General features: G+C 43.8%; 44 protein-coding genes, 1 tRNA gene and 4 pseudogenes (1 of these 49 cut by a window edge). 29 read left to right on the top strand and 20 right to left on the bottom strand.

Annotation, left to right across the window (positions count from 1 at the left end; translation table 11 throughout):
• Positions 1-213: 213 nt before the first annotated feature.
• Positions 214-2,772, bottom strand: coding sequence for a leucine-rich repeat protein (locus IQ234_RS00475; RefSeq protein WP_193955614.1), 2,559 nt, complete (start codon positions 2,770-2,772; stop codon positions 214-216).
• A 536-nt stretch (positions 2,773-3,308) separates the two neighbouring features.
• On the opposite strand from IQ234_RS00475, the gene IQ234_RS00470 reads away from it, so the two are divergent.
• Positions 3,309-4,115: a TPM domain-containing protein gene (locus tag IQ234_RS00470; RefSeq protein WP_193955613.1), complete on the top strand. Its 807-nt coding sequence runs from the start codon at positions 3,309-3,311 to the stop codon at positions 4,113-4,115.
• A 293-nt stretch (positions 4,116-4,408) separates the two neighbouring features.
• Positions 4,409-5,113, top strand: coding sequence for a DUF2993 domain-containing protein (locus tag IQ234_RS00465; RefSeq protein ID WP_193955612.1), 705 nt, complete (start codon positions 4,409-4,411; stop codon positions 5,111-5,113).
• A 50-nt stretch (positions 5,114-5,163) separates the two neighbouring features.
• On the opposite strand, the gene IQ234_RS00460 is transcribed toward IQ234_RS00465, so the two are convergent.
• The 3 genes from IQ234_RS00460 to IQ234_RS00450 all read right to left on the bottom strand — a co-directional run bounded on the left by IQ234_RS00460 (position 5,164) and on the right by IQ234_RS00450 (position 8,318).
• Positions 5,164-6,402 carry a DUF445 domain-containing protein gene (locus IQ234_RS00460; protein WP_193955611.1) on the bottom strand — a complete coding sequence of 413 codons (1,239 nt, stop codon included), beginning with the start codon at positions 6,400-6,402 and terminating at the stop codon, positions 5,164-5,166.
• A gap of 35 nt (positions 6,403-6,437) precedes the next feature.
• Positions 6,438-7,136, bottom strand: coding sequence for a bifunctional demethylmenaquinone methyltransferase/2-methoxy-6-polyprenyl-1,4-benzoquinol methylase UbiE (gene ubiE, locus IQ234_RS00455; protein WP_193955610.1), 699 nt, complete (start codon positions 7,134-7,136; stop codon positions 6,438-6,440).
• Positions 7,137-7,448: 312 nt separating this feature from the next.
• Entirely contained in the window at positions 7,449-8,318 is an 870-nt protein-coding gene (locus tag IQ234_RS00450; protein WP_193955609.1) for an MBL fold metallo-hydrolase, read from the bottom strand.
• 230 nt (positions 8,319-8,548) lie between these two features.
• Between IQ234_RS00450 and IQ234_RS00445 the strand changes: the two genes are divergently transcribed.
• Entirely contained in the window at positions 8,549-9,778 is a 1,230-nt protein-coding gene (locus IQ234_RS00445; RefSeq protein ID WP_193955608.1) for a class I SAM-dependent methyltransferase, read from the top strand.
• Here IQ234_RS00445 and IQ234_RS00440 read toward each other — a convergent pair.
• From IQ234_RS00440 to IQ234_RS00420, 5 genes are all read right to left on the bottom strand, one after another.
• Positions 9,755-10,741 (bottom strand): DMT family transporter, encoded by a 987-nt coding sequence (locus IQ234_RS00440; protein ID WP_193955607.1) that lies wholly within the window; start codon positions 10,739-10,741, stop codon positions 9,755-9,757. The two genes, IQ234_RS00445 and IQ234_RS00440, sit on opposite strands and share 24 nt — an antisense overlap.
• A 67-nt stretch (positions 10,742-10,808) precedes the next feature.
• Positions 10,809-11,852 (bottom strand): AI-2E family transporter, encoded by a 1,044-nt coding sequence (locus IQ234_RS00435; protein ID WP_193955606.1) that lies wholly within the window; start codon positions 11,850-11,852, stop codon positions 10,809-10,811.
• 29 nt (positions 11,853-11,881) lie between these two features.
• Positions 11,882-12,742, bottom strand: coding sequence for a shikimate dehydrogenase (locus tag IQ234_RS00430; RefSeq protein ID WP_193955605.1), 861 nt, complete (start codon positions 12,740-12,742; stop codon positions 11,882-11,884).
• Between the two features lie 64 nt (positions 12,743-12,806).
• The gene (locus tag IQ234_RS00425; RefSeq protein WP_002754350.1) at positions 12,807-13,184 is read right to left on the bottom strand and encodes a hypothetical protein; all 378 of its coding nucleotides are present in this window, start codon (positions 13,182-13,184) and stop codon (positions 12,807-12,809) included.
• A gap of 267 nt (positions 13,185-13,451) precedes the next feature.
• On the bottom strand, positions 13,452-14,447 hold the full coding sequence (locus IQ234_RS00420) for an amino acid ABC transporter permease (RefSeq protein ID WP_193955604.1): 996 nt from the start codon (positions 14,445-14,447) through the stop codon (positions 13,452-13,454).
• 205 nt (positions 14,448-14,652) lie between these two features.
• Here IQ234_RS00420 and IQ234_RS00415 point away from each other — a divergent pair, with 205 nt between their 5' ends.
• Complete coding sequence (locus IQ234_RS00415; RefSeq protein WP_193955603.1) at positions 14,653-15,168, top strand: single-stranded DNA-binding protein; 516 nt, start codon at positions 14,653-14,655, stop codon at positions 15,166-15,168.
• Positions 15,169-15,375: 207 nt separating this feature from the next.
• A complete protein-coding gene (locus IQ234_RS00410) occupies positions 15,376-15,627 on the top strand; it encodes a UPF0175 family protein (protein WP_193955618.1) in 252 nt (83 codons plus the stop codon).
• Positions 15,628-16,041: 414 nt separating this feature from the next.
• Here the strand turns inward: IQ234_RS00410 and IQ234_RS00400 are convergent, their stop codons facing one another.
• Entirely contained in the window at positions 16,042-17,613 is a 1,572-nt protein-coding gene (locus tag IQ234_RS00400) for a Na+/H+ antiporter (RefSeq protein WP_002788720.1), read from the bottom strand.
• A 135-nt stretch (positions 17,614-17,748) separates the two neighbouring features.
• Here IQ234_RS00400 and IQ234_RS00395 point away from each other — a divergent pair, with 135 nt between their 5' ends.
• Complete coding sequence (locus IQ234_RS00395) at positions 17,749-18,288, top strand: DUF3038 domain-containing protein (protein ID WP_193955617.1); 540 nt, start codon at positions 17,749-17,751, stop codon at positions 18,286-18,288.
• Between the two features lie 259 nt (positions 18,289-18,547).
• The gene (locus IQ234_RS00390) at positions 18,548-19,882 is read left to right on the top strand and encodes a DUF4335 domain-containing protein (protein ID WP_193955602.1); all 1,335 of its coding nucleotides are present in this window, start codon (positions 18,548-18,550) and stop codon (positions 19,880-19,882) included.
• Between the two features lie 154 nt (positions 19,883-20,036).
• On the opposite strand, the gene IQ234_RS00385 is transcribed toward IQ234_RS00390, so the two are convergent.
• Together IQ234_RS00385 and lexA are read right to left on the bottom strand one after the other, a co-directional pair.
• On the bottom strand, positions 20,037-20,303 hold the full coding sequence (locus IQ234_RS00385; RefSeq protein WP_002800208.1) for a TIGR02450 family Trp-rich protein: 267 nt from the start codon (positions 20,301-20,303) through the stop codon (positions 20,037-20,039).
• A gap of 223 nt (positions 20,304-20,526) precedes the next feature.
• Positions 20,527-21,141, bottom strand: a complete 615-nt coding sequence (gene lexA / locus IQ234_RS00380) for a transcriptional repressor LexA (RefSeq protein ID WP_052277896.1) — start codon at positions 21,139-21,141, stop codon at positions 20,527-20,529.
• A gap of 781 nt (positions 21,142-21,922) precedes the next feature.
• On the opposite strand from lexA, the gene IQ234_RS00375 reads away from it, so the two are divergent.
• Genes IQ234_RS00375 through IQ234_RS00360 form a run of 4 tightly spaced genes read left to right on the top strand, consistent with a single transcriptional unit; the run spans position 21,923 to position 25,571 of the window.
• Entirely contained in the window at positions 21,923-22,237 is a 315-nt protein-coding gene (locus IQ234_RS00375; protein WP_193955601.1) for a DUF5132 domain-containing protein, read from the top strand.
• 46 nt (positions 22,238-22,283) lie between these two features.
• Positions 22,284-23,333: a cell envelope biogenesis protein OmpA gene (locus IQ234_RS00370; RefSeq protein WP_193955600.1), complete on the top strand. Its 1,050-nt coding sequence runs from the start codon at positions 22,284-22,286 to the stop codon at positions 23,331-23,333.
• Complete coding sequence (cax, locus tag IQ234_RS00365) at positions 23,323-24,408, top strand: calcium/proton exchanger (protein ID WP_193955599.1); 1,086 nt, start codon at positions 23,323-23,325, stop codon at positions 24,406-24,408. Before IQ234_RS00370 ends, cax begins: the two co-directional genes overlap by 11 nt.
• 14 nt (positions 24,409-24,422) lie before the next feature.
• Complete coding sequence (locus IQ234_RS00360) at positions 24,423-25,571, top strand: transporter substrate-binding domain-containing protein (protein ID WP_193955598.1); 1,149 nt, start codon at positions 24,423-24,425, stop codon at positions 25,569-25,571.
• A gap of 22 nt (positions 25,572-25,593) precedes the next feature.
• Here the strand turns inward: IQ234_RS00360 and IQ234_RS00355 are convergent, their stop codons facing one another.
• Positions 25,594-27,753, bottom strand: a complete 2,160-nt coding sequence (locus tag IQ234_RS00355) for an FUSC family protein (RefSeq protein ID WP_193955597.1) — start codon at positions 27,751-27,753, stop codon at positions 25,594-25,596.
• Positions 27,754-28,040: 287 nt separating this feature from the next.
• On the opposite strand from IQ234_RS00355, the gene clcA reads away from it, so the two are divergent.
• Positions 28,041-29,417, top strand: a complete 1,377-nt coding sequence (clcA, locus tag IQ234_RS00350; RefSeq protein WP_193955596.1) for a H(+)/Cl(-) exchange transporter ClcA — start codon at positions 28,041-28,043, stop codon at positions 29,415-29,417.
• A 146-nt stretch (positions 29,418-29,563) separates the two neighbouring features.
• On the opposite strand, the pseudogene IQ234_RS21870 reads toward clcA, so the two are convergent.
• A pseudogene (locus IQ234_RS21870) lies at positions 29,564-29,668 on the bottom strand (bluetail domain-containing putative surface protein); the annotation flags it as partial.
• Positions 29,669-30,004: 336 nt separating this feature from the next.
• Here IQ234_RS21870 and IQ234_RS00345 point away from each other — a divergent pair.
• Positions 30,005-31,147 (top strand): annotated as a pseudogene (locus tag IQ234_RS00345) (ISAs1 family transposase).
• Positions 31,148-31,159: 12 nt separating this feature from the next.
• On the opposite strand, the pseudogene IQ234_RS00340 reads toward IQ234_RS00345, so the two are convergent.
• Both IQ234_RS00340 and IQ234_RS00335 read right to left on the bottom strand, forming a co-directional pair.
• A pseudogene (locus IQ234_RS00340) lies at positions 31,160-31,423 on the bottom strand (transposase family protein); the annotation flags it as partial.
• A gap of 159 nt (positions 31,424-31,582) precedes the next feature.
• The gene (locus IQ234_RS00335) at positions 31,583-34,660 is read right to left on the bottom strand and encodes a hybrid sensor histidine kinase/response regulator (RefSeq protein ID WP_193955595.1); all 3,078 of its coding nucleotides are present in this window, start codon (positions 34,658-34,660) and stop codon (positions 31,583-31,585) included.
• 106 nt (positions 34,661-34,766) lie between these two features.
• Here IQ234_RS00335 and IQ234_RS00330 point away from each other — a divergent pair, with 106 nt between their 5' ends.
• Positions 34,767-35,429, top strand: a complete 663-nt coding sequence (locus IQ234_RS00330) for a class I SAM-dependent methyltransferase (protein WP_193955594.1) — start codon at positions 34,767-34,769, stop codon at positions 35,427-35,429.
• 104 nt (positions 35,430-35,533) lie between these two features.
• On the opposite strand, the gene IQ234_RS00325 is transcribed toward IQ234_RS00330, so the two are convergent.
• Positions 35,534-35,620: transfer RNA gene (locus IQ234_RS00325), tRNA-Ser, on the bottom strand.
• A 61-nt stretch (positions 35,621-35,681) separates the two neighbouring features.
• On the opposite strand from IQ234_RS00325, the gene IQ234_RS00320 reads away from it, so the two are divergent.
• From IQ234_RS00320 to IQ234_RS00305, 4 genes and pseudogenes are all read left to right on the top strand, one after another.
• The gene (locus IQ234_RS00320; RefSeq protein WP_193955593.1) at positions 35,682-36,623 is read left to right on the top strand and encodes a homogentisate phytyltransferase; all 942 of its coding nucleotides are present in this window, start codon (positions 35,682-35,684) and stop codon (positions 36,621-36,623) included.
• Positions 36,620-38,893 carry a hypothetical protein gene (locus IQ234_RS00315; protein WP_193955592.1) on the top strand — a complete coding sequence of 758 codons (2,274 nt, stop codon included), beginning with the start codon at positions 36,620-36,622 and terminating at the stop codon, positions 38,891-38,893. The genes IQ234_RS00320 and IQ234_RS00315 overlap by 4 nt, the downstream gene beginning before the upstream one ends.
• Before the next feature lie 171 nt (positions 38,894-39,064).
• On the top strand, positions 39,065-39,433 hold the full coding sequence (locus IQ234_RS00310) for a 2Fe-2S iron-sulfur cluster-binding protein (protein WP_193955591.1): 369 nt from the start codon (positions 39,065-39,067) through the stop codon (positions 39,431-39,433).
• A gap of 74 nt (positions 39,434-39,507) precedes the next feature.
• A pseudogene (locus IQ234_RS00305) lies at positions 39,508-39,912 on the top strand (helix-turn-helix domain-containing protein); the annotation flags it as partial.
• A 165-nt stretch (positions 39,913-40,077) separates the two neighbouring features.
• Here IQ234_RS00305 and IQ234_RS21680 read toward each other — a convergent pair.
• Entirely contained in the window at positions 40,078-40,218 is a 141-nt protein-coding gene (locus IQ234_RS21680) for an undecaprenyl diphosphate synthase family protein (RefSeq protein ID WP_253256823.1), read from the bottom strand.
• A 177-nt stretch (positions 40,219-40,395) separates the two neighbouring features.
• Between IQ234_RS21680 and IQ234_RS00295 the strand changes: the two genes are divergently transcribed.
• From IQ234_RS00295 to IQ234_RS00250, 10 genes are all read left to right on the top strand, one after another.
• Complete coding sequence (locus tag IQ234_RS00295; protein WP_228008297.1) at positions 40,396-40,800, top strand: transposase family protein; 405 nt, start codon at positions 40,396-40,398, stop codon at positions 40,798-40,800.
• A gap of 283 nt (positions 40,801-41,083) precedes the next feature.
• Positions 41,084-41,335, top strand: coding sequence for a hypothetical protein (locus IQ234_RS00290; protein ID WP_193955590.1), 252 nt, complete (start codon positions 41,084-41,086; stop codon positions 41,333-41,335).
• A gap of 343 nt (positions 41,336-41,678) precedes the next feature.
• Entirely contained in the window at positions 41,679-41,972 is a 294-nt protein-coding gene (locus tag IQ234_RS00285) for a type II toxin-antitoxin system RelE/ParE family toxin (protein ID WP_024970831.1), read from the top strand.
• Between the two features lie 8 nt (positions 41,973-41,980).
• Complete coding sequence (locus IQ234_RS00280) at positions 41,981-42,310, top strand: HigA family addiction module antitoxin (protein WP_002735448.1); 330 nt, start codon at positions 41,981-41,983, stop codon at positions 42,308-42,310.
• Positions 42,311-42,336: 26 nt separating this feature from the next.
• Positions 42,337-46,563: an AAA domain-containing protein gene (locus IQ234_RS00275; RefSeq protein ID WP_228008296.1), complete on the top strand. Its 4,227-nt coding sequence runs from the start codon at positions 42,337-42,339 to the stop codon at positions 46,561-46,563.
• Between the two features lie 466 nt (positions 46,564-47,029).
• Positions 47,030-47,398 carry a 2Fe-2S iron-sulfur cluster-binding protein gene (locus tag IQ234_RS00270; protein ID WP_193955589.1) on the top strand — a complete coding sequence of 123 codons (369 nt, stop codon included), beginning with the start codon at positions 47,030-47,032 and terminating at the stop codon, positions 47,396-47,398.
• Between the two features lie 14 nt (positions 47,399-47,412).
• Positions 47,413-48,234 (top strand): inositol monophosphatase family protein, encoded by an 822-nt coding sequence (locus IQ234_RS00265; RefSeq protein WP_193955588.1) that lies wholly within the window; start codon positions 47,413-47,415, stop codon positions 48,232-48,234.
• 36 nt (positions 48,235-48,270) lie between these two features.
• The gene (locus IQ234_RS00260; protein ID WP_193955587.1) at positions 48,271-49,212 is read left to right on the top strand and encodes a J domain-containing protein; all 942 of its coding nucleotides are present in this window, start codon (positions 48,271-48,273) and stop codon (positions 49,210-49,212) included.
• A gap of 38 nt (positions 49,213-49,250) precedes the next feature.
• Positions 49,251-50,468 carry an ATP phosphoribosyltransferase regulatory subunit gene (locus IQ234_RS00255; RefSeq protein ID WP_193955586.1) on the top strand — a complete coding sequence of 406 codons (1,218 nt, stop codon included), beginning with the start codon at positions 49,251-49,253 and terminating at the stop codon, positions 50,466-50,468.
• A gap of 85 nt (positions 50,469-50,553) precedes the next feature.
• Complete coding sequence (locus IQ234_RS00250) at positions 50,554-51,066, top strand: dihem cytochrome c family protein (protein WP_193955585.1); 513 nt, start codon at positions 50,554-50,556, stop codon at positions 51,064-51,066.
• A 160-nt stretch (positions 51,067-51,226) separates the two neighbouring features.
• Here IQ234_RS00250 and IQ234_RS00245 read toward each other — a convergent pair whose 3' ends face one another.
• Complete coding sequence (locus IQ234_RS00245) at positions 51,227-52,081, bottom strand: helix-turn-helix domain-containing protein (RefSeq protein WP_193955584.1); 855 nt, start codon at positions 52,079-52,081, stop codon at positions 51,227-51,229.
• Between the two features lie 453 nt (positions 52,082-52,534).
• Here IQ234_RS00245 and IQ234_RS00240 point away from each other — a divergent pair, with 453 nt between their 5' ends.
• A complete protein-coding gene (locus IQ234_RS00240) occupies positions 52,535-53,038 on the top strand; it encodes a MogA/MoaB family molybdenum cofactor biosynthesis protein (protein ID WP_193955615.1) in 504 nt (167 codons plus the stop codon).
• Between the two features lies 1 nt (position 53,039).
• Here the strand turns inward: IQ234_RS00240 and IQ234_RS00235 are convergent, their stop codons facing one another.
• On the bottom strand, positions 53,040-53,316 hold the 3' end of the coding sequence (locus IQ234_RS00235; RefSeq protein ID WP_193955583.1) for a hypothetical protein. The gene runs 335 nt beyond the window's last position; only the last 277 of its 612 coding nucleotides appear in the window; its start codon lies beyond the right edge, outside the window; its stop codon occupies positions 53,040-53,042.

Genomic DNA, 53,316 nt, shown 5'->3' with positions numbered 1-53,316 from the left:
ACCCCAAAACCCTACAACCCTACAACCCCAAAACCCTACAACCCCAAAACCCTAAAACCCCAAAACCCTAAAACCCTAAAACCCCAACTCCCTAAAACCCCAACTCTCAACTCCTGAATCCTGAATCCTAACCCCACCAACAAACTTTTTCAGCAAACCCTAAATATTTGTAAACTTTTTCGCCTAAGTTACTTTTCTGTGGTACGCAAATCTTTACTGCTCCGACTTGGGGGTTTCTTGGGAAGTGTCATCGTTGTTGGTTTTTGGTTCTTGTCCTTTAAAAATCGTGATAGATCGCCAAAAACCCTCTAAAAACTGATTAAAGGTCGTTTCATTGATTTTACCCGTCACGAGCAATAACACAAAGACAATAAAAGGAAAGATAAAAATAATTGTCAAAACGCTGGTAATATGCTTTGAATCTGGCACAAAATGGGCAAACACCGCAACTATACAAGCAACCACAGCGAAAACCAGCAACAAAGCGAGACCAGGTTTCAGGAGATTGGGATTTTTTGGCTTTTCGGGAGTCATAGGGCGATTTTCTCGGCTTTTGCGGCTACGTTCCTCCCTTATATCGAGATCTCTTGCTCTTTCTGTCTTAGATTCCACCCCTTCTAAGATATCGCGGATATTATATTTGCCGCGCAAACCGGGGAGAGTTGCTTCGACGATACCTTGGCGATCGAGTTCTATCAGATGGAGATAATCGACGGGAACTTCTACTCCGGTGGGTTGTCCCCCTTGCAATTCTCGAATCACTAACTTTTCCTGTACGGCTAAATTAGGGATAGTATCGTGAATTTTATCAAAATCTGCCCTAATAATAGCTAAAAGCGCATTAGCACGGGAACCCTGGGCTTTTATGCTGATATAGTTATCTTCCTCGTCGGCACGCACCAAAGCTTTATTAAGATCCATTGTCAGAACCACACCACTACGCCAACGCATGGTTTTATAGATCATCTGGTGATTACGGACGATAAAGCGGGAAATAATGCTACCGGGCAGGATATCATAACGGTACTGGAAGTGTAAAGGTGCGTTTTCGTAGATATCCACATCCGGTTCATCGATGGGTAGAAGATCGGTGATTAGATAGCGAGCGGGACTGTACCCATCAAGAGGAAAACAGAGTTCAAATTTTCCCATCAAATCCATCAAAAATCGGCGTTTATTTTCGGGATAACGTTGGGGTTGTTTGAGAATATTTGCCAGATCTGGCAGTGAAAGAATGCCCTTTTTTTGCACCATCAAATCGTGATTATTGAGAATATCGTAAACACCGTCAGTTACCCATTCCGGGTTCAGGACATTGGTTTCATTCAGTCGCGGATCATCTTGGTAGTTGAGGACAATACCGAGATCGTGGAGAAACTGCACTAAACTTTTTTGATCGCTGGCCTCTTTAATCTCGGCTGTCTGACACATTTCCTGATACTTTTCGTAGGAAATAAAGTCATAACTCTTTTGCATCGCTTCTAGTTGAGTTTTGATCTGAAACCAACTATTAGGGAATGGATCTTTGATATGGGGAATAGCATCGATTTGAGAGGCGATTTCCTGCACAAGTTGCTCGATTCCCACACCGGTTTTACAGGAAGTGGCGATTAGCTTGGTGATTTGGGGATATTTTTTCCGGAGGGTGCGGATCTTAACTTGGGGGGGATTTTCATCGGCACAATTACCCACGATAATCACGGGAGAATTGCCTCCGTAGGTTTCAATGAGTTTTAACCAGTATTCCAGACGGTTTTGCTGTTCGTTTTTGCGGTTGTCGAGGACAAGCAGATAAAGACTGCGTTTAGTCAGAAAAAACTGATGGGTGGTTTGCATCACTTTCTGACCGCCAAAATCCCAGATATTGAGGCGAATATCCGGTTTTTGGGGCAGTTGCCACTTTTCAAGATTAATGCCGGGGGTCTTGGGTTCTCCGGAATTAAAGGTATTGTGCAGTAACCGCTTTAACAGGGAAGTTTTCCCCACATCCCCCTCCCCCACCAATAAAACTTTAAGCTCATTAAGAGGGCGTTTTTCCCCTTTATACTTGAGATGATTAAAAATCGCCTGCGGGTTGCCATTATCCGATATTATTTTACCCCATCCCTGACGAATAATTTCCGGAGGAACGTTGGTAATCGGGTTATTTTCGAGGACTAATCGCTTCAGGTTGACTAGGTGAGCGAGCGCTTCTGGTATCTCCCTGATTTGGTTATTGCTGAGGTAGAGGTATTGCAGGGAGTTGAGTTGAGCGAGCGCTTCTGGAATCTCCCTGATTTGGTTATTTCTGAGGTCGAGGTCTTGCAGGGAGGTGAGGTGACTGAGCGCTTCTGGTATCTCCCTGATTTGGTTATGGCTGAGGTCGAGGGTTTGCAGGGAGGTGAGGTGAGCGAGCGCTTCTGGTATCTCCCTGATTTGGTTATTGTTGAGGTTGAGGACTTGCAGGGAGGTGAGGTGAGCGAGCGCTTCTGGAATCTCACTAATTTGGTTATTGCTGAGGATGAGGCGCTGCAGGGAGGTGAGTTGAGCGAGCGCTTCTGGTATCTCCCTGATTTGGTTATTGTTGAGGTTGAGTTCTTGCAGGGAGGTGAGATGAGCGAGTGCTTCTGGTATCTCGCTGATTTGGTTATAGCTGAGATAGAGGCGCTGCAGGGAGGTGAGTTGAGGGATTTCGGGGGGAATTTCTGTTAAGTTTCTGCCAGACAGATCCAACTTCTTCGCTCTTTCGTCCTTTGCCTGTTGAATTAACTCTAATACTTCCCGTGCTGTCATTGACCATCCCCCCGCTACTATATTTACTCCATTTTGGCAAAAGATCGGGTTAATGCAACTGGTTGAGACCTCATCAGCTTGAGTTGAGTTTCTGGAGAGTGAACTGAAAACTCGCATCTGATGACCGATAAGGGACTTGCGTGGGAATAATATCCTAGCCAGAAAATCGCTCTGTAGAAGAATCAGACCAGCCAGATGGCATATTATCACAGCGCAAGTCCCTTAGCTGCGGGGACTCTCAAAGGCTCTCCCCCTACTTAGGGTGATCAGCAAACCTGGGCGATCGGAGGGCGCAGGTTCCTTGCGCCCCTACAGTAACGGATTTTGTCCACAATGTAGGGGCGAACTGCGTTCGCCCAAAAGGTACATTAATGTAGGGGCGAACTGCGTTCGCCCAAAAGGTACATTATCAAAGCGCAAGTCCCTAACTGAGTGACTAAAGTTGAGAATTCCCTTAAGATAAAGTAAATAAGTGTAAAGAAACTGAAAGTTAGCCTACACCCTTGCTGAAAAAATTCTCATTGTCTAGAAGTGCTATGCTCAATCGTTTTTGCCGAGGAATCTCGATCGCTCTTGTAATTGGTGTCATTAGCTGTCTGGGTTGGATTATCTGCCCGGATCAAGCTCTAGCGGTGAATAATCCCGAATTACTGCCCAATCAAGCCACTCCGATCGTTGATTTAGCCAATTATCTACCCGCAAAACAGGAAGAGGCATTAATCCAAGATATCGAGACATTTCAAGGGGAAACCGGCTGGAAAATGCGAGTTTTAACCCAATATGACCGCAGCCCCGGCCGAGCAGTGATTAATTTCTGGGGATTGGATGATAAAAGTATTCTCCTAGTGGCCGATGGTCGCGGCGGTAATCTACTATCTTTTAGTATTGGTGATGCCGTCTATGAATTTTTACCCCGCACTTTTTGGATCGAATTACAGGCCCGTTTCGGTAATATGTATTTTGTCCGGGAAAATGGCGAAAATAATGCGATCGTACAATCCTTAGACACGGTAAAAGGCTGTTTAGTTAAAGGTGGTTGTGCGGTAGTCCCCGGTTTACCGAGGGAACAGTGGATTTTAACTTTAATTACCTCAATTGTCGGCGGTTTAGTCTTCGGTTTTGCCGGTATTCCCCGCAAAGAAGGACAGGTTTTCGCTTGGCAATGGGTTTTAATTGTCTCTCCCCTCTGGTTTATCCTCTTTGTTGCTTTTGGCATCGGACCGGTGGTTACTCGCACCAGTGAATTACTGCCCCTTTTCCGCAATTTAATCGGTTTTACCCTGGGAATTTTAGTCGCCTATCTTTCCCCTCGTTTTAATTCCCTCAACGCCTCAAAAACCTAAAAATTAGGGGCTTTTCAGTGATCAGTGATCAGTAATCAGTGAAAAGAAAGTAGCGAAGTTTTTACCTATAAGGGACTTGCGTGGGAATAATATCCCAATCGATCGGAGGGCGCAAGCATTGCGCCCCTACAGTAACGGATTTTGTCCACAATGTAGGGGCGAACTGCGTTCGCCCAAAAGGTACATTATCAAAGCGCAAGTCCCTAACGGATAGCTGACGGCAGCCCCTCATGGTTCGATCGATCTAGCTCTGTTACAATTAGAAACATTGTGGAGTGAGTGAGATAACGTTTATGTGGGTTAATACTCAAAGTGAGATTATTAGTAAGGTTTTGCCGCCAGCAGTACGTCTGTTCTTAAGAACGCAAGTAGAACAGATAGAAGATTTAGAAATGCAGCTGCAAGGTCATGATCGGCAAATTTTGCGCGGTTATATCCCCGGGGTATTTTTAGCCGTAGGAAAAGCGATTTATCAGGGTTTACATCTAGGTAAAGCGCAATTAAGAGGGGAAAATATTCGTCTTAATATCGGGCAGGTTTTGCGAGGGAAACCCCTAAAAATTTTGGAACCTATTCGGGTTAGCGGTGAAGTGGAAATTAACGAGCAGGATTTAAATAATTCGATCGCCTCGACTATTTTAGTTAATGCTTTTGCCGATTTACTAATTTTTTCCCTAGAAAATAACGGAATTGTTAACGCCAGAGAAATTATCTCACAACAGCGTTTTAACTGGAAAAATGTTCTTCTAAATCAGGGTTATTTCTCTCTTCTGGGCCACAGAGAAACAGGTGCAGAAGTAATTTTTAGCGCTGATATTACCCTAGAAGATGCCCGCACTTTAGGGATTAATCCCCGACAATGGCAAGGTTTAGCCCCAGATTTATCTATTGATTTGCAACCTTTTACCGTCGATTTAGGCAAAGATGTGGAGATTAAATCTTTTATTCTTGACGATCAAACTCTTTTCTGTCAGGGAAGTTTTTTGATTTTACCTTAACAATAAACGGGATAATCGCGGGGGATTAACTTGGTTTAACCCCCCAATTATTACGCCGGATTTTGTGCAATTAAAATAATTGTTTGTATTAGTCCAACTAGAAGACCGAGAATACCACCAAGATTAACAATTCCCTGTAATTCTTGTTTAACAATGCCTTGAATAGCATTTTCCAGATCCGCCGGGGAAGTGGCATTTACCCGATCGCGGATTACCTGATCGATGTTGAGAATTGGGATAATTTGGGCGACTAATTTCTCTAAATCTTCCTCTAGATAACGCTCTAAAATTAACGCTAACTCTTGACTAATTACCCCTAATGATGTAGTCATTGACACCGAAGATTGCAGACGATTAATAATTAAATTAGCGATTTGATCCCAGTCGATCGTTTGTCCAAAATCTTGCAGAAATTGTTCGCCACTTTCTTGAATATAAATTCGCACCGTGTCTCTGGTGGTTTTCCGCAATTGTCTGACGGTGGAGATAGGTAAATTTTGTAAAGAGATACTTTGTAACCAGTTTTTCAGACGATTACGCATCTCTAAAGATAGTAATAATTCTTTGATTCTGGTATTAGCTAAATCCTTTTCATCAAGGCAAAAAGTGCGTAAGCGAGCGAGAGCATTGCGTAAACCGAATAAATTGGCTACTACCCAATAGGTTCCACTGGTTTTTTCCCGAAATCCTTCATCGATAACCTGAATATTGCGATCGGTTAAAAAATCGATTAAAGCTAGACGGATAACATCAGCAGGTAAGACGGTTTCTAATAGCCAATCGGAGAATTGTCGCGCCTGTTGTTCACTGAGAGAAAATTCTAAGACTAGGCGATCAAAAATTTGATTGATCTGTTTTTCTAAAAAGTCCTGTCGTCGGGCTAAAACTTTTAGTAATCTCGCTAAAGATTCCCCGAATAAATCGTGAAGAATCGCCGCCAAAATCTCGGCGGTTTTTGCTTGTCGATCGCCTTTTATTTGTTTTAAAGCTAATTGTAACAGCCAGAGTATCGCCCCCTGTACCCTTTCGGTGTCTAGGAGTCGTTTAGCCAGTTTTTGTAGTTCCTCGGGAGTTAACAGGGAACCCATGATCGTATCCGATACCCGGACAGCTAATCGATCTTGATTGCGAGGAATTAACCCCGGGGTAAAGGGAAGAGGACGCTTACCAATATAAATCGCCTTGTAGGGACGAAATAGCATTTTTATGGCTACATCGTTCGTAAAATAGCCAATAATTGCCCCCGCGATCGGCGGTAAGATCCATGTCCAAAGAGTAGGGAGATTCAATTTAGCAGCAAAAAATAAACGGAAATGTCAGTAGGTTATTTCTTCAAGACTAACACTCCCATCAGTCCTGCTAGGAGTGGATAGTGAACAGCGCTGGAAAATCCCGACTGATAGCCTAATTTTACCTGTTCTCGGCCCTGGGGAAAGCGATCGATACTGGGACTAATATAAGCGTACTGGTCAGTTAAACCGTAGCGCTCGGCAGCCGGAACGACGATCTGATCGAGATACCAGTTTTGGAATAATTTGGCGATGGTTTGGGTGGGTTGATGGAAGTCCAGAATCGCCGCTTTAGCGCCCGGTTTCAGGACTCGGTATAATTCCCCCAAAGATTGGGCAATATCCACCACATTGCGTAATCCATAGCCAATAGTGGCACAATCAAAGCTAGAATCGGCAAAGGGTAAATTGAGGGCATCCCCTTCTATCCAGTTAATATTAGTGGCGCTAAAACGTTGACGGGCGATTTTTAATTGTTGTGGGGAAAAATCTAGTCCGATTACTTGGCCGGTTTTACCCACTTGTTTTGATAATAGGTTAGTCAGGTCGCCGCTACCACAACAGATATCGAGGGCAAAATCGCCTTTTTCGGGTTGACACCACTTGACTGTCATTAATTTCCAGACGCGGTGTAATCCTAAACTTAATTCTTGATTAAGTCGGTCATATTCGGGAGCGATCTGATCAAAAATTGCTTGTATTTCTGTGGAGTTAGGTGAGGATTGATTGGACATTTTTATAATATAGCACCAGAGAAAATCCCAGATCAAGTTATAAGTAGTCGTGCAAAATTAATTTCCTAGTCGAGACAGGAGACAGGAGACAGGAGACAGGAGACGGGAGACGGGAGACGGGATACAGCTATTAGGGATCGGATTTGAGTTTTCAGTTCACTGTTTACTCACAGCAGAAGTCTGACGGAGTAGTGGCTTAGATGTGTAATTAATTGTGCTTAGATACTTACCATTCTATCCTATCTGCGCCCAGGGGGATAAGCTTTTGAGCATCCACAGCAGTTATCTTCATGGTGGGAACAGTAGCTTAGGTTACGCTTCATCTATTTGATCATCTCCCGGTCGCAGTTCGATCGAGAGGCCTTCCCGGGCGAGAATAGTTTTAGGGAAAATCTTTCTTACCTGTTCCCCAATGCGATCGAGAAAATCGTCATTATGGGCGGGATCGTGATGAAATAGAACTAACTGCTTAACTTGGGCTGCCTGCGCGATTTTGACTGCCTGCTGCCAAGTGGAATGACCCCAACCCACCTTAGAATACTTAGGATCGTTGTATTCCTCATCGGTGTAGGTAGCATCAATAATCATCACATCCGCTTGCCGGGCTAAAGCCAGAACGTTATCATCAAAGCGATCGGGAAAATGTTCGGTATCGGTAATATAAGCTGCCGATAAACCCCGCCAATTTACCCGATAACCCACCGCTTCCCCTGGATGATTTAAAGGACGGGTTTCGACGCTGACATCGCCATAGTGGAGGGTTTCGCCCATTTCTAGATTATAAAATTCTAAATCGGCCCGCATAATCTGCAAAGGCACGGGAAAATTAGGATGTAACATCTGATCGTGTAATGTTTGCTTGATGGTTGCTCCGTTGGGGGAGGGAACTGCGTAGATATTAAAAGTATTGCCCCTGATAAAAGCAGGGGTAAAAAAAGGAAAACCTTGAATATGATCCCAATGGGAGTGGGTGAAAAATAAATGGGCTTTCGCTGGACTTTCTGCCATCAAAGACTGTCCTAGGATGCGTAACCCTGTACCACCGTCAAAAATTAATCTTTCGCTACCGACTTGCATTTCCACACAGGAAGTATTACCACCATAACGAACGGTTTCCGAACCTGGACAGGGAATACTCCCCCGTACTCCCCAAAATTTGATCTGGAAGCAGTTGTAGGGCATACCAGAAACTCCTCTACTTGTGCTGATGGGATAATATAGCGGTTTTCAGTCTAGTAAGGTATGGTAAATCCCTTGATAGATAGGCGTTTCAGGGTTTCAATCGGGACTCACTTCTGTGAAAACCGCTATAGACCAGATTAGCACTCTTCCACAATTAAGTCTGTGACCTGATGACAAGCACGATGATTTACGATATTGGAAAAGGATTATAGTTTTCGGAAAAGCAAGGTATGGATTTACAGAAATTCTTAGAAAAACTGCCCCAACAGTATCAGGATTGGGGATCGGCTTTAATGTCGCCTATTTCCGAGCAATTAACCATTTTAAGCCAAAAAACCGCCTCCTATCCCGATCGCAATCTCTTTCCCCTGCTCAATCTAGCCGTTGCCTGTCTGCAACCGGACGAGGTTTACTGTCAAATTGGTTGTTTTCGTCGCGGTAGTTTAGTCGCCGCTTTCTGCCATAATAGCGATCGCTGCGGTTATGGCGTAGAGGCTTTTTTTAAATACGATCCATCGGGAGAAAAACTAACTATATTATCTGAGGATTTGGAGGATTTTCAACTATCAGAACAGATATTTTTAAGCGATCAAGAAACGGAAAACTTTTTCGATGATCTGGAAGAATTAAACAGTGAAGAAAAGCTGGGAGTTTATTACTACGATGCCGCCGAAGACTATCGCTCTCTCTTTATCTCCTTACTTTTAGCCAAAAAATTCTGGTCTGATTCCGCTTTAATTATTATCAATAAATGTCATCATCCCGCTCTCCAACAGGCAATAAAAGATTTTACTAAAACCCATCCCCAAGCTCAGATAATTTTAGATGATCAAGTCGCTAATCACGGTTTGCTTGGTTTGACAAATATTTGTTTATTAGCTTGGAATGCTCCCCCAGGGATAACAGCGCTAAAATCCCCGAAAAAACTGGTTTTAAATGTGGGTTGTGGTCCCTATAATCCCGAAGCTTTACCCAAACTATTCCGCGATGGTAATTGGCAAGAAATTCGCCTCGATATCAATACTGCTGTTAACCCCGATATTTTAGGAACGATTACCGATTTAAGTGCCGTTCCCGATAACTCCGTCGATGCGGTTTTTTCTAGTCATAATCTAGAACATATTTATCATTACGAAGTTCCCATCGCACTGGAGGAATTTAAACGCATTCTTAAACCCGAAGGCTTTTTGATGATCGTAGTTCCCGATATGCAAACCGCCGCCGAATTTGTCGCTAGAGGCGATATGGAAAATGAACCTTTGTATATTTCTCCCGGTGGTCCGGTGCGGGCTTTATGGATGTTTTACGGCATGGGAACAGAAGTCCCCGGAATGCCCTATATGGCTCACAAAACCGGTTTTACTTCTCAAAATCTCAACCAAAAATTACAAGAGGCAAATTTTGCCAGAGTCGAGGTAATTCGCACGGAATTTGAATTAGTTGCTTTTGGGTATAAGTGAGGAAAGATTAGCAAAAATTGCCCGCACTTGTGGGGATATTTTTTCCCTTTGATTGATTAAATAAATACTAACGAGGGTTAAAGATACCCCCACCCATTGCAATATACTTAACATCTCACCGAGGAATAAATTCCCGAAAGTGAGGGCAAAAACCGGAGTTAAAAAAGTTAAAGAACTTAAACTGGTTAAATTGCCCTTGGCGGCTAAATAAAAGAATATTCCGTATGCGATCGCACTACCAAAAATCGTGGCATAACTTAAAGCTAACCAACCATTTAAATCTATATTTTGCCATTGATGGGATTCGGTGAAACCTGAAGCTAACAATAGCGGCAATCCTCCTAAAATCATGTGCCATCCGGTGGCGCTGACGGGATCCGCATGACGACAGACAAACCGGATTAACACTGTTCCCACCGCCATGGATAGGGAAGCCAAAAGCATGAGCATTTCGCCGCTATTTAGTAATTCCTGCCAGCTAAAGTCAATATTTACCGCTTTTTGTCCAAAAAAGTCATAAAACCATTGATCGGGCAAGCCAATTAAACTAATTCCCCCAATCCCTAAACCCAATCCCAACCATCCCCAGACACCGATAACTTCTTTAAATAGCCAACTGGACATTAAAGCCACCGCTAGGGGTTGCGAGTCAATAATTACCGATCCTAACCCCGCCCCGGTGCGATTTAATCCCAATGCCAGAAAACCTTGAAAAAGAGTGCCATCCATGAGAGCAAAAAGGGCAATCCATAGCCACGCTTGCAGGGTTTTGGGCTGAGGACGACCTAAAAACCAAGCTACCATTAAAACTAATATTCCGGCGGGAACAAGGCGAATTGCCGCCATAAATAGGGGGGTGGTGTGGGGGATAACACCCTTCATCGCTACCATCGCTGTTCCCCAGAGAAAAAACGGTGAGATAAGTAAGAGGGGCGAGGATTTCTTTAAATCTAAATTTTCCATAGGTAGCGATCGAGTTTTGTAGATAACAAATTTCCCTAATTGTATAGTAGAGACTGGGGATCAGCCCTTAATTCTCCTGACTTTCTCCTAACTGATTTTCCTCTAAATCTGTTATTGGTTTTTCTTCCCCGTAACTGATCCAGATCGCGATCATTCCAGCAATAGGAATGGAGAGAAAAATACCTAATAATCCCGCAATTCTTTCGCCGATAAAGAGGGATAAAAATAAAATTACCGGGTTTAATTCTAGGGCATTGCCCATAACTTTAGGGCGAATAATATTATCTTGAATTTGTACCAAGACAACACAGACAATAAAAGCTTTAACGGCAATTGTTAGTCCTTGGGAGGTAAAAGTCAAGATAGTTACCAACAAAATGCCCAGGGTTGCCCCGATACCCGGGATAGCATCGATAACACCAAGAACACCCGCCAAAACTAGCCCATATTTAATTCCCAATAGGGAAAAACTTAAGAAACTCGTCACCGATAAAAAGAGCATTAACAACAGTTGCCCGCGAATAAATCCCAAGAAACTTTGTCGAAAAGACTGGGCAAAACGCTCCCGGTATGCTGGGGGGAGAAGTTGCAAAAAACCTCGCCAAAGTTTATCACCATCGATGAGCATATAAACACTGATCACCGCCCCGAAAACGCCGGTAAAGACACTGGAAAAAACTCCCTGTACGACCGATAAACCCGTGGCTAAACCAGTTTGTAGGGTTCCCACCATTTTATTCCAATCTAATCGATCGAGAAAGTCTTTAAAGGGTAAAAAATCTTGTTGACCCAAGGCATCGGTAAGATTGAATAGTAGTCCTTTCCCCTGACTAACTGCTTCTAATCCTATGCCTGTGACTAATCTAAATAGGAGGATAAAAGCTACTATGGTGGTAATAGCAATGGCTAGTCCTCTCGGTAGATAACGAGATAACCAAACCACGGGATAATTTAATAGAGCAGCCAGGATCGCTGAACCGGTAAAAATAGCGATCGTCCCGTAGAAATAGTTAATTAAGATAATCAGACTCCAGCCACAGCCAAATAATAATAGATAGCGCACTAGAATCGAGTTATTCAGAGTTTTCCAAAAGGAGCTAGAAGGGGTCATAAATCAAGCCAGAAATAGGATTTTAGCATTTAGAATTGTTTTAACAAAGCTTCCCGCATGACCGAGACGGGGACGGGTTGACCTAACCAGATTTCTAGTGCGATCGCTCCCTGATTAACTAACATTTCTAACCCATCAATAATTCTTATCCCTCTAGTCTGAGCCAACCGGAGAAATTTGGTCGGCCGGGGATTATAAATCAGATCGTAGGCGATCGCCGATGGTGGTAAAAGGTCTAATAATTCTAACTCAACTGGGGATTGTTCGCCCTGGGGAGACATTCCGATGGGGGTAGAATTAATCAGGAGTTCTGTGGTGGATAGCAGCCCCTCTAATTCGTCCCAGCCATGCACTTCTAGGAGGTCATAGAGGCTGGTATTCGCCCAACTTTCTTTAAAAGGATCTAATTTCTTTTGATTGCGTCCTACCACATGAATTTTGCCACAGCCCAACTGGGCGCAAGCCACCACTACCGCCCGGGCAGCGCCGCCATTACCTAAAATAACTGGATTCACCCGACTCCAATCTTTGTCAAGGGATTTCAAGGGAGCGAGAAAGCCATCCACATCGGTATTCGTTCCCTGCCAGCCGGTTTCCGTGCGCCAGACGGTATTAACTGCACCTACTAGCCTTGCTTTCTCGGTAATTTGCGATAATAAGGGAATAATTGCTAATTTATGGGGAATCGTGACGCTAAAACCCTGTAGATCGATGGCGGACAAGCCAGCGATCGCAGTTGCCAAATTTTCTGGGGCGATCGGGAGGGGAAGATAGACATAATTTAGCCCCAAGGCATCGATAGCGGCATTGTGCATGAGGGGAGAAAGAGTATGGCCAATGGGATCGCCGATTACGCCTAATAATTTGGTTTTTCCGTTAATAATGGTCATAAAAAAGGTGGGCTTTCCCCACCAAAGTTTAATCTTAAGGGTAGCCAATGCTCCCCTTACTATACTATTTCTTGATTTCGCGGGCCATTTTCAGAAAAGGATTGATATTGTCATCGTTAGCGCGACGAACGTTATCATTAGCAGCGTTAGCCTTACTATTAGCCTCGGAAGTAGCCGATTTTGCCACAATACCGTTATCGGTGACTTTGCTGACTTCCATAGAAGAAATCTGTTTAATCGATTCGCCACCCTTCTTATTCGAGGCAGTTTTCGGGAAAGTACGTCGGATCGTGATCGGTGTCCGCATAAAGTCGATATTACCGAGAGTTTTAGCGTCATCGGGTTCCAAATAAAAAGCCTCTTTCGGTTCCGGTGCGCTCATATCCATCGGTTCATCGACGTATTTCGTCTTATTGCCAAACAGGCCAAAGAATCCAGCCATTTTCTCGCTCTCCTAAATAAATATATTTACCATAAATTGCTGCTGATTGTTAAATAATATCAATATTTATGACAAAAAGCTAGGTAGGGTTTGCTGAATAAGTCTGTTGGTGGGGTTAGGAGACAGGAGACGGGAGTCAGTATTCAGGAGTCAGTATTCAGGAGTCAGTATTCAGGAGTCAGTATTCAGGAGTCAGGAGATTATTTTTATTTGTTCTCCCCATACCCCAATTCATAATTCATAATTCATAATTCCCCCGCATCCCAATCAACGCTGTTCTAACCTACGACTGGCTAGGGACATAGAATAACAGAAAATCCAGTAAATAAACGCCAAAAATAGATAAACCTCTGGATAATCGCCGATAAATTTCGGATTAGCCAAAACCGATCCTGCCATACCCAAGAGGTCCACCAGTCCCACGATCGCCAGTAGGGAAGTATCCTTAAATAAACTGATAAATTGACCAACAATAGCGGGAATGACCGCTTTTAAAGCTTGGGGTAGAACGATCAATAATAAAACGAAAATCGGTTTTAAACCCAAAGCTCTGGCCGCTTCAATTTGACCCTTGGGAATCGCTTGTAAACCACCCCGGACATTTTCGGCCAGATAGGCTGCCGCAAAAAGGGTAAATCCGGCGATCGCTCTGATCACCCGTTCCGGTCTGGTTCCGGCGGGTAAAATTAAAGGTAACATCACCTGAGCCATGAATAAAATTCCCAACAAAGGTAAACCGCGCAATAATTCGATATAGCCAATAGATAGCCAACGAATTGCCGGTAATTCACTCTGTCTCCCTAGGGCCAATAATACCCCCAAGGGGAAAGATAAAATCATACTTGCGATCGCTACTAATAAAGTTAAGATTAAACCACTGAGATCATCGAGGGGAATTGCCTTTAAAAATAATCCCCCCAATAGTAACCAAGCAATTAAAGGTAAAGTCAATAACCAAATCAATCCCCACCAGCGCTGCAGAAAAGCGGGACAATCGGGGAAGCGACCCCGGTTTAATTGCCAAGAAAACAGCGATAAAGCCGCAATTATCGTTAAAATCAGCCAAATTCGCCATATTGACTGTTCTGGATAACGACCGACTACGAATAAACCGAGATTTTCCGTCACTACAGCCCATTTTGCCTGATTTATCGCCCAATCGAGAAAACTTAAGCCACCCCAGAGGCTGAGAAATAGACCCGCAAGGGTTAAGATGACGTTGTACCAAGTGTTAAAGAGATTTTTTCTTAACCAGAGTCCCATAAAATTCCCTAACCTCCACAGTGGTGATCATTGTACTTTTTCAGTACAATGGTGCTAAGTAGGAAGGCGCAATTATTTGTAGGATGGGTTAGCGGTAGCGTAACCCATGCGGGCGTTGGGTTTCATGCTTCAACCCAACCTACGTTCATCTTATATTTAATTCCACCCACCCACTTATTAGAAAAATTCAGACTGATTTTCGACCATGAACAGTTGCATTTTAATGGCTAAAATTGTCCGTCGTCCCGAATTACGTTATACCCAAGATAATCAAACTCCCTACGCTCAAATGTTAGTCGAGTTTTCTCCCAATCGTGCCGAGGCAACCCCGGCTAATTTAAGGGCCGTAGCTTGGGGAAATTTAGCCTCAGAAGTCGCTCAGAACTATAATGAAGGCGATCGGGTAATTTTGGAAGGTCGTCTCTCCATGCAGACGATCGATCGTCCCGAAGGTTTTAAGGAAAAACGGGCCGAATTAGTCATTAGTCATCTCTATCATCTTGACGGTAGCGTGAGTAGCGGTGAAATGACGGCCCCGACTCCAGAAAAAGTCGTGCCAATCAATACCCACAAATCGAATAAAACCCCGGTGGAAAAACCTGTCGCACCTGTCTCCACCGGGGACTTTGAATACGACGCATCCTATGAACTTTCTAATCCTTCCGCTTGGCAACCTTCTGACACACCAGTGGAGGAAAATTTAGACGATATTCCTTTCTAACTACCCCAACAGATTTAATGGCTCTTCTCGATTTTGTCTGATAATTTTTGCTTATGGAATCGTGAAATGCTTATCGGGCAAGATTTTCAGCGCTATTTTGACGGATATTCTATCAGTATAGACCTCGTTTTCACACAGAAACCAGAAGAGCCAAAGCTTTAACCGAGATCTGGCAGGCTAGAAAAAAATATGCGTGAGGATGTCTCAATGCAAATTACCCTGAACCTACCGGATAAACTCAGCCAAGCCGAAACCTTTAACCAAGGCGACTGGCTTCGGGAGATTGCCATTGCGCTGTTTCAGCAAGAGCGGATTTCCCTCAGTCGCGCCAGTAAAATTGCCGGGATGGAAGTCATGGACTTTCAAAAACTGCTGGCAGATCGCGGTATTTGTGTTCACTACGATGTAGAAGACTTTGAGCAGGATGTTCAACATCTGCGCGATCGAGGCTGGCTATGATCGTCGTCAGCGATACCTCTGCCCTTTGCAATCTGGCGATTATCGATCATCTCTGGTTGCTAGAGTCAATTTACCAAACCGTGTTAGCGAAATTTTGAACCCTATGACCGAATCCGACACACTGCGCCACAATCCCTCACGGAAGGCGATAGGTCGCCTGAGAAGCAGTAAAACAGGGGAAAATACCTGAGACTCCTTCCCCTGTGAATCCCTAAGCCAAGGAGAAGAATATAAAGATTTATTAAATTGTAGCTTAGGATACAGTTATGGGGGTAGTGTATGCTATATGATGTCGCCTCTTCCTCTCCCATGTGTCGAGTTCGGGATCCCCAATGATGAATCTGTACCCAACCCATGTCAGAATTTTACGCGTGTAGAACAATAAAAAGTTCAGGTATATACCCCAAAATAGTCCTACTGTTCACTAATTTTACTTTCAGCGAGAATTTCTTGGAGGACGGGGGATAAATTGCTAGTTAAACGGCCGGCTCGAATAAATTCAGCGTAGGTATCAGCTTCGATATCTAGGAGGGTTTCCCGAAGTTGTTCCATTGTTAATAGTTGTAATTGGGGATAACTATCGTTGAGAGATTGTATTTCCGCTTCTACAGTCTTTAACTTTTCTTTGACGAGATGCTGCTCATAACTAAAAAATTCGGGGGCAACATCGGGAGATTTATCTAACTTAGAAAGATAGTCCAAAACCCTTTTTAAAGCTACCCTTCGGGCTAAAAGTTCCGCATAGTTTTCTCGAATTGGTTGATCACCGATCAAGTCTAATCTCGATAGGAAAGTTTGAATAGTTAATCCCTGAACCAAAAGGGTAAAGAGAACAACTCCGAAAACTATATCGATGATATCCTGACGATTAGGAAAAATAACTGGCACACTCAAAGCTAGGGCAATAGAAACGGAACCACGCAAACCTCCCCACCATAAAACCGTTTTTTCTCGCCAATTAATTTTAGTTTCCATCAAGGCATTACTAACAGTTCCTAAAGCAAAGGTAGCCAGAAAACGGGCCGCTACCACGGCGGCGATCGTGATAAAAATTAAATTGAGATTATCGGCTAAACTGGAGAGACGGATCTGATCGCCGATGAGGAGAAAAACGATCGAATTAACAAAAAAAGCGAGAAACTCCCAGAATTCCGTGACTAATAGGCGAGTACGGGGACTCATGCTGATTCTAGAGCCAAAATTACCCAAAATAATCCCCGTAGTCACCACTCCGATTACCCCCGAACCCCCGAACTCCTCGGTTAATAAATAAGCACCGTAAGCAGACACAAGAGTTAAAGACTGTTCCACTAGGGGTAAATCGAGACGTTGAGTCAGATAGGAAATACCAAAACCCACTAAACAACCCACTGCCACCCCGATACCGATAAAAGCGGCAATCCGGCTAATGGTTGTCTCTAAGGATAGACCACTAGCACCGAGGGGAATTTCCACCAAAAGAGCAAAAGCGACCACAGCGACCCCATCATTAAATAAGCTTTCCCCTTCCAAAAGCACGGTGAGTTTTTTACTGGCCCCCAATTCGCGAAAAAGAGCGACAACAGCGACGGGATCCGTAGAAGAAAGGCTCGCACCCACTAATAATGCCGTAAATAGGGGTAAATTGGTCAATTCATCGAGGGTAAAACCAACCCCGAAAATCGAGATAATTACGCCGACAATAGCGAAAAGACTGACGGGAATCCAATTATCCTTCAGATCTCGCCAGCGGGTATTCCAAGCGGCTTCAAATAGCAAAGGGGGCAGAAAAATTTCTAGAATCAGTTCGGGGGATAGGTTCACCAGACGGATATCGATGAAAGCTAAACCTAAACCGACTATCACTAACAATAGGGTGTAAGGAATTTGGCGAAACCAGCTAAAAATCCTCGAAACCGTGGCCACACTCAGGGAAACGGACAAAACAATTAGAAATTGTTCTAAATTTTGCTTAATGACTTCATCGGTAGCGGATTCTAAACTCATTGGGTGGGAGGCAATCGGTGAGCGGACGTGCAAGAAAAGAACAATCTCAATTATTATTACACTTTAGAACCAGTGATTTTTTCTCCTAAACCCAAGTTTTTCTGCTGGCAATTCCTTTTATCTATGTCCTTGACTATGCCTCAGTCTGCCGAGTCCTCCACGGGTGAGGATTTACCCCTAGCTATCTCACCCAGTAACGAGCAGTTAGAGAGTATTAATAGCTATTTAAACCTGATTTTGGTCGCTTTAGTCTCTCTAGCTAATTTAGACTCCGATTCTATCACCCAAGCAGCCCAGGAATTAGCCTTAGATCTGGATACAAGCGATCGCCTAGCTGCCCACTACTGGCAACCCCAGTCAAAACTTTCCCTAGCGGACATCCGTTCTCTAGTTCTCCTCCTCTGTCATCTAGCCCAAAAAAAGCAAGAGTTAATCCGTCGCGCTGTAATTCTCTTGGAACAAGTGGGAACTCAAGGACAAGAACCGGTCAAAACCACACTTTTGGGCAATTATATCGATAATTTTCGCTTAAAATACCCAGAAATATCGGAAAATAATCTCAGCGATTCTAGCCTGATTTCCCTAGCCTGGAAATTATTAATCGATTTATTTTTCTACAGCAGCCCCCGCAGTCATCTCCTTCTCTGGCACACCCTTTTGGCAAGTAAAAAGTAAAAAGGCTATCAGTCATCAGTTATCAGTTATCAGTTATCAGTTATCAGTTATCAGTTATCAGTTATCAGTTATCAGTTATCAGATGTAAGTTTTCAGATGTAAGTTTTCAGATGTAAGTTATCAGATGTAAGTTTTCAGTTCACTGATTACTGTTTACTGGACGGCTACGCCGTGCCTTTGGCAACACTGAAAAAAAGCTTCCCAGTTCATAATTCATAATTCATAATTCATAATTTATAATTCCCACGGATAACTAAAAATGAGTAATCTAATTCGCAAATATACACCCCCCACCTGTACCCTAGAAATTTGGGGAAATAGTTCGCCTCTAGCGGTTTGGCTAGGTAAAAATGTCTTAAAGGATGCCCACTTTCAATTGCGCTTTGATGATCCTAGATTGAGTGAGGAAAAACAGGTGACGATCAAAGGCGATCGCACACAATTACAACTCCTAGGGGAAATTGTCGCTAATTATGTGCAGAATTTACTCTCTAGTCCCGTTTCTAGCCTCTCTTTCGTGGCTAGTGGTTCCCCCGAAAGTCATCTTCCCTCCTTACCCTCTCTCCATTGTCAGGGACTTCTCCAGCATCAATTATTTTTAGGTTCCCTGCTAACCGATCGAGATAAACAGGAGATTGAATTAACCACATCGCAATTATTCGACCTAGCCAATGCTTTAGGGGAATATAACCATGAAAGCCCCCTAATACCCCCTTTAATTCGCCAGAAAACTCGAAAGAATACCCTGATCTGGACGGGATTAATCGCTTCAGCCCTAATAACTATCGGGGGAATAGCGATCGCATTTTATCAACAGCAAGAACTAGCCAACAATGATTTAACCACCGATCCCAATAGTGCCAAGATTCCCCAACCCTTGCCAACGCTGCCTTTACCCCCCACGGGAACAGCCGCCCCAAACCCGCAGTTACCAGCAAATTTGGGCAATAAAACCCCTTTACCGCCGCCGCCGCCCGTGGCAACCGTTCCAGCCCCAGTTCGTCCCTCTAGCGTCCCCCTAGTGATTCCGCCGTCCACTTTACCGCCGCCACCAGTCACAGGTTCACTCCCTGGCGGCACGGCGATCATAATTGAACCGAATAATCAGAACATCCCGATTACTGCCCCCCCCGTCACCAGCGCTCAGGGTACAAATGCACTAGCAAATGTCCCCCCCACCACGATGAATCCGAGTCCAGCACCGCCAAAATTGCCCAATTTACCGCCTCTAAGCCCTGTTAACCCCGAAAATGTCAATTTAGACTCCAAACCGCCCACAAGTACCGCTAAAGCCCCAGAGACGAACTTACTAGATACAATTCCCCAAGTGGCAGAAACCAGAGAATATTTTCAGTCCCGTTGGCAACCCCCGGAAAGTCTCAAGCATACTCTAGAGTACCGTTTGGTCTTAAATCAGGATGGTTCCCTAAAACAGATTATTCCCCTGGGACAGGCGGCGAAAATCTATCTCGATCGCACTAATATGCCCCTGCTCAATCAACCTTTCGTGTCTCCCCTCGATATCTCTGGTAATCCTCAATTGCGTCTAGTTCTTGGTTCTGATGGCACGGTGCGGACTTTTATGGAACAGTAATAGGCTGTACTGCATTTAAGTAGCTGGTTATAATTAAATTAAAAATGGATTTTAGGTTCGATCCCCCCTGCCCCCCTTAATAAGGGGGGTGCCGATCCCCCCTTAATCCCCCCTTAATAAGGGGGGCATCTGATAATTTTTAACGCCTACCTACTTAATTAACAATAATCTCGTCGGTGCTGTCGGGTTGGTTCATTTCCGTTAGGGTTTGCCAACCGGATTGCCAGAGGTTCGCGTCTTGCAACTGTTTAGCATTAATCCAGAAGCGGACAGTCGGATCGCAGGAAGCGACTAATTCGGCAAAAACCCATTGACCGCGATTTTGACGATTGACCACTTGAAAATGTCGCCAGCCCCATGTTTTTTGTTTTGCCGTCCATTTTGATCCCAAGAGATGGGGATACTTCTGTTTTTTGGGCATAAAAGTTAAAACACCTGAGTTCGGGATAGGCTAAAACCCTTATATTATCCTAGTTTGCCAACCCGATTCTTTTCTGGAAGCCAAGGATGGGCATAAAAGTTAAAACACCTGAGTTCGGGATAGGCTAAAACCCTTATATTATCCTAGTTTGCCAACCCGATTCTTTTCTGGAAGCCAAGGAGAGGAAAAATTATCGGGGCGCTTAAGTGCGCCCCAGTTTTGGCTAATAACCGCGCCAAACACCAACCAAAACCCCTTGCACTTGTACTTGTTCAGTATTGGCTGTAATTGGTTGATATTTTTGATTGGAGGGTTGGAGAGTGATGATTTCTCCTTCTTGGTAGAAACGTTTTAAAGTAGTGCCGTGGCCTTCGACTCTGGCGGCGACGATTTCTCCATTGGACACCGCTTCATTACCCGTGAGAGAACGCATAATCACCAGATCCCCATCGGCAATATGATCCTCGATCATACTGTCTCCGGAAACGCGCAGAGCATAACAGTCTTGACTGCGTTGCAACAGGTTAGAAAGATCGAGTTTTTCTTCCACATCGGTGAAGGGTTCCACTAAACCACCAGCAGCGATCACACCTAGAACTGGTAAACCTTGCACTGGTTGTTTGAGAATCCGCAGAGTGCGTGCTTTTCCTTCTGTCCAATCAATATAGCCTTTGGTGCGTAAACGTTCTAAACGGCTTTGAATCGGTGCGGGAGAGCGTAAATTCATTGCTCGCATCATTTGCCGGATGGAAGGGGCGTGCTGAGTAGTGCGAATGTACTCAATTAGCCAGTCGTACAACTCCTGTTGCGCTTGAGTAAGGGATTCGAGGTTAGTCATGATCTATTTTCCTATCCTTGGGTTAAGATAATTTGTACTTTAGTTCATTTGTGTTTAACCTAGTACATCTTAACTTCATCGGCCGACTAAATCAACTGATTATTAGATCTCTTGCGAAAATCAAAAATTGTCGTGCTTGGTTAGGAGACTCCGAGACAGGAGACTCCGAGACAGGAGACTCCGAGACAGGGGATTATTTCTATTTATTCTTCCGACACCCCACACCCCACACCCCACACCCTGCCCCCAGGAAAAACTTTTTGCCGCAAACCCTAATTAAGATGATTAACGTTGAACAAGTGGGGGGCCAGTGCAACTCGCCCGTTCGAGATAGCTCTCTCCAAATCGTCCATTCCACCCTAGGCCGACTGCGGGTGCGCTTGGCTTGGCTGAGATGCTATCCCTCCTTCCGGCACAGGAGCGGCAGCGCAACGCTGGCCAGTGGCAGCAAAGAACCCCGCCGAGTCCCTGCAAACCACTCTAGAGCGGGGTGCCACTGAATTGATCGGCGAAACCTTCAACAGGCATGGCCAGCTTTGTGGTGGGTGGCTCTCTGCAAGGGCCCGCTAGGCTCTCTTTTTGGGGGAGTCATCGGCGGTGCTATCGGCGGACAAGTCGGAGAGGAATGGTGGTCCCGGCAGCGGGCAGACCTGGAAAAAATCACCCCCCAGGCAGGGGCGCAGTCAACTTGAACGAGTTTTGGGCAATTAGTCAATAATACAGGTTAAACTGTTAGTGAAAATCGCCGATCGAGCGGTATAGAGATAGTAAATTAGTGATTATGGATTTAGAAGCTTTGTTGTTAGGCATCGAGCCAGTGGCGGCACTGGGCGTTGGGGCAGCAGCTCTGGCTCTGGCCCCTCTCATTGGTGCTTTGGGTAATCCAGAGGTAGGAAAGTCTCTAGCAGAGTCCGGCCGCGACCTCACCAAAAGTGGCATTAAATGGGGACTAGAAACGTTTGAGAAGGTGCAAGAAACTGTGGCTGAAGCCAGTGAGTCCTGGAATGATCTGGTAGCAGAAGCCGAGGCAGAAATTAGGACTGCCAAGAGTTCAGCCAAGCCCGATACACCCACAGAAGTGGAAATTACCGAATAATGACCCAACCCGGTAGCTCCGGGGTAATCTCAAGAGGATAGAGGTAATGGCCAATCCAGATTCATCAGCCTCAGGAGGGGAACAATTTACTCACAATCCCGCCAGTCTCTTGGCCGCTGCCGGCGAAGTGGCGAACCAGATAGCGAAGGCGGCAAAAACCGCAGGGGAAGCAGCCGCCCAGCAATGGCAAGCAGCAAGCGACTCCGTTCTCGAAGCCGCTAACCCCCTCCTCAAAGCCACCCAAGATACTGGCCAAGTTCTCATGGAAACGGCCGGGGCGGCGGTCAAACCCTTGGCTGAACAAGCCAATCAAGTCGGGCAAACCGCCCTGCAAACGGCAACGGCAACCGCAGAGTCCGTCGTCTCAGCTACCGGGCAAATCGCTGGCCAGATCAGCCAGGCAGTGGATCCAGCGGCCGTGGGTGGTGCTTTTCTGGGGATGTCGGCGGGACAAGTGGCTGGTGGAATGATTGGCGGGGCGATCGGTTCGGCTCTTGGACCGGGGGGGGCGGTTTTGGGTGCTCAAGTGGGTGCTTTTGCCGGCAGCGCCACCGGAGCAAAGTTAGGCTATGATGTCACCCACGAAATTGTCCACCCCGAACCGGACAAGGCTCAGGCGGGAGCAAATCCGATCGAGATCGCAGAACACCTCAGCAAGAAAAGCGGCGAGAAGCTCGGTGAAACCCTGGGGACTGCGGGGGGCGCAATTCTGGGTACGGTAATCGCTGGGCCGGCGGGCGGCATGGTAGGTGCTCTGGCCGGAGAGGTTTTGGGGGGACAGTTAGGGACAGATGCAGCAGTTGCCTTAAATCAACAAGTCGAGCGGCAAGGAAAGCCGTCTCAGGAAGCCTCGCCCACACAGACAGACGTGAGAGATTGGACGATCAAGACGGGGAGTAGTTTTGTCGGGGAAACAGGAACTGCTTTGGTCGGAGGGGCGATCGGCAAGTTAGTCGCTGGTGCAGCGGGGGCAGAGATCGGTCGGAGCTTAGGCGCGCTCGCTGGCAAGAAAATCGACTGGACATCTCCGCCTCAACCGAGTTCGCCTCCGCAACCACCCCAAGACGGTCAAGAGAACCCCCCCCATGTCAGCTAAAAACAAATTTTTGCTCTTGCTGCTGATCTTCGTACCGATCACTCTTGCTGCTGAGTGGCTGAGGTTATCACCCGTCCTCGTCTTTGTCCTCTCCGCTTTGGCGATCATTCCCCTGGCAGCCTTCATTGCTGAAGCAACGGAAGTCATTGCCGCCATTATTGGCCCGACCCTAGGCGGTCTGCTCAATGCCACCTTTGGCAATTTAACGGAAATGGTCGTCTCAGTAGTGGCGCTTAGGGCGGGATTAGTCGAGGTGGTCAAGGCGAGTATTTTAGGGGCGATTATTGCCAATTTACTCTTAGGATTGGGGTTGGCAATGTTGTTAGGAGGCTTGCGTTTCCAACAACAAAATTTTGCACCAGAAATTGCTCGCCTCAATGCCTCTTCCTTGCTGCTTTCTGTGTTAGTTTTGCTGACTCCCAGTGCCATTCACTTTACTTCCGACGGTTTGCCGAAAGCTGCTATCCAAAACTTTTCCTATGCGGCTGCTATTTTGTTGCTAATTTTTTATGGATTAAGCCTCATTTTCTCCCTTAAGTCTCAGCAAGATGTGGAAAGATTAAATACGCTAGAAGCGAGAGAAAATCAGTCTCAGCCAGTCAGCGACCGGGGCTTGGCCAAATTTGGAAAACCCGTCACAATTCTGCTCATCTGTACCGTTGCTCTAGTGGTCATTTCAGAAATTCTGGTGGGGAGTCTAGAAGAGACGGTAAAAGTATTAGGCTGGACTGAGCTATTTACAGGTATTATTTTACTACCCCTATTTGGCGGAGTCGTGGAATACATTACTTGCGTGACAACCGCCCTCAAAAATAAGATGGATTTAACGGTGGCGGTATCTATTGGCTCGACTTTGCAGGTGGTTTTATTTGTGGCTCCACTTTTAGTTCTAGTGAGCCTATTCTTCCCGACTCCTCTCTCCCTAGAATTTAACGTTTTTGGTATGTTTGCGGCTACGGCGGCAGTTCTCATCACCAGTTCTATCAGTTCCGATGGCCAGTCTAATTGGCTAGAAGGAGTTTTATTGTTAATTTTATATGCCGTTTTAGGTACAGCTTTTTATTTACATCCTTAGATTTCATCCCTGTTATGATTAATTCTTTAATTGGTTCGGTGATAGGGGGATTACTCTTGATTGCTCTTCCCGTTCAAGCCTCACCTAAGTTAAGAGTCGGTGTCTATGTTTCACCGCCTTATGTCATAGAAAGTCAAGTGTTAACTGTCAATGATATTTCCTCCCCAAATAAACCTTCGCCTTCTCCAAAATCTTCCGCCTACCCACCGAAAAGCACAACTAAGTTTGATGGGATTAGTATTGAGATTTGGCAGAGAATAGCCACTTCAGAAAATTTAGAATACGAGTATTATATAGTTAAGGAAGTTGATACAGGTATTAATCAAGTTGCTAATGGCACCCTCGATTTGCTCGTCGGACCGATCTCAATTACGCCAGAACGCCTGAAAAAAGTTGCTTTTACTCAGCCTTACTATAGCTCCTATCTGGCCCTACTCGTTCCCAGCCATGCCCCCAACCTCTGGCAGTTGATTCATCCCTTCTTGCAACGAGCGGCGCTCCTAACGGTGTTAGGACTCGTACTGCTGTTGTTTTTAGTATCTAATATCATCTGGTTTGTTGAACATAAGCGCAATCCCGAACAGTTTCCCAAAAATTATTTTAAGGGGGTGCGAGAAGCGTTCTGGTTTGTGTCAGTTACCACAACAACAGTCGGCTATGGTGATAAAGTTCCAGTGACTGCAACTGGCAGGTTTATTACTTATTTATGGATGTGGATTTCCCTAGCGATTACCTCTTCAATTACGGCAGGTTTGGTGACAACCTTTACCCTAGCATTGACCCAGCAACCTGCTAAAGAGTTGAGCAATCTTCAAGATTTACAAAATAAAAAAGTTGCCCTATTGGCAGGAAGTTCTTATTTTATGAATCTCACCTCTGAATATAAAATTACTCCTGTCTTGGCCAACAGTCTATACCAAGCTATTAATTTAATGTATAGCGGTCAGGTAGATGCGGTTCTTGATTCCTATCGAGTCTTAAAATATTATCTTGATGAAAATCCGGGGGTAGCTTTGACAACTGTGCCTATTTATTCATCTTTCTTGACCTATGGCTTTGTCTTACCTCAAAATAGTCCCCTCCTCAATAAACTCAACATTGATATACTTCAGATGCAGCAGGATAAGACAATTTCAAACATTATTGATAAGTGGATTGAGTGACAGTCTTTTTCCTTTCCTTACTCTAAGAGATCGCCGCGAACATTCCCTTTAATTTCTCTGTAAGTTGATGTAACTCTGCAATGATAAAACTCAACGATCTTACTTCTTCAGTTTGAGCTTCTGGAATGGTTTCTAAATAATCCGTTAACCTATGTAAACTTTGGTTAAAATTGGGCATGGACAAGGAGTTAGTCCCTGTTTGTTGGATTTGTTGCAAATTCTCAAATGTTTTCGTCACCTGTTCAATAAACTCATCTAATCCGGGCAGTGTTTGGGAAGACTGAAACTGCTGAAGATGTTGTCTAAGGGTAGTCACTCCATTAATAAAACTAACCCCATTGAGAATCAACTCTGTTGTTCCTACCACATTACCCTGAAATTGCTTTGGTTCTCGTTTCATGCGCTGGACAGTAGCTAAAGCATTATCACTGGCTAATTCAGCTTGACGGCGGCTTAAATCTAAGATCTTGGCACTTTGAGCTTGTCCTTGATAAGCGGCGGCCACAGTTTGAAAATAACTGACACTCTTTTCTAGTAAAATGCCAATTCTTCGGGGTAGGGAACGTCTCTGCCAAATCGGCCAAAGATAGTAACTGATAACTGCCAAAGCTCCCCCCAATACAGTATGAAAAACTCTTGTCTCGGCTAACTGCCAATCTTTGGGTACGTCTAGATCTAGAATCACCACAATTAGCATGGTCAGAAAGAGCATAAAGAAAGCATAATTGACAAAACGGAAGGCAGCAGTTAGGGCAGCTAAGATAATTAGAATTATTATTAGTAGGTTTAGATCTTGAATTTGCAAAACTATGGGAGTTGCTAAGATTACTCCTAAAATAGTGCCACCAATGCGCTGTATAGCCTTTTGGATTGTGCCACCATAATCTGGCTGGAGAACAAACAGCACCGTTAAAGCTATCCAATAACCGTGATGCCAATGGAGTAGAATGGATACCAACAGGGCAAAAGTAGTGACAGTGGCTAGACGCATAGCCGCAGTAAAATTAATCGACTCAAAAGTCCAGTTATTTTTCAATATTTCCCAAAAAGAGGTGACAGGAGTTAAGGGAACTGATTGGAGTGCCACCTCGACTTGCTTTTGGTGGTCGAGGAGTAGGGTAATAGTGGCATCAATTTGTTCTGCCAGATTGTTCAGAATTAGGATGAGTTTATGGAGATTAGGTGTGATGGTTTCCGGGGAATTACTGCCAATACGGAACTTTTTCTTTAAGTCTTGCACTTGCTGCTGTAAAGTTGTGAGCATCGCCAAGGTTTCTTGAGCAATTTCTTGGCGATCGCTTGTATTCCTCAATTTAACTATATCATCCAGGGTTTTCATTACCTCGATCAAGGTTTGGCAGGCTTGCTTAAGCTCTGGTCCCATCTCAGCCAATTCTCTCTTGTTTTGTCCTACAACCACTTCTGTCAGAGCAATTACTTCCCGATACATATCAGTTAGCTTCTCAATCAGAAAAATCAAGCGCTGGCCTTCAATATGAGTGCCGGGTTGACTAATATAAACCTCGTGCCAGAGGCTACGAGCTTGGGCGATCATTGTTCCAGTTTGATGTTGTGCTTGGGATGTTTCTACATCCCAGAGTTCGTCCTTATCGACAATCTCAACTCGGGCAACAGTTTCGAGAAAATGGGTCAAGCTTTGGTAACTGGCAATGATGGCTTGTTTAACTGGCCTGTAGGGATCGTTGAGCCATATTACCCAGGGTCGAACCATTACCCAAATGCCGGCCAATAAGAGTAACCAAAATCTTTCTAGGGCCAGATCCAGATTGCCGGGTAGGTGAGTAGAGATCAACCAAAACACTGCCACTACCTGTCCGATGGCCGTGGCTGTACTTCCTAGCACACCGATAAAGTTGAGGAGCAGCAACAAGGGAAAAGTGAGGATAACCAGCAACCAAGGCATCTGGCCACTCACCGTTCCCAGACTCATGACCCCGGCACAGCCTAAGGTAGCGATCGCCAATCCTAGTAATTTATCTCGGTAACTCACAGACAGGCTACCCAGGAATAAATTAATCAAAAATGCAGCCAGAGCAGGTAAAATGATGAGCTTGAGATTGCCCATCAAGAGGCCGATGAGCAAGGGTAGGGCTATGGCGACCGCTGATTGAATGCCATAGAAGAACCTTAGTTGACTCAACTCGGGGTGAATTTTCTTCATGACTGTAAATGGGATTTGCTGAATAAATCTAAAAACCTTGTTGGATAATATTTTTAGGTTTTTTTGAAATCAAAAACTGCCAGCCCTTGGAGTGATCAGGGGTAAAATCCCTGGACTTTTTCCCTGAAAATTAGGTGATTGACCCCCTCAAAATTGGTAAAACCCTACACCCTACACCCACGAAAAACTTTTTCAACAGACCCTACTTAGGTGTCAGGAGAGATGTCTGGGCAGACTATTGATACTCTCAATGCTAACCTTAAACCAACAGTTACTCATCCTTTTCTATGGCAGAGAGCGATTCTAGTCCCACATCCCCATTGGATATCTTGGGCAACATTCCGGCCCGATTTTTAGAGGCCAAGCACCGGCTCAACCGGGTCGTCCTGTGGGCAGCAATTGTTGGCATTCTAGCTGGTTTAGTGGGTACTTGCTTTCGGATGACCGTACACCACATCCTCCAGCAACGGCAACAACTGGCTGCTGCTCTGGCTGATTACCCGATTCTGAATTGGTTAATCCCTGGCCTGGTAGCCGGGGGGATGGTCTATGCCAGCTTCTGGCTGGTGCGGAGGGTAGCACCGGATACGGCTGGCAGCGGCATTCCCCAGATTGAAGGGGCGCTCGACAACCTCTTGCCCTTCGACTGGCGGCGAGTCCTGCCGGTCAAGTTTTTTGGCGGGATGCTCTCCATTGGGGCGGGGATGATTGCTGGTTTTGAAGGGCCGACCATTCAAATCGGAGGCGCTATCGGTAAGATGGTGGCTGCTTTCGTCGGGGCTTCCTCTGAACAGGCGCGTATCCTGATCGCTTCGGGAGCAGGGGCCGGCTTAACCACAGCTTTCAATGCCCCGATCGCCGGTATCTTGTTTGTCACCGAAGAGGTGCGCCCTAAATTTGACTCGTGGATTTTGTCCTACCGTTCAGTGATGGTTGCCTCTATCACGGCGGCCATTGTCCTCCGGCTGCTTGTAGGTCAAGAGGGTTTCATGAAAATCACCCATTTCGAGAGAGTTCCTCTCGGGACTCTCTGGATGTTCGTGATTTTGGGGGTTGGACTGGGAATCGTTGGCTATTATTTTAATTTTTTCCTGTTTCGTTCCCTAGACTGGTTTGGCCGGCTGCGGGGACTTCCTTACCAACTGCTGGGGTTATTGGTGGGAAGTGCGATCGGTTGGCTCGGTTGGCTCTACGCTCCCTTAGTTGGCAGTGGCGATCAATCGGTCATCTGGACTTTTAATAGTGAAGCTCCAGGAGCGGTCTTGCTGCTGGTTTTCTTAGGGCGCTTTCTCCTAACAATGATTTGTTATGGTTCCGGGGAAATTGGCGGGATTTTTGCCCCGATGTTAGCCTTGGCTACTCTATTCAGTTTAGGGCTGGCACAAGTGTGCGATGCTTGGTTTCCGGGTCAACTGCCCCAACCCGGGGTTTTTGCCGTCGCTGGGATGGGGGGATTAGTGGCGGCCACGGTCCGCGCTCCCCTCACCGCCGTCATGCTGGTGATGGAATTGACGGATAATTTTTTGGTGGCGCTGCCTATTTTACTGACTTGCATCTGTGCTGCCATCACAGCCCACTTCTTAGGTGGCGAACCTGTTTACAGTGTCTTGCTCAAGCGCATTTTGGACAAATTAGAGCGGCAACCCCCCAGCGATCGGATTTAAACCATTACAAGAAAACGGGTTTCTCAAAGAAACCTATTTTCTAAATAGGCGTTTGCAGAAAACGGGTTTCTCAAAGAAAACTGGTTTCTAAATAGTTTCTTGAAGAAACCCGTTTTCTAGGTGACTTAGAAGGATAACTTAGACACTTAGATAAAAAAGCTACTAACGTTAATTCTCCCTAAAGCTGGTAAAGTCCCAGTAAATCCGGTGATATTTATTAATAAATCATTGCTGGATTGGAGTCCCGCCGTGAGAGGATCGGGTATTTGTCACAGGGGACTTAATTTAAGGTAGCACATAATTAGGGCTTGCTGAATAATGGTAAAACCCAGGGTAAGCTCATCTAATTTGGTATAAATTGTACTTGATAAAGATTTCTGAATAGGGTAATGAAATCGCCATAGCACCGTCCCGCACTGCCAGTACCCAGACTTAGCCCCTGCTACCTCTGTATAATTTATAATTAGCCTTAGTCTCACTGTTGTTTATGAAAATTAACGAGGAAATAGCTCATGGGTCAAGGTTTTTCCCCCGTTCTCCCCACTGGAAATAAAGCTCAACTAAAACCTGAGTTTCCTTTAACATCAATCAATGAAATTCAAGCTAGTTTATTGACTTATCTTCAAGATATTCCTGACCCGAGAGTGTCCCGAACCCAAAAACATTTATTAACCGATATTTTAGTCATTGCTGTTTTAGCAGTTATAACAGGAGCCGAAGGTTGGGAAGACATGGAAAATTATGGACTCAGTAAGCAGTCTTGGTTATCTGAGTTTTTAGAATTACCTAATGGCATTCCTTCTGATGATACTTTTCGGCGGGTTTTTGAACGGATTAACCCGTAAGCTTTGGCCAAAGTTTTGTCTCAATGGCTGCCCCATTTAATCGGTTCTCTTTCGGGGGAAATAGTTCCCATAGATGGGAAAAGTCTCAGAGGTTCTTACGACCGTAATCAAGGAATTAAAGCCTTGCATTTAGTGACGGCTTGGGCGGGGGAGCAGAAATTAGTTTTAGGACAAGTCAAGGTGGAAGATAAATCCAATGAGATTACCGCTATTCCCGCTTTATTAGAACTATTAGACCTTCAAGGGGCAATTATCACCCTTGATGCTATGGGAACTCAAACGGCGATTATTAATCATATTCAAGCCAAAAAAGCTGACTACGTTGTCGCCCTTAAAGCTAATCATCCGACTCTTTATACTCAGGTCAAAAACTGGTTTGAGCAAGCTCAAGCACATCAATTTGATGGTATTCAATTTAGTTATGATTACCGTCTGGAAAAAGGTCATCATCGTCTCGAAAAACGTTGGTTTTGGGCTGTCCCCTTAGAAGCTTTCGGCGGTCTTTATCAACAGGCTCAATGGCAAGGACTTCAAAGTATTATCATGGTTAAACGAGTTCGTCATCTTGGTCATAAAACCACTTGTGAAGTCCAATTTTATCTCAGTTCTCTCCCTGCTGATGCTCAAAAAATAGGTAATGCTATTCGTAAACATTGGGGCATTGAAAATCAGGCTCATTGGATTTTAGATGTTACCTTTAATGAAGATAAATGTCGAATTCGCTCAGGCCACAGCCCTCGTAATTTTGCCTTCTTGAGACGAGTGGCACTTAACGCTCTTAACCAGGAATCCACTTACCGACGTAGTCTGGCACAAAAAAGTAAACGGGCGGCCATGGATAATAATTATATGATGACTGTGCTGAAAGCCTTTTGTCAAGCCTAATTGAGATGCTCTTACCCTGATCATTACCCTTCTAATTGTTGAAGAGGATGGGACTCTTTCTGGAATTATGTTAAATTCTTGACTGAGCCTGTGCCGACCCTTCGACTTGGCTCAGGGCAAGTTATTTTTAGCAAACTCTCCTAGTTCTCTATAACCTGAGTATCCTAGCATTGTTCCCAGTATTATTACTACTAATACTATCCATAAAGGGTGTCTTTTTCCTTTATCTTTCCGAAAGTCCTTGACTTGTTTCAGTTTTTCTATTAAGCTCAACATATATTTAAAAAGTTGGCGGTCACTTCTCATTTTACCTGATAGTGATCGCTTTTACTTTTGATATTCTGATGGGAGAATGAAACAGTCCTACCCTTAATAAGGGGGGATCGAACCTAAAATCCATTTTTAATTTAATTATAACCAGCTACTTAACCTCAGCTAATCCACGGAATTTTCTTTCTGGATTAATACCTCACCAGCGATTAAACGTTGGACTGCTGAAAGTAAAACATCCTCAATATAGGGCTTGACAAAATAACCTTTTGCTCCTTTAGCAGCGGCGAGATACTGAATTTTTTGCGTCCCGCGCGAGGTAATTATCGCCACTGGTATCCCCTGAAGTTGTTCATCCTCTTGCAGACGAGAGAGCAATTCTAACCCATTCAGGCGAGGCATTTCGATATCGCAGAGAATCAGATCACAAGCTAATCCGGCCTGTAATTTTTCCCATGCTTCTAAACCGTCCTGGGCCTGTTCAATGCGATAACCAGCTTTAACCAAAGAAATCATTAACATTTCCCGCACTATTAACGAATCATCGACAATCAAGACGAGAGGACTCGATTGTGCCAACAAATTAGCGGGATTACTATCAATAATTGTTGTATCGGAGGATAAAAACTGATTAGGAGTCGCTTTAATACTATTAGCTAGTAACACTTCCCCCGCAATCATTCTTTCAGCTGCCGAGAGTAAATCTCTTTCCGTGTAGGGCTTGGTAAAATAACCACTAGCCCCTAATTTCGCCGCCACCTGACGATGACGTTCCGAGCCTCGGGAAGTCAATAAAGCCACGGGAATCGCCGCTAATCGGGGGGATTTTTGCAAATTAGACAGTAATTCCAGGCCATTCATGCGGGGCATCTCGATATCGCAAAAAACGATATCACAGGGCAAACCACCGCGTAATTTTTCCCAAGCTTCTTGACCATCCCGGGCCTGTTCCACACGATAACCGGCTTTACTAAAGCTTAAAGAGAGCAATTCCCGAACAGTAATCGAATCATCGACAATCAGAACCACAGCCTCGGATTTTTGGCCAGTTTCCACATCTACAGGCGGTACAGATTGGGGCAAAAGACCAGCGTTATCGATACGCAGACGACCCCTGGCGATGTCGATTAACTCTAACACATCGCCGACGGGCATCACCGTACCATCCCCTAAAACCGTCGCCCCAGCAATCCCAGCCGTTTTCGGAATCGGTCCTTCGATCTGTTTGATCACGATCTCCTGTTCCCCAATCACTTGATCCACCTGTACCGCGAGGAGATTATTGCCACCGCGCAGAATCACGATCGAAAAAGAGTCTTCCTCCTGTTTGCCGGTGTAAAAACTACCGCGACTAAGTTGCCGATTGTAGGAAAGCAAATCGCTCAGGGGTTGGAAAGGTAGTAAAGTGTTTTGCCAGAAAACGCAGGGCCGTCCCTCCCCATCTATTTGGATATCCCTGGCCTGGAAATCCTTCATATCTTCCACTCCGTCCATGGAGAAACCGATGCGAGCATGATTACTAACACAACAGAGGGCCTTACAGATACTCAGGGTTAGGGGTAAACGGAGGGTAAAAGTGCTTCCTTTGCCCAGTACCGAGTCAATAGTCACGGTCCCGCGCACATCGATTAAACTGATCCGCACCACATCTAAACCCACCCCACGACCGGAAAAATCATCAGCCTGATCTTTGGTACTAAAACCGGGATGAAAAAGAATTTCATAGACTTCTTGGGTACTGAGGTTTTGAGCTTCCCGATCGCTGATCAGGCCTTTTTCGATCGCCTTAAGTTTAACCAGATTAACATCAATACCGGCCCCATCATCACTAACGGTGATCACGGTTTGATTGCCCTGTAGGAATGCCCGGACCCAGATCGTACCGTGGACAGGTTTGCCCTTGGCCATGCGTTCTTGGGGTGATTCAATGCCGTGGGTGATCGCATTGTTGACCAGATGGATCATGGGACTATTGAGATGTTCAAGGATCATCTGATCGATGAGAACACCCCCTCCTTCCACTTTTAATTTGGCTTGTTTGTGCAGTTTCAGGGAAATATCGTGAATTGCCCGGGGTAGATGATCGGCAGTTTGACTAAAGGGAACCATGCGCGATTTGGTCATCCCTTCCTGTAGTTGGGTGGTAGCCTGTCGCAGACTGCGCGTCACCTGATCGGTTTCATCGACGACAAATTGAATATCAGAGGCCGATTCTCGCACTCGCACGATCAATTCGATCATCTCTTGGGATAATAAGTGGAAATCGGTAAAACGGTCGATCTCTAGGGCATCTAGTTCCCCAGTCATAGCCGAATTGCCCTGATTTTTTCCCTGAACTTCACCGTAACCGATGGCACCGCCAGCATTGCGACTAGCCAGTAAAGCCCCTTCTAGGAGGCTTCTTTCATAGAGATCCTGCATCCGACCGCCCACATCGCTGAGATTTTGGACTTGGTTAAGCAAATTATCTAAAAAGAGACGCAGGCGATCCTGTTCCTGTTCAAGGCGATTGCGTTTAACCACCAGTTCCCCGATCAGATTGCTGAGGTTGTCCAATTGTTTGATCGGCACCCGCATCGTCTGTTCAAAAGCTTTAGCAACAAGGGGACGCAGGTTATTTAACCCGACCGGTGGATTGGTTTCTTCGAGGAGTTTTTCTAAATCCTTGAATTCATCCTCTGGGGAGCTTTCCGGGGCAATTTCCGGTGATTCTAACCATTGGACAGGTTCCGCCGCCGCCACCGGCTCCCCTGCTGTGGATTCCGAGAGGAAGACCTCTAGGGATTCAAAGATGTCCGGCAGTGGCGATTGCTCTGGGGGAGTCGGTTTTTCCAGAAAAGCGTCTAAGTCTTCGAGGCTGTCGTAAAAATTCGGGTTGCTGATGGTTATAATTGCTTCTGAATCCCGGACTGCTGCATTTTCTAGCAGCAGCGATTCCAGATCATCCCAATCTTCTGGTTCTGACTTGGGAGCAGTCCCAGGGGTGGAATGAAGATCATTAGTGGCGGCTTCTTCCCAATTGATGCTATCGCCAAAAAGTTCTGCTAATTCCTGTTCTAAGGGCAAGGAAGACAGGGTTTGGTCAAGAGAAGTCCCATACCTCGCCGCTGGCGGGGAAGTCTGCTCAAATAAAAAGCTGAGTTCGTCTAGAGTCTCGTCACCGTCGGTGTTTTTGTTTTCTAAACTCTCTAACAACTGTTCGAGATCTTCGTTAAAGAAATGATCCGAGTCGGGTTTCGTCATGATTTGCTTCCTGCCAAGTCTTCCTTTTTGGTCAACCAATGCGCTCTCTCTGGCTTCAGATTACCCAGAATTTTACTCGATCAACCCATTCACTAGGAATTTTTTTATGGCTAATCAAACTCTTGGACTCGATCGACAATTTTACTCCTATTATCAATCTATCTGTCTGCGAGAACCCCCGATTTTAGCTCAATTACGTCAAGAAACTGCCTCTCAACCCCTGGCAGTTATGCAGATTGCCCCCGAACAAGGTCAGTTTATGGCTTTTTTGGTACAGGCGATCGGGGCGAGAAAAACCCTAGAAATAGGGGTTTTTACCGGTTATAGTGCGCTAGTGGTGGCCTTAGCTTTACCCCCAGAAGGCAAGCTGATCGCCTGTGATCTGAGCCAAGAATATACCAGTATAGCCCGTCGTTATTGGCAGCAGGCCGGTGTCGCTGATAAAATCGATTTAAGAATTGCCCCGGCCCTGGAGACTTTAGATCTATTAATCGCCGGGGGAGAAAGTAATAGTTTTGATTTTGTCTTTATCGATGCCGATAAAAGTAATTATGATTGCTACTACGAACGGGCGTTACAATTGGTCAGAAGCGGCGGAATTATCGCTATCGATAATGTCTTTTGGTCGGGACGGGTAGCGGCGGCCGATAGCACCGATAATCGCACCAAAATTATCCGTTCCCTTAATGCCAAAATTCAGCAGGATGAACGGGTAAATATCAGTATTATTCCCATTGGTGATGGGTTGACCCTGGCCATGAAAAAGTGAAGAAGTTAAGGGCGATTAGAAAAGCTTTTGCTCTTGCGGAAACCACCCAAGACAACGCTATATTCCTTAAGCTCCTTAACGACACCACTAAGTTATCAGTTCAACGGAGAGGGTGGGATTTGAACCCACGTTAGGTGTGACCCTAAAGCAGATTTCGAGTCTGCCGCATTCAACCACTCTGCCACCTCTCCACAGGGTTTGAGTCTGGATTATCATTTTAACAGATTACTTGCCCTAGGATTGATTTTTTTTATGAATCAAGCTCCTTTTCTTCCAGTTAACCATCCCCAGCCTAACTTTCTTGACCGGTTAGGGAGTCTCTGGAAATTTTCCCGTCCCCATACGATTATCGGCACTTCTTTGAGTGTTTTAAGTCTGTATTTAATTGCTTTAGGCAATATTAGCGATTTTTTTAGCTATTGGTCGGTTTTATTGCTCACTTGGGTCGCTTGTCTCGCGGGTAATGTCTATATCGTCGGTTTAAATCAGTTGGAAGACATCGACATCGATAAAATCAATAAACCCCATCTTCCCCTAGCCAAGGGCGAATTTTCTCGGTTGACAGCAGGGTTGATCGTGGGTTTAAGCGGTATTTTAGCAATTATACTGGCTTTTATCGGTGGTTTTTGGCTTTTAATCACCGTGGGGATTAGTTTACTCATCGGCACTGCCTATTCCTTGCCACCAGTGCGTTTAAAACGCTTTCCCCTCTGGGCAGCCTTCTGTATTTTTACCGTCCGGGGTGTCATCGTCAATTTAGGTCTTTTTCGCCACTACAACACAGTTATTAATCAAAATCAGTCTATCTATCCCTCAGTCTGGGTTTTAACAGCTTTTGTTCTCGTTTTTACCGTTGCGATCGCTATTTTTAAGGATGTTCCTGACCTAGAAGGCGATCGCATTTACCAAATTACCACTTTTACCCTGCTTCTCGGCCCAGAAAAAATCTTAACAATTTCCCTCTTGACAATTTCCCTATGTTATGGTGGGATGATTGCCGTCGGTCTCTTGGGGATAACCGGAATTAATTCTTCTCTGGCCATTGTCGCCCATCTGCTCCTACTTCTTCTTCTTTGGTGGCGTAGTCGCAGGGTAAATTTAGAAGATAAAAGCGAAATCAGCCGATTCTACCAATTTATTTGGAAATTATTCTTCCTGGAATACCTTATATTTCCCCTTGCTTGTTTAATATGAAAATATCTCCTTTTTTAGCGGCCATTCCCTTGCTTTTGCTAGGTGGTACAAGCGCACCTAGTCAAGAAACCATAGATCCGCAATTATTAACCGGCAACCTTCATTTAACCCTGAAAAATGGCGTTTGGAAACTGTGGCAAGATAAACCCGTTTATCAAAATCTTACCCTAGATTTAAGCTGTGATCGCGCTGTTTGTCAGCCGTCGGTGTGGGGATACGCACCGAAATTCAATAAAGAAGTAGATCACCAAGGTACGGTAAAAGCGATTAAATTAGACAATGCTTGGCGATTACAGGTGAAAATGAACATTCAAACTCACCCTTGGCAAGCGGAAGTCAGGGAAGCTATCTATAATATCGAAATTGTCCCCCACCAAGACCAACTTATCGGCAGTTATCAAGGCACTTTAGGGGGAAGAAGACTACAAAACAAAGTTAATGGCACAATTTCCCCTTTATGGCCTAATCCTGTTCCTAATTACCAACCCCTACAAGCGCGAGAACATCCCCGTTTAATCTTTCGCAAGTCAGAATTAACTAATCTCAGAGAAAAAGCGAAAACTCCCATCGGTCAAACTATTATCGCCCAATTAAACAACAGTTTACAGGAAAAAATTTATTACGATGGTTATGTGCCTAATGGGGGTTATCATGCCACAGGTCATTGTTTTTTAGCAATTTTAAATCAAGATAAAAAATCAGCAGAAACCGCCTGGGAAATTATCGAAAAAACCCGTACAAATCCGGGCAAAAGACTCTTAGAACAATCGTCAATTGTCGCCGGAGTCGCTCTCGCCTACGATCTTTGTTATGATTTTTGGGGAGAAAAGCGCCAACAGGAAATTACTGGCTGGTTATTCAGTGAAAGTAAAAAACTTCTCAAAGGTGGTTCACCCAAAGATGGATGGAATGGAGAAGCAGTTAGTAACTGGAATGCGCGGGCAAGAGGTGCGGCAGGATTAGCTAGTTTAGCGATTCTCAAGGAGGATTTACCAGCCGATTCTCTCTATTCTCCCTCGGCACAGGTGGAAATGGCTAAACGTCACCTAGAACGCTATTTTACCAAAGCTATCGGCGATCAAGGATTTGGCACGGAAGGGGATTTATACACCACGGAACCTATGGTTATCAGTGTTTTTCCTTTTTTGCAAGGGTATCGAAATAGTCTCGGATTAGACTTAGTAACTGGTTGCTCTGCAGCCCAATTGATCCCCCATTATTTAACCAGAATTGTCCCTAAAAATGGTCAATTATTGATTCCTGCTTACGGCAGACATCAGACTTTTTTAGGAGTATCTTTATTAACTATCGGATTGGGAATTACCGATAAATCATTGCTACCAGCAATAAAATGGCGATTGCAAGGACAGGAAAAACAACTTTTTCACCCCCATTATCCTCATATTGCCCCTTTTCTCCTCGCTGGTTATTCATCTAATCTTACTCCCGAAAATCCCGATCGCCAACTTTCCAGGGTTTTAGTTGATCAACAAAAGGGATTTTATGTTTTTCGTAATCGCTGGCAAAATGAAGAGGATTTTGTCGCTAGTATCTATCTCAAACAGCAACCTTTTGTGGGGGGATGGTCTTTTCCCGATGTCGCTAGTGTGAGAATTTGGGGATTAGGAGGACATTGGGCGAGTTTTGAGGGGTCAGAAGGTGACTGGAACTCCGAAAATACGGTTACTTTCCCGAAAACACCGCCTTGGTTCCAGGCAAAACCGATAACTTTTCAATCTAGTCCCGATGGTTCGGGAGTAATTACGTTAAAAACCGATAAAATCATGGTTAAAGGGGCTAATCCACCCTTCGGCTCCGCTCAGGGTAAACCGGCAGGAGTCGCTCTAGTTCGCTCTTTCGCCGTCGATTACAGTCTATCCTCTGGTTCCCCCGGATTATTCGTCTTGATGGATAAATTATTAGGTAAAGTCGATGAACCAGAATTTATTAATAAAACTTGGGTGATGAATACCCAGGGAAATGTCACTCTCGGAAAAAATAGTTTTACTATCACTCAAAATGGCGCAAATATGCAGGGAACTTTTATCACTCCCGTGACTTTAAAAGTCGAGAAAACTAATACAGGTGAGCGCATTTTAGCCACGGGTAGCGAGGAATTTTTTCTGGTGATGACCGTGCAGAAAGGTCGTCCCCCAGCAGTTAAAATTATCGGTAAGGGATTAGATGCGATCGTGCAAATTGGCTCCCAGGAAATCTCAATTATTGACGGTGCAGTTAGATTAAAAGAGATGAATTTTAAAGAGCCATAAAAATTGGCAATCGACCCCAAAAAAAGTCAATAGTTCTCAAGTAGAATTTATCAAGATGATGACTATTTGAGCAATGATTTATGATACAATCGAAATGGCTGATCAAAATAGCCCCTAAATTTAGAACTATCTAGAATTGCATCGATAATTTAATTTCCGCCTAACTAAACTATGACTAAATATCATCAAATCACCGTTAACAATCGTCAGACGGGCGAAAAAATTACCACCACCGTTCCCGACGATAACTATATACTGCACAGTCTGGAAAAACAGGGCTATCAATTACCCTTTTCCTGTCGCAATGGAGCTTGTACCAGCTGCGCGGTCAGGGTATTATCGGGAGATATCCATCAACCAGAAGCGATCGGACTATCGCCGGAATTAAAAGCCAGAGGTTATGCTTTACTTTGTGTCAGTTATGCTCGTGGCGATCTGGAAGTAGCCACCCAGGACGAAGATAAAGTCTATGAACTGCAATTCGGTCGCTTTTTTGCTCGTGGGAAAGTGCGTTTTGGTTTACCCTTAGATGAGGAATAGATTAGACCTCGACCTAATTTAATTAAATCACAATAATAGGATATAATAAAACAAATAGTGATTCAAAAAAAGCCATGAAAAACTACACCTGGGAATACATTCAAAAATATCCGAAACAAACTAAAAGATTATTAAGGATTGACTACCAACAACTAGAACAACTGATGGCACTTGGAAAACTTATACATCAGAGAAACCAATCAGAAATCGAAAAAACCAAAATTAGGATTAATCAACCAGGAAGCGGAACACCTCCTAAATTATCAGAAGAGGAACAAATTGTTCTAATGTTGGTTTATTTAAGACATCATCTAAGCTTTCAAATCTTAGGACTAATGTTTCAAGTGAGTGAATCAACGGCTCATAACATCTTTACCTATTGGCAAAAACTTTTTGAAGGAGAGTTACCGCCAAGTTTGTTACAACAAATAAAGAAGTGCCAAGAAGAGGAAATAATAATTGAACAATTAAGGGATTATAGCGGTAAGCGCTTGAGTGAGATACAAACCAAGCTTTGCCTAGCATGGTTTATAGCTCGTGACACTGTACCTCATACGACTGCACACCGCTATAATTGATGAATAGATTGAGTCATTGAACCTAATTTGAACTCAAGGATCATAGTTGGTTTAATTTGCTTGATCCTATTTTCCAAAGCGACGCTCGCGATTTTGAAACCAGTGGATAGCTTCTTCAATATCTGCCGGAGTTAGATCGGGAAAGAAGGTATTTGTAAAGTAGAGTTCACTATAGCGTTTTTCAGTCTGATGAGGTACAAAAGTTATGGGTTTTAGGCAAAAGGGAAGAAAAATAGGCGTACCTCACTAGCTTAGGAAACGCTATATGAGTTGATTGTCGATAGCGCAGAACAGCCTGTGGAGAGGCCGACCGATTATCAAGAACAAAAAATATATTATTTGGGAAAGCAAAAAATACATACTTGAAAAAGTCAATTTATTGTCTTGCCAAAAGCTGAAGATATTGTTGATGTAGTTATTGGTCAACCTGATCCGACGAGCGACATAAAAATCTGTCGGCAAACTTTAAGCAAATTCGATTCTCAACAAACTTTTATTGGAGATAAAGCTTACCTAGGAGAAAATCAAATCAGAACTCCTGATAAAAAACCGAAGAATGGAGAATTAACCGAGAATCAAATTAAAGAAAATAAAGTTTTATCACCTCGGCGAATTTTTGTTGAGCATTTAATTCGAGTTGTCAAAGTATTTAAAGTAGTTCAAGAAAGATTTAGATTAAATAAAAGTCGATATATAGAGTTTCTGATTCACAAGAGGTACATTCCCGATCCTGAACAGCTTAATCAGCAAAGGTTTAAGTGTGCCGCACAGATGCGAGAACCGCTATAAATCGGTTTTACTTACCGTTTGTGGCTTAGTAAGGTTGAGATACGCTAATTTTAGAAGTAATAGAATGGGAGCAATCAGGGGAAGTAATTGACGTTATAATTAGCCATAGTTTTCCGTCAAAATTGGATTTTGTCTCTTTAAACCCTGATTAATCAGTTTTGAGAGCTAATTTTGACTCTTGGTCTAATCTGCCTCTCTTCCTTGCTGTGACTGACTTATAAATTTTTGGAGATGTCTATTAGGTAAAGTCGAGCAACCAGAATTTATTAATAAAACTTGGGTGATGAATACCCAGGGAAATGTCACTCTCGGAAAAAATAGTTTTACTATCACTCAAAATGGCGCAACTATGCAGGGAACTTTTATCACTCCCGTGACTTTAAGAGTCGAGAAAACTAATACAGGTGAGCGCATTTTAGCCACGGGTAGCGAGGAATTTTTTCTGGTGATGACCGTCCAGAAAAGTCCTGCCCCAGCAGTTAAAATTATCGGGAGCATCTCATTTATGCAAGTGACTAATTATACTTGTCCCTAAAACTGTTTTCTAGCAAGGCTTTCAAAATAGCTTGACATAAAAACCTGATTTAGGGGTTACAAATTGTCATAAGGATTTTTATGTCATGAAACCTTAAATTTGGAATTGCTGCTCATTTTTAGGTGCGCTCGCACTTAGACTCACAGATTCAATTAATGTGCATGGTGCGTTCCCTAATGTGGCTCCTACTGATCCAGCGATCGATTTTGGGGAACGCACCCTACAACGATGGCGATCACAGTGGCATATCTCAGCCTTGAGGTGACGTTAGCCACAAGCCAGATTTAGCTAAGTTATTCCTCTTCTGTTTTGCATAGCATGATAGCCGTGATACCATGAAGGTATGATCGTTTCATTTGGAGTCAATGGGACAGAGGATATCTTCAACGGTGTGGATACGAGAGCAGCTCGGCGCACCTGTCCAAAAACGGCGTGGGCAGTGGCGCGACGCAAGCTCGACCAGCTTGACTCTGTGGTCTCCCTTGACGATCTCCGAATTCCACCAGGGAATAAGTTGGAGGCACTCCGAGGAGATAGGAAGGGGCAGTACAGCATCCGAATCAACGACCAGTACCGCATCTGTTTCGTTTGGACAGAAAGCGGACCTTCTCAAGTAGAGATAGTGGACTACCATTGAGGTGAAAGATGATCCGAGTACCAACCCATCGCGCCCCCAGCCATCCAGGAGAAGTTCTCCTTTATGATTTTCTGGAACCGATGAACCTGACACAGCGAGAGCTGGCTTTAAGACTTCACGTTCCTTACCAGCGAGTCAACGAGCTAGTCAATGCCCGACGAGGCATTACCCCCAGCACGGCACTCCGCCTGGCAAAGTTCTTCGGCAACTCACCGGATTTCTGGCTGAATCTGCAATTGCGGTGGGATATTTATCAGGTAAAAAAGAAGGAGGACGGGGAAATAGAGAAAATATCTCCTCTAAAGTGTTGTAAAATGACAAATTTTAGTGAATTATAATACAAACATTCAAGAAATCTACGAATATGCCCGACGAAAATACGGAGAACCAAGAAGCTCAAATGACAATGCCATTTGTTAGAGCTACTGACATTGCTGAATATATTCGTTATCAGTCATGCGATCGCCGTTTCAAGTTAAAGTACAAAAATTATGAACTTGCCAAAAAAGATATTCCTTTTTATGAGTTGATTTTTTCAACTTCTTTAGACCCGGTTTTAGAAGCAGAAGGTCGAAAAAGAGAGGATGAATGGGAGAAATCACTTAAAACAGAAGGATTAGTAGATTTAATCCAAAGAGAGCAGAATTCTGAGAAATACAAATCAACTAATTGGAATGACTTTGTTGAAAAGTTAACAAATTTGTCAGTCGGACAAAAAGCTTATGGACGGGAAATTGGTATCAATGGAAAACTGGGAGAATTTGAGATTATTGGGCAAATTGATTTTGTAATTGTTTTTTGGGAAAATGAACAACCTAAACTGCGATTAGTTGAGTGTAAAGCGTCTCGAAAAGATAGAACTTATCATCAAATTCAGGTTGCTTTATATCGAATGCTTGTACGTCAACTAATAAACGATAATCTAATCACTATTAATGGAATAAATTTAAAGCCTGAAAATATTGAATGTGTTGTAGTTCGTATTGATGAAAATACAAATAAAAGTCAGGATATTATTAAATCAGAAGCCTTAAATTTAGATACGATAGAAGCTGATATTAATCGTTTAGTAGCTTCTGATGGTGTACTAAAGCGTATTGTTGAAACTGATTTAACTAATTTAGATTATCAATTAGACCAAAAATGTAGTGACTGTACATTGAGTGTTCATTGTTTAGCTGAAAGTGCCAGAGAACGCCGTTTAGAATTATTGGGAATAGATTCATCAGTTGTTAAATCATTGAATAAAGTAGGTATTCAAAATCTTGATGATTTAGCCGAGATTGACTTAGCAGGAAATCAAGCTATTCAACTTCAACAAGATATAAGTTTTACAGAGAATCTAGAACTGCTTCAATTAAAAGCCAACACTCGTCGGCGGACTCTTCCTGGTGGAGACTTAGATCCAGGAACCTATGAAGTGCAACAACTGCCAAAATATTCAGGTAACAGTCAACTTCCTGAACATACAATTAATGGAGAAAGACTCATTCGTGTCTATCTTTCTGTTGAATATGATTATGTAGAAAATAGAATAGGTGCGCTGGCTGCTCATGTTACTAAAAGTGAGGGAAAATTAGACCCAAAATTTGAGCAAAATGCAGATGGTAAATGGCAACCAGATCCTAACATTAAAGAATATTTAGAAGAAGGAATTGATGAAAATAATAAACGTATTTTTAAAGAAAAAGAACTTGAAGGAGAAGATTTAATTAAATTTAAAACTTCAGCATGGACAGGAGATTATAAAGAAGATAATGGTTCTGAAAAAGAGTTAATACAAGGATTTTTATTAGAATTAGTGGATGCAATCGACTCAGTTGCTAAAACAGAACAAGCTCCAATTCATTTTTATGTTTGGTCACGTCAAGAAATGACTCAATTAGTTGAGGGTTGTTCTCGTGTTAGTTCTCAATTATTAAGTCATTTACGAGAATTGTTGGGTTGTCGGGAAAGTTTAGAACAACTTATTTACTCTTGTCTTTCCGATGAAGTAGATCGTCGTTATGCTTTAGGATGGACAGGTAGAGATTTAGCCGTTGTAAGTTCTCTAAAGTGGTTTGGAAGGCGTTATCATTGGCAACGAAAAATTAGTGGTAAAGTTGTTAGTTTAGATCAAGTTTTTTCTCAAGATGTTTTTGATTTTAAGACAAACTTAGAAATTGATGAGAATAATCAATGGGCAGTATCAAATTCTCAAAATACCCGTAAACATCAGTTTGAAGTTAGACTAAGATACTTTAATTCTCTAAGTGCAGCTTATTGGCGTGCCTTATGGCGAACACTTCCTGACCCTAATGAGCCAACACTTACCCCCAAGTTAAAAAGCTCCATTGAACGTTACAATCAAGCACAAAAACCGAATTATTTAAAAGAGTATTTTCGCGCTCGTACTCATGCTATCAGATGGATTGAAGAAGGAATTATATTTAAGAATGCAGGAATAATTAAAGAATCTTTGACTATTGTTGATTTACCCGATTTTAGTTTAGCTGTGGATGATGCTGCCCAGGCAGCTATTGATTTTCTTCGTTTGGATCAGCACGTTAAGGTAACAGATTGGATTGCTAATCATTTAATACCACCTATCTACCGTGTTTCTTTAGGGAGAACAATACCTGTAAAAAATGTAAGGTTACAGGGTGATAATAGACTAACAGCAGAAATTAATCTTGATGGATACAATATTACGGCTGAAGTTTTACAAGCTAACTGTACCATTGATGTAGGTTCTTTTGTTAGACTTAGTCCTAGTTCCAAAGATCCACATCAAGGTCAAACAATCAATCAACTTTTTGCTGGTGGAAGTACCTGTGTTGTAGAAGCAATTGACTGGAATAGTAGAAGTATTGAGTTTGCCGTTAGACAAACAAGAAACGCTGATCGTTATCAACTTCGTGGTCGTTTTTATAGTACAGAAGAAGATGTTTATCCTTTTGCCACTATTGATGAAAGTCCATCGGATTTTATAGCTGGAAAAGTTGATCAAAAATTACAAAACAGTCGAGGAAATCACATTTGTAAATGGTTAAATCCGCAAAATCCTCAAATCCCCCCACAAACTCCTATTTCGGAGAATGATTTAAAACAATATTCTAATCTACTTGATAATTTACCGTTACGAAACAATCAAAACCTGCGTAAAGAGCAATGTCAAGCAATTATCAAGGGATTGAATACAAGAATTCAACTTTTACAAGGACCACCAGGAACTGGAAAAACAGAAACAACTGCGATCGCTACTTTTCTAAGAATCTTGGCGCGTCGCAATGTTGGCGATATTGTTCTGATTACGGCTCATACTCATACGGCTGTAGATAATTTACTCTTACGTTTAGATAAATTGTTGCCAACTTTGCAAGAACACGCCAATGATTATCAACTTTCTGTTCCACCAATTAAGTTGAGTAAAGTGCATTCTAAAGAAATTAAGAGAACAGGCGGAAATATCACTGATTTTTCCGCAGAATCTTGCTTTGAAAAAATTAATAATTTACGAGGTAAGAAAACAGCTAAAAAAATAACTATATATAACTGTATAGCAGTTATTGGTGGAACAACGGGCGCAATTTTAAAGATGTTAAATACACTGCAACAGGCAAAAACTTTTCCTCAATATTATCCTCAAGGTTTTAAAACAACTACTTTAATAGTCGATGAAGCAAGTATGATGGTATTTCCTCACTTTCTGGCTTTAGCTACATTAGTTAAAGATGATGGTGAAATTATGTTGGCAGGAGATCACAGACAACTCGCTCCTATTATTACTCATGATTGGGAAAATGAAGATCGTCCTCCTGTTTTACTTTATCAACCCTATGTCAGTGCTTATCAAGCTATTCAAAATCTTAAAGAAAACTTAGATATTGAAATATCTGATGAAGCAATATTACGTTCAGCTTTAGATTATACTCATCGTTTACCCCATGAAATTCGTGAACTTATTGCACGTCTTTATCGCAAAGATAACATTGAATTACAAGGAAAACCAAGAGATGAAAATATAGAACAAGATGAAATTACGGGAACTTGGGAAAAACTTTTACAGGGAAATGGAGGTCTTTATCTTGTTGTTCATGATGAACGTGAATCAAAACGTAGCAATGAAATTGAAGTGAAAATAATCAAAAATATTCTTGATGCAGGAGGAAAAATTCCTGATGGTTCTACTGCAATTCTTACACCCCATCGCGCTCAAAGATCGCTACTAAAAACACAATTAGCAAATTATTATGGAGATGCTGTAAATGTAATTGATACAGTCGAGAAAGTGCAGGGTGGTGAGCGTGACAATGTGATTGTTTCTGCCACGGCAAGTAATCCATCAGCAATTGGCAAGAATGTGGAGTTCATTCTTAGTTTAAATCGCTCAAACGTTGCATTTTCAAGAGTTAAAAAGCGTTTAATAGTAGTTTGCTCTAAAACTCTCCTAGATTATATTCCAAAAGAGATTGAACACTATGAAGAAGCAACATTATGGAAAGCTTTACGTTCTGAATGTACCGATACTCTGTTTAATGACAATATTGATGAGCATCAAGTACAGGTTTTGACAAGATCACTAAAAAGCCGAACTAAGGAAGGCGATTAAAGATAACCTTGCTGCCTTGATTGACTACTGGGCGATCGATTGGGATTATGACTGCATAACCTGATTTGATGCTGACTTGTAATTGATAATAACTGAGCAAGGGAGTATTAAGAGACTAGCTATACTTCTAACGAGAGATTTACAAAATTATGACCAATCTTCTCAAATAGATAAATCGTGAGTCAATCTATTCCCAGCCTGAAACCTTTTCATCGTAATTTAAGAAAAGATGCTGATTTTTCGCCTATCTCAAGCGCGTAGATATTTTGAGGATTAAAGATGATGGTACGAGATTCTGATTTAGGCAAATTCCACGAAAACCGACCCCTTTGTCAAGGATAATTGTCAAGATGATGACCATTTGAGCAAATATTGATGATACAATCGAAATGGCTGATCAAAATAGCCCCTAAATTTAGAACTATCTAGAATTGCATCGATAATTTAATTTCCGCCTAACTAAACTATGACTAAATATCATCAAATCACCGTTAACAATCGTCAGACGGGCGAAAAAATTACCACCACCGTTCCCGACGATAACTATATACTGCACAGTCTGGAAAAACAGGGCTATCAATTACCCTTTTCCTGTCGCAATGGAGCTTGTACCAGCTGCGCGGTCAGGGTATTATCGGGAGATATCCATCAACCAGAAGCGATCGGACTATCGCCGGAATTAAAAGCCAGAGGTTATGCTTTACTTTGTGTCAGTTATGCCCGGGGCGATCTGGAAGTAGCCACCCAAGACGAAGATGAAGTCTATGAACTGCAATTTGGTCGCTTTTTTGCTCGTGGGAAAGTGCGTTTTGGTTTACCCTTAGATGAGGAATAGATTAGGGATTAATCGTGCTAGATACCAGCAGCCAATTAGAAAAATACTTAGACATTGCCAGCGAAGCCGCCCTAACGGCGGGAACAATTATCCTCGATAATTGGGGTAAAATCGAGACAATAGAAGAAAAAGGGCGATCGGGCGATTTAGTGACGGAAATAGATCGTCGAGCGGAAACAGAAATTCTCAAAATTCTTGGCCGTCACTTTCCCAAACACGGGATTTTAGCGGAAGAATCGGGAAAACTGCCAGGGACCGATAGCGACTATCTCTGGGCGATCGATCCTCTCGACGGAACCACCAACTATGCCCACGGTTATCCCGTATCCGTCGTCTCCATCGGACTCCTGATCGCAGGGAAAGCAGCAGTGGGAGTCATCTATAACCCCTTTAGAAAGGAACTATTTCGGGCAGCCCAGGGTTTAGGGGCTACTCTGAACCGTCGTCCCATCCATGTCTCCCGGACCAGTGAACTAGAAAAAAGTTTACTGGTGACGGGTTTTGCCTACGATCGCTGTCAAACCCCCGATAATAATTATGCCGAATTCTGTTATCTGACCCATCTGACCCAAGGGGTACGCCGCAGCGGTTCCGCTGCCAAAGACTTAACCGATGTGGCCTGTGGGCGCTTAGATGGTTATTGGGAACGAGGAATTAATCCCTGGGATCTGGCCGCAGGAGTTATTCTGATCGAAGAAGCTGGGGGTAAAATTAGCGCCTACGATGAGAGTCCTTTTCTGATAGAAACGGGGCGAATCCTGGCTACTAACGGACAGATTCACACCCCCTTAAGCCAAGCTCTGCAAAAAGCGGCCTCTTGGAGTTTTCAGTTTTAATGCGATTATTATTTTAATTAGAGCAGGATACTCTCTATGACTTTTCCAATTTCCCAGGGATTATTTCAATATGATTTAATCGATCATTTCGCTATTTTAGGAGTCTCGATCGATGCCGAACAGGAGGAGATTCGCGAGCGTTACTTAAAAATCGCCTATAAAATCCATCCTGATACCTGTCGCACTTACACCACTGATGAAAAGAAACGGGCTAATCAGTTACTTTCAAAATTAGTTAACCCCGCCTACGAACATCTGAGCCACGATCTATCTCGCGAAGAATTTCGCCTTGTTTTAGCACAAATGGGCAAGGCAATGGGGAAAGATTTGAGTAAAATCACCATCAGTAGCGAACCAGCTAGAAAACTAGCCCAATCTAGCGCTAACTATGAATTAGCCTATCAAAAAATCCTGCAATCTTTGGCGATCGATCAATATACTGCCCTGGAAAATACCTATCAGAAAATCGCCCAACTCAGTGAACTCAATCTGGTCTATCTGATCTTAACCGAAGGTAGGGGCAGCAGGAAAACCACCCCGAAAGTCTTTATCTCCCAGGGCAATACTAACCAGTCCGAGTTAGTTACAGCGACTGTCACCACCACGGCAGCCCGGACTAGAGCCAAGGAATCGCCCCTAGAAGCCTATATTCGCCGCGCCCAAGCCTCTCTTGACGAAAATAACCCCGCCCAAGCTTTGCGAGAATTGCGCGATGCCCTGCGGCAAGAACCGGATAATGGCATCTGTCACGCCCTGATCGGTTTAGCCTACCTGCGACAAAATCAACTATCCATGGCCCGGGTTCATATCAATCGCGCTTGGCAAACCAACCCCAAAGATGCGACGGTGATTAAGTGCAAACGGGAACTAGATAAAGCAGTTAATTCTAATATTGAAATGCAAGACCAGAAAGAACAAAAAGAGGAAGGAGAGCGCAAGGGCGGTTTTTGGTCTCGATTTGGTGGTAAAAAGAAATAGGACTGACCAGTGCCACCGATTTTGATTAGCAAACTCCCATGATTCATCAACCCCCGGCGGGGACAAGGGATTTATTACCCCTAGAAGTTACCCAAAAAGGCTGGATTAACGATCGCCTTCAGTCTGTCTTTCAGCGTTGGGGCTATCAAAGGATCGTCACCTCCACCATTGAATGGCTCGATACCCTCACCGCAGGCGGTACGATCGATCCCAGCACCGTGATCCAACTGCACGGGGATAGTCAAGGACTATCGGGATTACGCCCTGAATTAACTGCTTCCATTGCCCGTAGTGCCGTCTCCCGCATGAGTGGGGAGTCTTATCCCCAACGTCTCTGTTATCGGGCCAACGTTTTTCGTAGCCCTAGCGCCGGTTATCACGGTCGTCAAGTGGAATTCTATCAAGCGGGGGTAGAATTGCTCTTTTCTGGCGGTTTACTAGCTGATGCCGAGATTTTACTGCTCCTGGCCGACTGTTTCGATAGTTTGGCCGTCCCTAACTGGCAGATTATTCTAGGAGAAGCGGGTTTGACTCGTTCCCTACTTTCCCCTTTTCCCGATCCCTTACGGGAACAGGTGAAACGCTGTTTAGCCCTCCTTGACTACGTTAGCCTCGAAAATCTTCCCTATCCCAACGAAACCCTCCGGCAGCAAGCCCGACAATTATTTCACCTGCGCGGTAATCCTCACGATGTCCTCGCACAAGTGGCAGTATTAGCCCAGGAAGAATCGGCCCAAAAAGCCGTTAATAACCTTAAATCCCTAGTCGAGCTGCTTAATGCCGATCGCTCTGAACCCTTCCCCCTAATTCTCGATTTAAGTCTCATTCAAACCTTTGATTACTACACCGGCATCGTTTTTAAAGCGGTTAGTGATCACCAGCAAAATCTCAGTATTTTAGGCCAGGGCGGACGCTATGATCAATTATTGGGCGTTTTTCATCCCCAGGGTCAATCGGCTCCCGGTATCGGTTTTTCCCTGAATATCGAAGAACTGCACGAAAGTTTATTATCAGGCCAGACTTTACCCACCCAGGCTCCTCCCCTCGACTGGTTGCTTATCCCTTTGGGTAATAACGCCCAGATAGCGACTTTTAGTAAAGCTCGCTCCCTTCGCACCAGTGATCCTAATCTGAGGGTGGCGATCGATTTAGGTGGTCGCAGCGAGGCAGAAATTCGCACCTATGCCCGCGATCGAATGATTAAAAATCTCGCCTGGGTGCAAGAAGATGGTTCCGTGAGCGAAGAATCTCTCTAAAAGGGGGCAAAAGCAGCGGAAATCCTGCCTTCTGACCGCTGCTATAGGACTCCATAATTGTGTTCAATTACTCGTCATCCCAGTCATGCCTTCCAGCGGTCAAGTGAAATCGATTTTTTTTCCGATCCTCTTTCTCCTCAGTATTCTAGGGGGTATTCTACTGGCTTCGCTACTTCAACAACCAGCGATCGCCCAATCTCCTGCCTCGGATACATTGCTGAATCGTTATCAAATTGGAGAGCAAACCTATCTAGAAAATTGTGCCACTTGCCATATTGCCATTCCCCCCAGTATCCTACCGAGTCAAACTTGGAAAAAAATCCTAGAAAATCCTAATTCTCACTATGGTATCCGTTTAAAACCAATTGTTGGCATTACTCAGCGTCTTATCTGGGATTATCTCAGTTATTCTTCCCGCCCTCTTAGGGAGACTACTTTCGTTCCCCTCTTAATTGAACAGTCCAGCTATGTAAAGGTTTTGCACCCTAGGGTCAATTTACCCACTCCTCTCGGTCACACCACCTGTGTCACCTGTCATCCCAACGCTTCCCGCTACGATTATCAAACCCTTACCCCCATCTGGGATAATGCAGCCTAATCAGTTATCAGTTATCAGTTTTCAGTTTTCAGTTTTCAGGAGTCGGGAGTCGGGAGTCAGGAGATTATTTTTATTTGTTCTCCCTACTCTCCCCTCACCAATTCATAATTCATAATTCATAATTCATAATTCCCACACCCCATCACCCCAAACCCCCATCCTACTGAGGAGGTGCAGTTAAAGTGATTTCGCCAATTTGACCAGCTTTACCCATTAATTGGGCAGGGTTTTCGTTAAGAGAGATTTTAACAGCACCAGCATTGCCCGATCGAATATTTAAACTCTTTTGGGCTGTCCAAGTTCGTTTGGTCCCGGGTTGGAGATTGCCTTCATGGACTTTTTTGCCATCGGCAATTACCCTTACCCAAGCGGCCTGTTCAATAGTTACTTCGGCTGAGAGGGGAACTTTTGGCGGAGGAGAAGGGGAGGGAGAGGCTACCAGCACGGGAGAGACTACCGGTGCGGGGGAACCCACGGGGGAAGGAGAGGGAGTAACCGCAGGGGGATTAGAGAGAGGGGGACGGAGGAAAAGATAGCCAATACCACAAAATATGCCCGCCAGCAAGCCTAGCCAGAGATATATCCCAAAAAAGGTCGATTTAGCTGGTTGGGGGCTAGTTTCTGGGGCTGGTTTTTCTGGTTTCACCCGCTCCGCTTTTGGGGCAGCGGGTTCAGCCTTGGGGATGGGGGTAGCTTTTGTGGGCAGTTTTTTCGGGATAGTTACCTCTTGAGCTAATTGTTCCGCACTAGGAGACAAGCGATCGGCTAAAGCTTTACCATCAATTTTTAGGGCATCACCGTAGCGTTTAATAAATCCCTTGACATAAATTAATTCTGGTAATTTCTCCCAATTCCCCGTTTCCAACGCTTCTAGCATTGGCAATCTAATCATCGTCAGGGCGGCGATATCGTCTATGCTCAGGCAGCTTTCTTCTCGTTTTTGACGTAAATAAGTCCCTATTTCCTTGATTTGTTCGGCTTGTAGGGGACTGAGTTGACTCATAATTCCAGTCATAATCTATACCAACTTAGATGATAATCTCGATTTTGTTATTTTGGGATAATCTGTTCTCTAGAAGATCCTTATACCTTGTCACCATTACTGGCGAAAAGGTTCCAAAAACTGGCAAAAATCGGCAATACTTGCCAAAGTTAAGTTTTTTATTCCATGGTGACTGCACTGACCAGATAATACATACATTTGTTCTTAATGCTTGTTTTTCTCGAACTCTCAGCATATCGTTAATTAGGGCTGGCTGAATAAATCTAAAAACCTTGTTGGATAAGACTTTTAGACTTTTTGTCAATCAAAAAGTACCCGATATGGGAGTGATCAGGGGGAAAATCCCTGGACTTTTTCCCTGAAAATTAGGTAATTGACTACCTCAAAATCGGTAAAACCCTACACCCTACACCCTACACCCCACACCCTGTCCCCAGGAAAAACTTTTTGCCGCAAACCCTAATTATGACCTTTATTCCCCATCCCGACACCACCCCCCTTCACCTTAGCTGTGCCGTAGTCACGGTGAGCGATACTCGTACCCCAGAGACGGATAGAAGTGGCCAAATAATTCAAGAGTTACTAACTCGATCGGGTCACGATATCGGCCTATACTTAATTATCCCCGATGAACCCTCACAAATTCAAGCAATTTTACCAGAGATTAGCAATCAAAATCAGATAAAAGTCTTAATTCTCAATGGGGGTACAGGTATTGCTCCCAGAGATACTACATACGATGCTTTAGTACCTTTATTAAGGATTACTTTGCCTGGTTTTGGCGAATTATTTCGTTATCTCAGTTATCAAGAAATTGGCTCCCGTGCCATGGCATCGAGGGCAATAGCTGGGGTTTATCAAAACTTATTAGTCTTTTCTCTCCCCGGTTCCACTAATGCCGTTAAATTAGCCCTAGAAAAACTGATTCTTCCTGAAATTTTACATCTGGTTAAACAGATGAATGAGTAATTTATTGGGATTTGATCTGGGCTAAAATTTCTTGAAAACATAGATCCCAAAAATAGCTGGCCAGATTCACTGCGCTTAAAAGTTTAGGAATTCCTTCACTTAGACTAGCAAAACCTTGATTTTTAATCTGGAGAAAATCGATAGCGATTGCAAAAGTTAAAAGTGCTAAAGCAATGATTAAAATTTGGTAATAAGTTTGTCCTATTCGCCGCCAAAATGCTAAACCATAAATCAGAATTGCGAGGGCATAAACAGAGATAGTCAAGAATTTGGGAATA

Source organism: Microcystis aeruginosa LEGE 91341 (assembly GCF_015206885.1).
GTDB classification, from domain to species: domain Bacteria; phylum Cyanobacteriota; class Cyanobacteriia; order Cyanobacteriales; family Microcystaceae; genus Microcystis; species Microcystis aeruginosa_H.
The sequence above is the reverse complement of the archived record's forward strand: the minus strand, read 5'-3'. Positions and strand labels throughout refer to the sequence as shown.

Coding starts and splice junctions, on each gene's coding strand:
- IQ234_RS00475 (WP_193955614.1), bottom strand. CDS start 2,772: ATGACAGCACGGGAAGTATTAGAGTTAATTCAACAGGCAAAGGACGAA.
- IQ234_RS00470 (WP_193955613.1), top strand. CDS start 3,309: ATGCTCAATCGTTTTTGCCGAGGAATCTCGATCGCTCTTGTAATTGGT.
- IQ234_RS00465 (WP_193955612.1), top strand. CDS start 4,409: ATGTGGGTTAATACTCAAAGTGAGATTATTAGTAAGGTTTTGCCGCCA.
- ubiE (WP_193955610.1), bottom strand. CDS start 7,136: ATGTCCAATCAATCCTCACCTAACTCCACAGAAATACAAGCAATTTTT.
- IQ234_RS00450 (WP_193955609.1), bottom strand. CDS start 8,318: ATGCCCTACAACTGCTTCCAGATCAAATTTTGGGGAGTACGGGGGAGT.
- IQ234_RS00445 (WP_193955608.1), top strand. CDS start 8,549: ATGGATTTACAGAAATTCTTAGAAAAACTGCCCCAACAGTATCAGGAT.
- IQ234_RS00440 (WP_193955607.1), bottom strand. CDS start 10,741: ATGGAAAATTTAGATTTAAAGAAATCCTCGCCCCTCTTACTTATCTCA.
- IQ234_RS00435 (WP_193955606.1), bottom strand. CDS start 11,852: ATGACCCCTTCTAGCTCCTTTTGGAAAACTCTGAATAACTCGATTCTA.
- IQ234_RS00430 (WP_193955605.1), bottom strand. CDS start 12,742: ATGACCATTATTAACGGAAAAACCAAATTATTAGGCGTAATCGGCGAT.
- IQ234_RS00425 (WP_002754350.1), bottom strand. CDS start 13,184: ATGGCTGGATTCTTTGGCCTGTTTGGCAATAAGACGAAATACGTCGAT.
- IQ234_RS00420 (WP_193955604.1), bottom strand. CDS start 14,447: ATGGGACTCTGGTTAAGAAAAAATCTCTTTAACACTTGGTACAACGTC.
- IQ234_RS00415 (WP_193955603.1), top strand. CDS start 14,653: ATGAACAGTTGCATTTTAATGGCTAAAATTGTCCGTCGTCCCGAATTA.
- IQ234_RS00410 (WP_193955618.1), top strand. CDS start 15,376: ATGCAAATTACCCTGAACCTACCGGATAAACTCAGCCAAGCCGAAACC.
- IQ234_RS00400 (WP_002788720.1), bottom strand. CDS start 17,613: ATGAGTTTAGAATCCGCTACCGATGAAGTCATTAAGCAAAATTTAGAA.
- IQ234_RS00395 (WP_193955617.1), top strand. CDS start 17,749: ATGCCTCAGTCTGCCGAGTCCTCCACGGGTGAGGATTTACCCCTAGCT.
- IQ234_RS00390 (WP_193955602.1), top strand. CDS start 18,548: ATGAGTAATCTAATTCGCAAATATACACCCCCCACCTGTACCCTAGAA.
- IQ234_RS00385 (WP_002800208.1), bottom strand. CDS start 20,303: ATGCCCAAAAAACAGAAGTATCCCCATCTCTTGGGATCAAAATGGACG.
- lexA (WP_052277896.1), bottom strand. CDS start 21,141: ATGACTAACCTCGAATCCCTTACTCAAGCGCAACAGGAGTTGTACGAC.
- IQ234_RS00375 (WP_193955601.1), top strand. CDS start 21,923: ATGGATTTAGAAGCTTTGTTGTTAGGCATCGAGCCAGTGGCGGCACTG.
- IQ234_RS00370 (WP_193955600.1), top strand. CDS start 22,284: ATGGCCAATCCAGATTCATCAGCCTCAGGAGGGGAACAATTTACTCAC.
- cax (WP_193955599.1), top strand. CDS start 23,323: ATGTCAGCTAAAAACAAATTTTTGCTCTTGCTGCTGATCTTCGTACCG.
- IQ234_RS00360 (WP_193955598.1), top strand. CDS start 24,423: ATGATTAATTCTTTAATTGGTTCGGTGATAGGGGGATTACTCTTGATT.
- IQ234_RS00355 (WP_193955597.1), bottom strand. CDS start 27,753: ATGAAGAAAATTCACCCCGAGTTGAGTCAACTAAGGTTCTTCTATGGC.
- clcA (WP_193955596.1), top strand. CDS start 28,041: ATGGCAGAGAGCGATTCTAGTCCCACATCCCCATTGGATATCTTGGGC.
- IQ234_RS00335 (WP_193955595.1), bottom strand. CDS start 34,660: ATGACGAAACCCGACTCGGATCATTTCTTTAACGAAGATCTCGAACAG.
- IQ234_RS00330 (WP_193955594.1), top strand. CDS start 34,767: ATGGCTAATCAAACTCTTGGACTCGATCGACAATTTTACTCCTATTAT.
- IQ234_RS00320 (WP_193955593.1), top strand. CDS start 35,682: ATGAATCAAGCTCCTTTTCTTCCAGTTAACCATCCCCAGCCTAACTTT.
- IQ234_RS00315 (WP_193955592.1), top strand. CDS start 36,620: ATGAAAATATCTCCTTTTTTAGCGGCCATTCCCTTGCTTTTGCTAGGT.
- IQ234_RS00310 (WP_193955591.1), top strand. CDS start 39,065: ATGACTAAATATCATCAAATCACCGTTAACAATCGTCAGACGGGCGAA.
- IQ234_RS00290 (WP_193955590.1), top strand. CDS start 41,084: ATGAATACCCAGGGAAATGTCACTCTCGGAAAAAATAGTTTTACTATC.
- IQ234_RS00285 (WP_024970831.1), top strand. CDS start 41,679: ATGATCGTTTCATTTGGAGTCAATGGGACAGAGGATATCTTCAACGGT.
- IQ234_RS00280 (WP_002735448.1), top strand. CDS start 41,981: ATGATCCGAGTACCAACCCATCGCGCCCCCAGCCATCCAGGAGAAGTT.
- IQ234_RS00275 (WP_228008296.1), top strand. CDS start 42,337: ATGCCCGACGAAAATACGGAGAACCAAGAAGCTCAAATGACAATGCCA.
- IQ234_RS00270 (WP_193955589.1), top strand. CDS start 47,030: ATGACTAAATATCATCAAATCACCGTTAACAATCGTCAGACGGGCGAA.
- IQ234_RS00260 (WP_193955587.1), top strand. CDS start 48,271: ATGACTTTTCCAATTTCCCAGGGATTATTTCAATATGATTTAATCGAT.
- IQ234_RS00255 (WP_193955586.1), top strand. CDS start 49,251: ATGATTCATCAACCCCCGGCGGGGACAAGGGATTTATTACCCCTAGAA.
- IQ234_RS00250 (WP_193955585.1), top strand. CDS start 50,554: ATGCCTTCCAGCGGTCAAGTGAAATCGATTTTTTTTCCGATCCTCTTT.
- IQ234_RS00245 (WP_193955584.1), bottom strand. CDS start 52,081: ATGACTGGAATTATGAGTCAACTCAGTCCCCTACAAGCCGAACAAATC.
- IQ234_RS00240 (WP_193955615.1), top strand. CDS start 52,535: ATGACCTTTATTCCCCATCCCGACACCACCCCCCTTCACCTTAGCTGT.